General features: G+C 42.7%; 57 protein-coding genes, 1 other RNA gene, 1 pseudogene and 2 other annotated features (2 of these 61 cut by a window edge). Of the genes and pseudogenes, 6 read left to right on the forward strand and 53 right to left on the reverse strand.

The window, feature by feature from the left end:
• From ACIQXU_RS01820 to ACIQXU_RS01880, 13 genes are all read right to left on the reverse strand, one after another.
• On the reverse strand, positions 1-679 hold the 5' portion of the coding sequence (locus tag ACIQXU_RS01820; protein WP_402869791.1) for an ABC transporter ATP-binding protein. It extends 29 nt beyond the left edge of the window; the window shows 679 of its 708 coding nt (coding positions 1-679); its start codon is at positions 677-679; its stop codon lies beyond the left edge, outside the window.
• The gene (locus tag ACIQXU_RS01825) at positions 679-1,461 is read right to left on the reverse strand and encodes an ABC transporter ATP-binding protein (protein ID WP_402958253.1); all 783 of its coding nucleotides are present in this window, start codon (positions 1,459-1,461) and stop codon (positions 679-681) included. The genes ACIQXU_RS01820 and ACIQXU_RS01825 overlap by 1 nt, the downstream gene beginning before the upstream one ends.
• A complete protein-coding gene (locus ACIQXU_RS01830; RefSeq protein ID WP_402869795.1) occupies positions 1,433-2,398 on the reverse strand; it encodes a branched-chain amino acid ABC transporter permease in 966 nt (321 codons plus the stop codon). The genes ACIQXU_RS01825 and ACIQXU_RS01830 overlap by 29 nt, the downstream gene beginning before the upstream one ends.
• Positions 2,399-2,411: 13 nt before the next feature.
• Positions 2,412-3,290, reverse strand: a complete 879-nt coding sequence (locus ACIQXU_RS01835) for a branched-chain amino acid ABC transporter permease (protein WP_402869797.1) — start codon at positions 3,288-3,290, stop codon at positions 2,412-2,414.
• Positions 3,291-3,418: 128 nt separating this feature from the next.
• Entirely contained in the window at positions 3,419-4,606 is a 1,188-nt protein-coding gene (locus ACIQXU_RS01840; protein ID WP_402986406.1) for an ABC transporter substrate-binding protein, read from the reverse strand.
• Between the two features lie 513 nt (positions 4,607-5,119).
• Positions 5,120-6,307: an ABC transporter substrate-binding protein gene (locus tag ACIQXU_RS01845; protein ID WP_402986408.1), complete on the reverse strand. Its 1,188-nt coding sequence runs from the start codon at positions 6,305-6,307 to the stop codon at positions 5,120-5,122.
• A gap of 155 nt (positions 6,308-6,462) precedes the next feature.
• Positions 6,463-7,224: a tRNA threonylcarbamoyladenosine dehydratase gene (locus ACIQXU_RS01850; RefSeq protein ID WP_402986410.1), complete on the reverse strand. Its 762-nt coding sequence runs from the start codon at positions 7,222-7,224 to the stop codon at positions 6,463-6,465.
• Between the two features lie 110 nt (positions 7,225-7,334).
• Complete coding sequence (locus ACIQXU_RS01855) at positions 7,335-8,483, reverse strand: M20 family metallopeptidase (protein WP_402986413.1); 1,149 nt, start codon at positions 8,481-8,483, stop codon at positions 7,335-7,337.
• A gap of 168 nt (positions 8,484-8,651) precedes the next feature.
• Entirely contained in the window at positions 8,652-9,794 is a 1,143-nt protein-coding gene (locus tag ACIQXU_RS01860) for a nuclease-related domain-containing protein (protein WP_402987342.1), read from the reverse strand.
• A 55-nt stretch (positions 9,795-9,849) separates the two neighbouring features.
• Positions 9,850-10,035, reverse strand: a non-coding RNA gene (ssrS, locus tag ACIQXU_RS01865) — 6S RNA.
• Positions 10,036-10,118: 83 nt separating this feature from the next.
• Positions 10,119-11,891, reverse strand: a complete 1,773-nt coding sequence (gene aspS / locus ACIQXU_RS01870; RefSeq protein WP_402869808.1) for an aspartate--tRNA ligase — start codon at positions 11,889-11,891, stop codon at positions 10,119-10,121.
• A 12-nt stretch (positions 11,892-11,903) separates the two neighbouring features.
• A complete protein-coding gene (hisS, locus tag ACIQXU_RS01875; protein ID WP_402986416.1) occupies positions 11,904-13,175 on the reverse strand; it encodes a histidine--tRNA ligase in 1,272 nt (423 codons plus the stop codon).
• 74 nt (positions 13,176-13,249) lie between these two features.
• Positions 13,250-13,486: a binding site (T-box leader), on the reverse strand.
• An 80-nt stretch (positions 13,487-13,566) separates the two neighbouring features.
• On the reverse strand, positions 13,567-13,740 hold the full coding sequence (locus ACIQXU_RS01880) for a hypothetical protein (RefSeq protein ID WP_402869812.1): 174 nt from the start codon (positions 13,738-13,740) through the stop codon (positions 13,567-13,569).
• Positions 13,741-13,868: 128 nt separating this feature from the next.
• Between ACIQXU_RS01880 and ACIQXU_RS01885 the strand changes: the two genes are divergently transcribed.
• Positions 13,869-15,632 carry an N-acetylmuramoyl-L-alanine amidase family protein gene (locus tag ACIQXU_RS01885; protein ID WP_402986418.1) on the forward strand — a complete coding sequence of 588 codons (1,764 nt, stop codon included), beginning with the start codon at positions 13,869-13,871 and terminating at the stop codon, positions 15,630-15,632.
• A gap of 86 nt (positions 15,633-15,718) precedes the next feature.
• On the opposite strand, the gene dtd is transcribed toward ACIQXU_RS01885, so the two are convergent.
• From dtd to ACIQXU_RS01915, 6 genes are all read right to left on the reverse strand, one after another.
• A complete protein-coding gene (gene dtd, locus ACIQXU_RS01890) occupies positions 15,719-16,162 on the reverse strand; it encodes a D-aminoacyl-tRNA deacylase (protein ID WP_402869815.1) in 444 nt (147 codons plus the stop codon).
• 14 nt (positions 16,163-16,176) lie between these two features.
• On the reverse strand, positions 16,177-18,375 hold the full coding sequence (locus tag ACIQXU_RS01895; protein ID WP_402869817.1) for a RelA/SpoT family protein: 2,199 nt from the start codon (positions 18,373-18,375) through the stop codon (positions 16,177-16,179).
• 317 nt (positions 18,376-18,692) lie between these two features.
• Positions 18,693-19,205 carry an adenine phosphoribosyltransferase gene (locus ACIQXU_RS01900; protein WP_402869819.1) on the reverse strand — a complete coding sequence of 171 codons (513 nt, stop codon included), beginning with the start codon at positions 19,203-19,205 and terminating at the stop codon, positions 18,693-18,695.
• Positions 19,196-21,571 (reverse strand): single-stranded-DNA-specific exonuclease RecJ, encoded by a 2,376-nt coding sequence (recJ, locus tag ACIQXU_RS01905; RefSeq protein ID WP_402986421.1) that lies wholly within the window; start codon positions 21,569-21,571, stop codon positions 19,196-19,198. Before recJ ends, ACIQXU_RS01900 begins: the two co-directional genes overlap by 10 nt.
• Positions 21,572-21,692: 121 nt before the next feature.
• Complete coding sequence (gene secDF, locus ACIQXU_RS01910; protein WP_402958227.1) at positions 21,693-23,945, reverse strand: protein translocase subunit SecDF; 2,253 nt, start codon at positions 23,943-23,945, stop codon at positions 21,693-21,695.
• 195 nt (positions 23,946-24,140) lie between these two features.
• Positions 24,141-24,446, reverse strand: a complete 306-nt coding sequence (locus ACIQXU_RS01915; RefSeq protein ID WP_402869825.1) for a post-transcriptional regulator — start codon at positions 24,444-24,446, stop codon at positions 24,141-24,143.
• 166 nt (positions 24,447-24,612) lie between these two features.
• Here ACIQXU_RS01915 and spoVB point away from each other — a divergent pair, with 166 nt between their 5' ends.
• The gene (gene spoVB / locus ACIQXU_RS01920; protein ID WP_402986423.1) at positions 24,613-26,175 is read left to right on the forward strand and encodes a stage V sporulation protein B; all 1,563 of its coding nucleotides are present in this window, start codon (positions 24,613-24,615) and stop codon (positions 26,173-26,175) included.
• A 20-nt stretch (positions 26,176-26,195) separates the two neighbouring features.
• On the opposite strand, the gene ACIQXU_RS01925 is transcribed toward spoVB, so the two are convergent.
• Positions 26,196-26,855: a DUF421 domain-containing protein gene (locus ACIQXU_RS01925; RefSeq protein ID WP_402958222.1), complete on the reverse strand. Its 660-nt coding sequence runs from the start codon at positions 26,853-26,855 to the stop codon at positions 26,196-26,198.
• A 189-nt stretch (positions 26,856-27,044) separates the two neighbouring features.
• Here ACIQXU_RS01925 and ACIQXU_RS01930 point away from each other — a divergent pair, with 189 nt between their 5' ends.
• Entirely contained in the window at positions 27,045-27,416 is a 372-nt protein-coding gene (locus ACIQXU_RS01930; RefSeq protein ID WP_402869831.1) for a TIGR04086 family membrane protein, read from the forward strand.
• Between the two features lie 43 nt (positions 27,417-27,459).
• On the opposite strand, the gene yajC is transcribed toward ACIQXU_RS01930, so the two are convergent.
• From yajC to safA, 10 genes and pseudogenes are all read right to left on the reverse strand, one after another.
• Positions 27,460-27,744, reverse strand: coding sequence for a preprotein translocase subunit YajC (gene yajC, locus ACIQXU_RS01935; protein ID WP_402869833.1), 285 nt, complete (start codon positions 27,742-27,744; stop codon positions 27,460-27,462).
• 39 nt (positions 27,745-27,783) lie between these two features.
• Positions 27,784-28,923: a tRNA guanosine(34) transglycosylase Tgt gene (tgt, locus tag ACIQXU_RS01940; protein WP_402986425.1), complete on the reverse strand. Its 1,140-nt coding sequence runs from the start codon at positions 28,921-28,923 to the stop codon at positions 27,784-27,786.
• 37 nt (positions 28,924-28,960) lie between these two features.
• Positions 28,961-29,989, reverse strand: a complete 1,029-nt coding sequence (gene queA / locus ACIQXU_RS01945; RefSeq protein WP_402958220.1) for a tRNA preQ1(34) S-adenosylmethionine ribosyltransferase-isomerase QueA — start codon at positions 29,987-29,989, stop codon at positions 28,961-28,963.
• Between the two features lie 39 nt (positions 29,990-30,028).
• Entirely contained in the window at positions 30,029-30,232 is a 204-nt protein-coding gene (locus ACIQXU_RS01950; RefSeq protein WP_402958217.1) for a DUF2905 domain-containing protein, read from the reverse strand.
• Positions 30,229-31,230, reverse strand: a complete 1,002-nt coding sequence (ruvB, locus tag ACIQXU_RS01955; protein WP_402869841.1) for a Holliday junction branch migration DNA helicase RuvB — start codon at positions 31,228-31,230, stop codon at positions 30,229-30,231. Before ruvB ends, ACIQXU_RS01950 begins: the two co-directional genes overlap by 4 nt.
• 11 nt (positions 31,231-31,241) lie before the next feature.
• On the reverse strand, positions 31,242-31,856 hold the full coding sequence (gene ruvA, locus ACIQXU_RS01960; protein ID WP_402958215.1) for a Holliday junction branch migration protein RuvA: 615 nt from the start codon (positions 31,854-31,856) through the stop codon (positions 31,242-31,244).
• 239 nt (positions 31,857-32,095) lie between these two features.
• A complete protein-coding gene (locus tag ACIQXU_RS01965) occupies positions 32,096-32,596 on the reverse strand; it encodes a BofC C-terminal domain-containing protein (RefSeq protein WP_402986427.1) in 501 nt (166 codons plus the stop codon).
• A 128-nt stretch (positions 32,597-32,724) separates the two neighbouring features.
• Positions 32,725-33,327, reverse strand: a complete 603-nt coding sequence (locus ACIQXU_RS01970; RefSeq protein ID WP_402986429.1) for a YhcN/YlaJ family sporulation lipoprotein — start codon at positions 33,325-33,327, stop codon at positions 32,725-32,727.
• 108 nt (positions 33,328-33,435) lie between these two features.
• Positions 33,436-34,374 (reverse strand): phosphotransferase, encoded by a 939-nt coding sequence (locus tag ACIQXU_RS01975; RefSeq protein ID WP_402869849.1) that lies wholly within the window; start codon positions 34,372-34,374, stop codon positions 33,436-33,438.
• 1,951 nt (positions 34,375-36,325) lie between these two features.
• A pseudogene (gene safA, locus ACIQXU_RS20945) lies at positions 36,326-36,469 on the reverse strand (SafA/ExsA family spore coat assembly protein); the annotation flags it as partial.
• A gap of 284 nt (positions 36,470-36,753) precedes the next feature.
• Between safA and ypfJ the strand changes: the two are divergent.
• Both ypfJ and ACIQXU_RS01990 read left to right on the forward strand, forming a co-directional pair.
• Positions 36,754-37,599, forward strand: a complete 846-nt coding sequence (gene ypfJ, locus ACIQXU_RS01985) for a KPN_02809 family neutral zinc metallopeptidase (protein ID WP_402986434.1) — start codon at positions 36,754-36,756, stop codon at positions 37,597-37,599.
• 152 nt (positions 37,600-37,751) lie between these two features.
• On the forward strand, positions 37,752-38,285 hold the full coding sequence (locus ACIQXU_RS01990; RefSeq protein WP_402987346.1) for a transcription repressor NadR: 534 nt from the start codon (positions 37,752-37,754) through the stop codon (positions 38,283-38,285).
• Between the two features lie 44 nt (positions 38,286-38,329).
• Here the strand turns inward: ACIQXU_RS01990 and ACIQXU_RS01995 are convergent, their stop codons facing one another.
• The 11 genes from ACIQXU_RS01995 to ACIQXU_RS02045 form a co-directional block, all read right to left on the reverse strand.
• On the reverse strand, positions 38,330-39,058 hold the full coding sequence (locus tag ACIQXU_RS01995) for a DUF6944 family repetitive protein (RefSeq protein ID WP_402875768.1): 729 nt from the start codon (positions 39,056-39,058) through the stop codon (positions 38,330-38,332).
• A gap of 328 nt (positions 39,059-39,386) precedes the next feature.
• Positions 39,387-40,262 (reverse strand): prephenate dehydratase, encoded by an 876-nt coding sequence (pheA, locus tag ACIQXU_RS02000; RefSeq protein ID WP_402875770.1) that lies wholly within the window; start codon positions 40,260-40,262, stop codon positions 39,387-39,389.
• A 127-nt stretch (positions 40,263-40,389) separates the two neighbouring features.
• Positions 40,390-40,839, reverse strand: a complete 450-nt coding sequence (locus ACIQXU_RS02005) for an ACT domain-containing protein (protein WP_402875772.1) — start codon at positions 40,837-40,839, stop codon at positions 40,390-40,392.
• Between the two features lie 45 nt (positions 40,840-40,884).
• Entirely contained in the window at positions 40,885-42,174 is a 1,290-nt protein-coding gene (obgE, locus tag ACIQXU_RS02010) for a GTPase ObgE (protein ID WP_402875773.1), read from the reverse strand.
• 48 nt (positions 42,175-42,222) lie between these two features.
• A complete protein-coding gene (locus ACIQXU_RS02015) occupies positions 42,223-42,708 on the reverse strand; it encodes a Spo0B C-terminal domain-containing protein (RefSeq protein WP_402987348.1) in 486 nt (161 codons plus the stop codon).
• A gap of 603 nt (positions 42,709-43,311) precedes the next feature.
• On the reverse strand, positions 43,312-43,602 hold the full coding sequence (rpmA, locus tag ACIQXU_RS02020; RefSeq protein WP_402875777.1) for a 50S ribosomal protein L27: 291 nt from the start codon (positions 43,600-43,602) through the stop codon (positions 43,312-43,314).
• Between the two features lie 12 nt (positions 43,603-43,614).
• The gene (locus ACIQXU_RS02025; RefSeq protein WP_402958202.1) at positions 43,615-43,947 is read right to left on the reverse strand and encodes a ribosomal-processing cysteine protease Prp; all 333 of its coding nucleotides are present in this window, start codon (positions 43,945-43,947) and stop codon (positions 43,615-43,617) included.
• Positions 43,948-43,961: 14 nt separating this feature from the next.
• Positions 43,962-44,270, reverse strand: a complete 309-nt coding sequence (gene rplU / locus ACIQXU_RS02030) for a 50S ribosomal protein L21 (protein WP_402875780.1) — start codon at positions 44,268-44,270, stop codon at positions 43,962-43,964.
• A gap of 13 nt (positions 44,271-44,283) precedes the next feature.
• Positions 44,284-44,368, reverse strand: a sequence feature (ribosomal protein L21 leader region).
• 75 nt (positions 44,369-44,443) lie between these two features.
• On the reverse strand, positions 44,444-45,913 hold the full coding sequence (locus tag ACIQXU_RS02035) for an Rne/Rng family ribonuclease (RefSeq protein WP_402986436.1): 1,470 nt from the start codon (positions 45,911-45,913) through the stop codon (positions 44,444-44,446).
• A 41-nt stretch (positions 45,914-45,954) separates the two neighbouring features.
• Entirely contained in the window at positions 45,955-46,821 is an 867-nt protein-coding gene (locus ACIQXU_RS02040; protein ID WP_402875783.1) for a M50 family metallopeptidase, read from the reverse strand.
• Entirely contained in the window at positions 46,814-47,563 is a 750-nt protein-coding gene (locus tag ACIQXU_RS02045) for a peptidoglycan DD-metalloendopeptidase family protein (protein ID WP_402875785.1), read from the reverse strand. Before ACIQXU_RS02045 ends, ACIQXU_RS02040 begins: the two co-directional genes overlap by 8 nt.
• Positions 47,564-47,835: 272 nt before the next feature.
• On the opposite strand from ACIQXU_RS02045, the gene ACIQXU_RS02050 reads away from it, so the two are divergent.
• The gene (locus tag ACIQXU_RS02050) at positions 47,836-48,279 is read left to right on the forward strand and encodes a S1 domain-containing RNA-binding protein (protein ID WP_402875787.1); all 444 of its coding nucleotides are present in this window, start codon (positions 47,836-47,838) and stop codon (positions 48,277-48,279) included.
• A gap of 126 nt (positions 48,280-48,405) precedes the next feature.
• Here ACIQXU_RS02050 and minD read toward each other — a convergent pair whose 3' ends face one another.
• The 12 genes from minD to pilM all read right to left on the reverse strand — a co-directional run.
• Positions 48,406-49,209: a septum site-determining protein MinD gene (gene minD, locus ACIQXU_RS02055; protein ID WP_402875789.1), complete on the reverse strand. Its 804-nt coding sequence runs from the start codon at positions 49,207-49,209 to the stop codon at positions 48,406-48,408.
• 2 nt (positions 49,210-49,211) lie between these two features.
• On the reverse strand, positions 49,212-49,895 hold the full coding sequence (gene minC, locus ACIQXU_RS02060) for a septum site-determining protein MinC (protein ID WP_402875791.1): 684 nt from the start codon (positions 49,893-49,895) through the stop codon (positions 49,212-49,214).
• A gap of 116 nt (positions 49,896-50,011) precedes the next feature.
• Positions 50,012-50,530, reverse strand: coding sequence for a rod shape-determining protein MreD (mreD, locus tag ACIQXU_RS02065; RefSeq protein WP_402958195.1), 519 nt, complete (start codon positions 50,528-50,530; stop codon positions 50,012-50,014).
• On the reverse strand, positions 50,527-51,399 hold the full coding sequence (mreC, locus tag ACIQXU_RS02070) for a rod shape-determining protein MreC (protein ID WP_402958193.1): 873 nt from the start codon (positions 51,397-51,399) through the stop codon (positions 50,527-50,529). The genes mreD and mreC overlap by 4 nt, the downstream gene beginning before the upstream one ends.
• Positions 51,400-51,553: 154 nt before the next feature.
• Complete coding sequence (locus tag ACIQXU_RS02075; protein WP_402875797.1) at positions 51,554-52,573, reverse strand: rod shape-determining protein; 1,020 nt, start codon at positions 52,571-52,573, stop codon at positions 51,554-51,556.
• A gap of 148 nt (positions 52,574-52,721) precedes the next feature.
• Positions 52,722-53,396: a RadC family protein gene (radC, locus tag ACIQXU_RS02080; protein WP_402875860.1), complete on the reverse strand. Its 675-nt coding sequence runs from the start codon at positions 53,394-53,396 to the stop codon at positions 52,722-52,724.
• 58 nt (positions 53,397-53,454) lie between these two features.
• A complete protein-coding gene (locus tag ACIQXU_RS02085) occupies positions 53,455-54,024 on the reverse strand; it encodes a Maf family protein (RefSeq protein ID WP_402986439.1) in 570 nt (189 codons plus the stop codon).
• A 204-nt stretch (positions 54,025-54,228) separates the two neighbouring features.
• Positions 54,229-55,212, reverse strand: a complete 984-nt coding sequence (locus ACIQXU_RS02090; protein WP_402986441.1) for a hypothetical protein — start codon at positions 55,210-55,212, stop codon at positions 54,229-54,231.
• Between the two features lie 108 nt (positions 55,213-55,320).
• Positions 55,321-55,776, reverse strand: a complete 456-nt coding sequence (locus ACIQXU_RS02095; protein WP_402986443.1) for a type II secretion system protein — start codon at positions 55,774-55,776, stop codon at positions 55,321-55,323.
• A 4-nt stretch (positions 55,777-55,780) separates the two neighbouring features.
• Positions 55,781-56,623: a hypothetical protein gene (locus ACIQXU_RS02100; RefSeq protein ID WP_402986445.1), complete on the reverse strand. Its 843-nt coding sequence runs from the start codon at positions 56,621-56,623 to the stop codon at positions 55,781-55,783.
• A complete protein-coding gene (locus ACIQXU_RS02105) occupies positions 56,620-57,255 on the reverse strand; it encodes a PilN domain-containing protein (protein WP_402986448.1) in 636 nt (211 codons plus the stop codon). The genes ACIQXU_RS02100 and ACIQXU_RS02105 overlap by 4 nt, the downstream gene beginning before the upstream one ends.
• 2 nt (positions 57,256-57,257) lie before the next feature.
• A protein-coding gene (gene pilM / locus ACIQXU_RS02110; protein ID WP_402986450.1) for a type IV pilus biogenesis protein PilM crosses the window boundary here: on the reverse strand, positions 57,258-57,671 show its 3' end. 585 nt of this gene lie beyond the right edge of the window; the window shows 414 of its 999 coding nt (coding positions 586-999); the start codon falls outside the window, past its right edge; the stop codon is at positions 57,258-57,260.

Here is a 57,671-nt window from a genome sequence, read left to right on the forward strand (position 1 = left end):
TTTCTTCACTCGCCGTTAGTTCCTCAGCTTGACCAGAAAGGACGATGCGGCCCGTTTCCACTACATACGCTCGATCTGCAATGGATAATGCAAGATTCGCATTTTGCTCGACAAGCAGAATCGTCGTACCCGTTTTATTGATTTCTTCTATGATGCTGAAAATCTGTTTTACCAGTAACGGTGCAAGTCCCATCGAAGGCTCATCCAATAAGAGCAGACGCGGCTTTGCCATAAGGGCCCGACCCATGGCGAGCATTTGCTGCTCTCCGCCAGAAAGGGTTCCCGATTGTTGCTTAAGTCTCTCAAGCAAGCGTGGAAATAGTTCGTATACCTTTTCCATATCCTTTTTGATCTCTGCCTTGTCTTTTCGTAAATAAGCACCTAGTTGAAGGTTTTCTTCCACCGTCATGTTGGCGAAAACACGGCGTCCTTCCGGGACATGCGAGATTCCCATCTTCACGATCGATTGGGCAGGTTTGCCACCGATTGATTGATTCTCATAAAGAATCTTTCCTTGTTTCGGTTTCAATAAGCCGGAAATCGTCTTGAGCATCGTACTTTTACCTGCTCCGTTCGCCCCAATCAGGGTGACGATTTCACCTTGGTTGATTGTGAGGGAGACACCCCTTAATGCCTGTATGTTCCCGTAATATACGTTAATATCCTCGATTGTTAACATTATGAAACCTCCTCGCCCAGATAGGCCTCGATGACTTTTGGATTGTTACGTATTTCTTCCGGCTTTCCTTGAGCGATCAACTGGCCATGATCGAGCACATAGATACGCTCGCATACACCCATGACAAGAGGCATATCGTGTTCAATCAACAGCACGGTCAAGTCAAATTTCTCACGGATTAGCGCAATCAATTTCATGAGTTCGTGTGTTTCCTGGGGATTCATGCCGGCCGCCGGTTCATCGAGTAAGAGCAGTTTTGGGTTAGCGGCAAGGGCACGGGCAATTTCCAAGCGCCTTTGCTGACCATACGGCAGGTTTTTCGCCTTTTCATCCTTGTATCGATCCAGATTGAAGATCTTCAGGAATTCAATGGCCTTTTCCTCCATTTCCTGTTCCCCTCTAAAATGGGTGGGGAAACGCAAGATGGAACTGACAATGCTATGTTTCGAAAGAGAATGATAGGCTACTTTTACGTTATCAATCACCGAAAGTTCACTGAACAAACGGATATTCTGGAACGTCCGGCTGATTCCTTTTTGCGTGATTTTATAGGGCGGACGTTTCCTTAAGTTTTCCCCGTCTAGGGAAATGGTGCCCTCAGTCGGGACATAAACCCCAGTCAATAGGTTGAAAAATGTCGTTTTCCCAGCTCCATTCGGTCCGATTAAACCGACCAATTCCCCCGGATACAACTCGACGTTAACATCGGATACCGCTTTAAGCCCTCCAAACTGGATGCCGACCGAGTCGACTTTAAGCAGCGGTGTTTTTGTTGTTGCCATGGCTGCTGCCTCCTTTACGATTGAACATGGACGTTATTTCTTTCGTTCCCATCAAGCCTTGTGGACGATAAATCATCATCACAATCAGAACAAGGCTGTAAATGATCATTCTTGTTTCTGGATAGTCTTGCAGGAATGTCGTGACGACCGTAAGAAGGATAGCTGCCAATACGGAACCGGATAAGCTTCCAAGTCCACCGAGTACGACTAGAATTAAGATATCGAATGATTTCAAGAACCCAAAGTTCGACGGTTGGATAATATAGAAGTTGTGGGCATATAACCCTCCAGCGATTCCAGCAAAGAAAGCACCGATTGCAAACGCGACAACTTTATAATAGGTTGTGTTGATTCCCATCGAATCAGCTGCCGTTTCGTCCTCACGGATCGAGATGCAGGCCCTTCCATGTGTCGAACTTGTAAAGTTCCGGATGACAAGGACTGTGATGAGTACGGACCCGAACACCCACGGCCAAGTAGTCAAATGCGATACTTGCATTCCGCTTGCCCCGCCTACATAGTCAATATTCAAGAGCACGATCCGGACGATTTCTCCAAACCCCAAGGTCGCGATTGCCAGGTAATCCCCTTTAAGACGTAAGCTTGGAATCCCAATGATCAAACCGGCAAGCGCTGCGATCAACCCACCTATAATCAATGCCAGGGGAAACGGCATTTGCAACTTCATGGTAACGACCGCTGAAGCGTATGCACCGACGGCCAGAAATCCGGCATGTCCGATTGAAAATTGACCGGTAATCCCGATGATTAAATGTAGGCTCGTTGCCAAAATAATATTGATTCCGATGAACATGAGCGTATTTTGATAAAAAGGATTCAAAGAACCGCCGCCGATCAGTACCTGGACCACGGCGAAAAAGATCAGTGATAGGACGATCGAGAGCCAAAAACCTTTGGCTCGCTTAAAAGTAGTCATAGCTTTGTCTCCCTTATACTTTTTCTTTTTTGTTTTTACCGAACAAGCCTTGTGGCATGAAAATCAAGATAAGAATCAGTACGATAAAGGCTACGGCATCCCGCCATAATGAATAGCCGGCGGCACTGACCAAAGCCTCGATGACTCCAAGCAATAATCCTCCGACCATCGCACCCGGGATAATTCCGATTCCACCAAGCACCGCGGCTACGAATGCCTTCAACCCTGGGAGCACTCCCATCAAAGGCTCGATTTTTATATAATAGATACCAAAAATGACCCCTGCTGCTCCCGCTAATGCGGAACCGATTGCAAATGTTGCTGAAATCGTATTATTGACGTTGATTCCCATCAGCTTAGCCGCATCTGCATCGAAAGAAACGGCACGCATCGCCTTCCCGATTTTCGTTCTATGAACAATGATTTGTAGAACGATCATCAATGCGACGGCTACGCCAAAGATCAATACCGACTGGCTGTTTATCGAAGCACCGAATATATTGATTTTATCCGAAGGCAATACATCACTCGGATAAGCTTCCGGCTGTGCACCACGGACATAGATGAATCCATATTCGATTAAAAGCGAAACACCGATGGCGGTTATAAGAGCGGCAATGCGTGTTGCATTGCGCAATGGCTTGTATGCGATCCGTTCAATTAATACGCCAAAGAGTGCACAGACCGTCATTGAGATGAGGAGGGCTGGCACAAACGACAGTTCCAAAACCGTTATCGAATAGAAACCGACGAATGAACCGACCATGAAGACGTCACCATGTGCGAAGTTTATCAGCTTAACAATTCCATACACCATCGTATATCCGAGAGCGATTAGGGCATAAATGCTACCGAGTGAAACTCCATTTATTAGCTGTTGTACCAATTCCATATTCGACTCTCCTTGAAAAATCTAATTTTATAATGCGGCACGTCTATTTTTTCAGAGGGTGAAAAATGAGAAGTCGCCAGCACCTTCTAATCGAAGAAGGGCCGGCGAAGGCTAAAACCTTTCCCAGATCATTCAGGATTGATTTTTGTATTGAATACCTGTTTTCCTTCTTTAAACTCAAGGATCGTAGCGGATTTGATTGGATTGTGTTTTTCATCTAATGTAAATGTTCCCGTCACAAGGCTAAGATCTTTTGTTTTTTCCAAAGCATCCTTGATCTTATCCGAATCCGAAGATCCGGCACGTTTAATGGCATCGGCAAGGAAGTAGCCAGTATCGTAGCCTAAAGCGTTAAAAGCATCAGGGGATTTGTCTTTGTATTCAGCCTTGAATGCCGACACAAAGTTCTGGATCTTTTCGTCAGGGTCACCTGAAGAATAATGGTTGGTGATGAATGTATTATTTAGAGCCTTCTCACCAGCAATTTCAACTAGTTTAGGAGAATCCCAACCATCGCCGCCCATGAATGGAACGTCAAGACCTGTTTCACGAGCCTGCTTAACGATCAATCCAGCTTCTTCATAGTAGCCTGGTAGGAAGATGAAATCCGGTTTTGCCGATTTCAGGCGAGTCAGTGTAGAACGGAAATCAGTATCCTTAGCGATATAAGCTTCTTCCGCTACAACTTTTCCACCATTCTTTTCGAATTGTTCCTTAAAGGCTGCCGCTAACCCTTTTGAATAATCGCTTGCACTATCAATATAGATGGCTGCGCTTTTTGCTTTGATTTCGCTAGTGGCGAAATTCGCTGCCACGGTTCCTTGGAAAGGATCGATAAAGCTTGTTCTGAATACATAATCGTTTAATTTATCATCTTTATATGTGATTTCTGGGCTTGTCCCAGAAGGAGAGATGACCGGAACCTTATTATCTTGGGCAATCTGTACCTGTGCGATTGTATTCGTACTCGTTGCGGCACCGACGATCGCCGTCACCTTATCTTGAGAAGTCAGCTTGATGGCACCACTTGTCGCTTCAGCCGCTTCCGATTTATTATCAACTTGTATAAGTTTGATTTTTTTCCCATCAATGCCTTCTTTGTTAATCTCTTCAGTCGCAAGCTTGAGGCCTTCTGAAATCGATTGTCCATAAGAGGCTACTCCCCCTGATAATTCAAGGTTCACACCGATTTTGATCGTGTCTCCCTCTTCACCTTTTTTTGATGTTGAAGCAGAGTCCGATCCGGAACAACCTGCCAATACCCCCGCTGCAAGTGATAACGAAAGAAATGCACTTGCTAATTTCTTCTTTTTCATAATGAACCCCCTATTTTGTAATCTTTGTTTGTGGCGCATGAATATTTATTCAATACGCTGTCTAAATAATAGATAAATATAAATATTTACAATTTAATAAATATTTTGAAAATAGTGTACCGCATAATTTTCACCACGTCTAGACGTAAAATGCATGAACATTTTGTCCAATAGTCTATATCTCATAGAACTTTGCAAGCTATTATTATATTGATATATGCCATCATCGTTTTTAACAGAGAAAAATCAAAGAGTTTCGTTATTTCAATGTTATAAATCTATGTTTATCATCAGTCGCTTTTTATTCTGTCATTAGTAACATCCAACCTTATTTTTTCCTTAATTTTCTATTCTCGAGTATCCTGATAGGTTTTTACACCTACATCCAGCGCGTATCTTTTATACAGATTTCTATTTCAAAATTGTATAATACTATATAAATATGCAGGTATTTCCGCTGGCATATTACAACAAAAAGACCGCCATATGGCGGTCCCTTTGAATCAATCAAGATCACGGATCAATCTTCGTATTAAAGGTTTGTTTACCATCCACATATTCCAAGATGGTGGCCGATTTAATCGGATCATGGTTTTCATCCAAGTTCAAGGTTCCTGATACTAATTCGAAATCCTTCACTTCTTCTAATGCTTTTCTAATATTTTCAGATGTTGGATCTCCGGCTCTTTTGATGGCATCAGCCAAATAGTAACCAGTGTCATAGCCTAATGCAGCAAAAGCATCAGGTGTTTTTTTGTATTCCGCTTTGAATGCTGAAACGAAATCTTGAATCTTAGCGTCTTCATCTTCCGGCGAATAGTGATTAGTGATATAGGTGTTCTTCAAAGCTTCTGCTCCGGCAATTTCCACGACTTTTGGTGAATCCCAGCCGTCTCCGCCCATGAACGGAAGGTCCATTCCATTTTCCCGAGCTTGCTTCAAGATCAGACCGACTTCTTCATAGTAACCTGGAAGAAATACGAATTCTGGTTTTGCGGACTTGATACGAGTCAATGTCGCACGGAAATCAGTATCTTTTGTTACATAGGCTTCTTCCGAAACGATTTTCCCTCCATTTTTCGTAAAGGCTTCCTTAAAGGCTGCAGCTAGTCCTTTTGAGTAATCGCTTGCACTGTCAACATAAATGGCAGCGGTCTTCGCCTTCACTTCATCTGTTGCAAAATTGGCTGCAACGGTTCCTTGGAATGGATCGATGAAGCACGTTCTAAACACATAATCATTCAATTTTCCAGCTTTGTTCGTAATATCGGGATTTGTTGCTGTTGGTGTAAGTAGAGGAATCTTGTTATCCTGTGCGACTTGAACTTGTGCCAACGTGTTTGTACTTGTAGCGGATCCTACAATCGCCACTACTTTATCCTGACTGACAAGTTTAATCGAACCGTTCGTTGCTTCTGCTGCATCCGATTTATTATCCACTTTTTTAATTTCAATTTTCTTACCATTAATTCCTTCTTTATTGATTTCATTGATGGCCAATTGCAAACCATCCATTGCAGACTGACCAAATGAGGCCGTCCCACCTGACAATTCAAGGTTGGCACCAATTTTTATGGTGTCTCCTGAACTGGATGATCCTCCGCCTGAACTACTGGTTTTCGAGTCACCATTGCAACCTGCCAGTGCCCCCGCGATTAATGATAGTGATAAAACCATGCCTGCTAACTTTTTCTTTTTCATTTGAAACCCCCTTTTTCTTTAAAAACAAAAAGAATATTCTGAAAATAATGTATCTCATTCCAGGTAGTTTGTCTATATTTTTAGGTAAAATAGTAAATATATGTAATTATTAAAACAAAAAAACTGACCCTGGATCAGAGTCAGTTTCCGGCTTATCAATCGTTAACACGACGAACTTCAATATCTTTTAATAGGTCATTGATGACCCAGCTTGCCGCAATTAAGCCGGCTACAGATGGAACGAACGCATTGGAAGATGGAGGCATTTGAGCTTTACGGATTTTCGCCTCATCATTACCGACCTCTTTCCGGACATCCTCACGTATCACAATTGGGCTTTCATCGGAAAATACAACCGGAATTCCTTTTGTGATGCCTTCTTTACGCAATCTTGTGCGAATGACTTTCGCAAGCGGATCGGTATGTGTTTTGGAAATATCGGCAATCTGGAAGCGGGTTGGATCCATTTTATTTGCGGCACCCATACTTGCGATGATCTTGATATTTCGTTTCAGGCACTCTTTCATGACATGCATTTTGTAGATGACCGTATCGGATGCATCGATGACATAATCGAGATTATAACTGAAGAATTCCTCGAAGGTTTCTTCTGTATAAAACATCTTCAAGGCGATGACTTCACAGTCCGGATTAATATCCTGGATGCGCGCTTTCATCAATTCGGCTTTTGGCTGGCCCACAGTCGAAAGAAGCGCATGGATCTGTCTGTTTACATTTGTGATGTCCACATCATCTTTATCGACAAGGATAATCCGGCCAACACCTGTACGTGCCAACGCTTCGGCTGAAAAAGAACCGACTCCGCCTACACCAAGGACAGCGACCGTCGTGTTTTTCAACCGGTCCATGCCCTCTTTACCAATCGCTAGTTCATTTCGTGAAAACTGATGCAGCATATATTTTCAACTCCAATAAATTCTGATCTTATTTGTGTTCCCAATTAACAATATATCATAAACATCAGGGATGACAAGCAAATATGACCAGTTTTATCGGAATTGGCAGGCTAGTTCATTCGAGACAATTTTTCAAGCAGGGTGGCTAATAGGAGTGTGCGTTCTAACAGGCTTTCTATCTCTAAATATTCATCTTCGCTATGGGCATGGCCTCCAATCGGTCCGAGTCCATCAATCGTTGCGATCCCTAATTCAGAGGGGAACGACGCATCCGAGCCTCCACCCGTTTCCGTATCGGTGATGGTGATGCCCATTTCCTCACCCGCTTGCCGGATGATTTCCAATAAGACGGTGGTTTTCTCCGTCTTTTCCATGGGCGGCCGGTCCATCTTACCGCTCAGGCTAGTTTTTGTTCCCGCTACAAACGTTTGGGCACAGATATCCTTCATTTGCTTAAAGACGAACTGCGCCTGATTTCTTTTTGAGATTCGCACATCTATTAAAGCTGATGCATGGGGTGCAACTGTATTGACCGCCACCCCGCCTTCTATGATTCCAACATTTACGCCGATGCCTAGTTGATGATCCGTTAACCGATGCAGGGCGAGGATCTTATGAGCCAATTCTTCAATCGCACTCTGACCTTTTTCCGGTTCAACCCCAGAATGTGCAGATTTCCCTACAACCTCCACCTTGAATTGGCCGCAACCTCTTCTCGCGGTGACAAGTGAACCATCTGCTCTCGCTGGCTCCAACACAAGCGCGAACTTCTTGTCCTTGGCTTTTTCCGAAATGAGCGCGGCAGACGATGGCGACCCTATCTCTTCATCGCTGTTCAAAATGATTTGTATATGTTTATAGCCGGTTTGTCCAGTCAGTTTCATGCAAAAAATCGCATATAGAAGCTCGACCAGGCTTCCCTTCATGTCAATAACACCTGGCCCATATGCACGCGGGCCCACCATTTTGAACGGACGTTTCTTCGCTGTCCCTTCCGAAAAAACGGTATCCATATGCCCAACAATGAGAATATGCGGAGACATTGCTTCACGGTGCTGGATGGCTAAATGATCGCCATATTTCTCCTGTTTAATTACCGTCACTAGAAAATTAAGATCCTCAAATTTCTTTTTTAAAATCGCTCCGATTTCATCAATGCCTTTTTTTGTATAAGAACCGCTATCGATATTCACAAGCTGCTCCAATAATTGGAGCATTTCTTTCCTTTTCGCGTGCAATAAGTCCTTCAAAGCCCTCACTACTTTCTATCCTCGCTAAAGATTTATACTCCTACTCATAATTTACGAACGTACATCACGGAATGTTCCATAAATAGTGCGGGTATCAGTCAGTTTGATGTTTTTATCGGTCAATTTTGCACTTTTATCGGTCTAATGTAACATTTATCGGTCAAAACTCACTTTATATCAGTCAACCTCCCATTCAAGAACATATTCTCGCCCTTTATATGACCCGTAATGATCGACATTCATTCCTGACAGGATACGATTGGCAACCGTTCCTGATTCAATTTGCAGAAACGAACGCACATCTTTATTCGTTATCGTAGGACGGACAAGGAGGGCAAAATCATGCAATGCTTGTAAGTGAGCATTCTTTGAGCTATGCGAACATGAAGGGCATATCCATTTTCCCCGCCCGCGTTTCATGGGAAGAGCCATACATTCCGGACATTGGACACCTTTCAATAATTCAGTTTCAGGGATTTGGTACACGTGTAGGATATTCTGATTGAGCGGGGTGTTTTTTTGGAGGAAGCTATTAGAAAGTTTGTTGAATTGCCTTTGCGTCAGTAAATGGGAAGGATACTTATTTTCAAGGGTTCGTATTCTAGCGTTGAGGGTTTCTTTACCAGTAATTTGGTTGAAAATCGAAGTGTGCCCAGGCGTAGTTTTGATGATGGCATTCGGGTTTGCATTAGCAATGAGGGTTTCTATCGGAATCTCCGGGAATTTATGAAGCCTCATCCAATCGGTTAAGCGGGATTTCTGGATATTCACCTGTAGAAGCGGGTCAAGGTAGGCTTGTTCCTGCCCGTCTTTCGTACGGATCAATTGAGGATAAAGTCGATCAAAATAAAGTGAACCGGCAAAGTTTTTCACCTCTATAATGATCATTACGTTTTTGGACAAAAGCAATAGATCCAGTTGAAAAAAACGGGTTGCGTCATGCTGTAATCGCAGATCATGAAAAGTGTAAAATTCCCCGGATAGATAGGCCAACTCAGCACCAATAGCCAGTTCTCCCTTATGACCCGTGCGTATTTTCCGATAATCACTCGTTATAAGGTACTGCTTAGGGTGGTGTTCAGGTAGCCTCCTGGTCAATGCTTCTAATTTGAGCATCTTAATTGGCTTCTTGCATGGTTTTTTAATCAATTCATCACTCTCCTTACATGCTTTTTTCGACATGTCTGCAGATGAATCCTGCATAAAAGGGTTCTGCATGTCTTTTATCGGTCCGTTTGTGTTTTTATCGGTCAAATCAGCACTTTTATCGGTCAATTGAATATATTTATCGGTCAAAACACCACTTTTATCGGTCAACATCCAAAGCACACAAAAAAACCCATGTTTTCTCAACATGAGTTGCTTTGTTATGCATAAGAGTCCCAATTGTGCCGTTTATGCCTTTGTTTTGAACCCGCTCTCCGCAGGTGGGTGCTCGGTTCCTTGCATTTGTAAGTCCTCTACGAAGGAGGCATTTACGCGGCCTGGAAACTAGTGCTCCCGGTAACTATAAGTGTTCGGTCAAAACTTATAGGTTAAAGAACGAACACATCAGGACTCTTACTTGTTGAAATCATCATAGCATATCACTTAGCTCTGTTTCAAGAGAAAGCATCTAGGTATAATTTATCATTTTTTACCAATTTACTTACTTTTCTTTGCAGCCAATCTGATGCTTAGTTCTGCTAATTGCTTGTCGCTTACCGGACTTGGAGCATCTACAAGCAAATCGCTAGCGCTAGCTGTTTTCGGGAACGCGATGGTATCGCGAAGGTTTGAACGACCCGCAAGCAACATCACCATACGGTCTAATCCAAGGGCAATTCCGCCATGTGGAGGTGTTCCGTATTCAAAGGCATCCATTAGGAAGCCGAATTGTGCTTTTGCTTCTTCTTCAGTGAATCCAAGTACTTTGAACATTTTTTCTTGAACATCACGTTCGAAAATACGTAATGAACCACCGCCAAGCTCGTATCCGTTCAATACAAGGTCATAGGCTTGTGCGCGGACATTGGCTGGATCGGATTCAAGAATATCCAAGTCTTCACGGAATGGCATTGTGAATGGATGGTGGGCTGCGTAGTAGCGGCCTTCGTCTTCATCATATTCAAATAATGGCCAGTCTGTAACCCATAGGAAGTTGAATTTGCTTTCGTCGATCAAGCCTCTTTCTTTACCAAGCTTGTTACGAAGTGCACCAAGTGCATCCGCTACGATTCCTTTTTTATCAGCAACAAATAGGATAAGGTCTCCTACTTCCGCTTCCACTGCAGCTACTAGTTGTTGTTGATCTTCAGCGAAGAATTTAGCGATTGGTCCTTTTACGCCGTCTTCTTCGACTTTCAACCAAGCAAGGCCTTTCGCGCCGTAAATCGCTGCAAATTCTGCCAATGCATCGATATCTTTACGGGAATAGTCTGCATTTCCGTCCTTAACGACGATTGCTTTTACTTGTCCACCGTTCGCTATAGCTCCTGTAAATACTTTAAAGTCGCTATCTTTCACGATTTCAGATACGTCTTTCAATTCCATTGCAAAACGTGTATCCGGTTTGTCAGAACCAAAACGGCTCATCGCTTCGTTATACGTCATTTGCGGGAATGGAAGGGTAACGTCCATTCCTTTTACGTCTTTCATGACTTTTGCCATCATGTTTTCAGCCGTTTTAATGATATCTTCCTGGCTCATGAAGCTAGTTTCAATATCAATTTGCGTGAATTCGGGCTGTCTGTCAGCACGTAAATCTTCATCACGGAAACAACGGGCAATTTGGTAGTAGCGTTCGAAGCCAGATACCATCAACAGCTGTTTGAATAGCTGTGGAGATTGTGGCAAGGCGTAAAATTCACCATCATGGACACGGCTTGGTACTAAATAATCACGTGCGCCTTCTGGTGTGCTCTTTGTTAAAATCGGTGTTTCGATATCAAGGAATCCTTCTCCGTCCAAGAAATCACGGATTGCTTTAGTCGTTTGGTTACGCATTTTCAACGTTTCGAACATTGCCGGACGACGTAAGTCCAGGTAACGATATTTCAAACGGATATCTTCTGAGACTTCCGTTCTTTCATCAATGATGAACGGAGGTGTTTTTGCTTCATTCAAGATTGTTACGCTTTCCGCTTGAACTTCAATCGTACCTGTTGTCACGTTTGGGTTGATGTTCGCCTCATCACGTTTGATGACCGTTCCTTGGATATCAAGAACGTATTCATTACGGATTTTTTCAGCGGTTGCCAAGGCTGCTGCCGAGATATCCGGATTGAAAACGACTTGTACGACTCCGCTTCTGTCACGAAGGTCGATAAAGATGACTCCACCTAGGTCACGACGTTTTTGTACCCATCCTTTTAATGTAACCTTTTCACCAATTGCTGCTTCTGTTACTTCTCCATTGAAGTATGTTCTGCCAAACATGGTATTTCCCCCTTAAGCCTGTAGCTTTTTAAATTGTTCAACGAATGTAGCTAGGTCCATTTGGACCTGTTCGCCCGTTTCCATGAACTTTAGACTGATTTTATTGTTTGCCAATTCATCGTCTCCGAGAGTCGCCACGTATTTCGCTTCTAAACGGTCAGCTGATTTAAATTGGGCTTTTACTTTACGGTCCTGGTAGTCCTTTTCGACTTTGAATCCAGCATTACGCAATTGATAGGCAAGTTTGACGTTATAATCCTTAGCCGCTTCACCTAATGAAACAAGATAGCAATCGATGCCTTTCTTAATCGGAAGTTGAACATTTTCCGCTGAAAGCGCAGCAATGAGACGCTCGATGCTAAGGGCAAAACCAATTCCTGGCGTTTCCGGACCGCCAAGCTCTTCGGCAAGACCGTTATAACGTCCTCCACCACATAGAGTCGTGATGGCTCCAAATCCTTCGGCATCACTCATGATTTCAAAAGCTGTATGATTGTAATAATCCAAGCCGCGAACAAGTGTTGGATCTTCGATAAACTCGATGTCCAAATTTGTTAAGTGTTGCTTCACTTTTTCAAAATAGATACGTGATTCCTCATTTAAATAATCAATGATGGAAGGTGCCGTTTGCATCAATTCATGATCGTGGTCTTTTTTACAATCAAGAATACGTAGTGGGTTTTTTTCCAGGCGTTGCTGGCAATCACCACAGAACTCGCCGATGCGTGGCTCGAAATGCTGGATTAAAGCATTGCGGTGCGCTGTCCGGCTTTCTTTATCCCCTAAGCTATTAATGACCAATTTCAGTTTTTTCAATCCAAGTGCCTTGTACAGACTCATGGCCAATGAAAGAACCTCTGCATCAATGCCAGGATCCTTACTGCCCAAAGCCTCGATCCCAAATTGAACGAACTGGCGGAAACGTCCTGCCTGTGGTCGTTCGTACCGGAACATAGGTCCGATATAATAAAGTTTGACCGGTTGATTCGCCCAACCAAACATTTTGTTCTCAATGTATGAACGAACGACAGAAGCTGTTCCTTCAGGACGAAGCGTCAGATTCCTTTCGCCGCGATCCTGGAATGAATACATCTCTTTTTGCACGATGTCGGTCGTATCCCCTACACCCCGCAAAAATAATTCCGTATGTTCAAATATCGGCGTACGGATTTCTTTATACTGATAACGTTGACAAATTTCGCGCGCAGTCTTTTCAATATACTGCCAAATCTCCGTTTGTTCAGGCAGTAAATCCTGTGTCCCTCTTGGAATCTGAATCGACATAATTATTTCCTCCTTTACAGCAAACGCCATTTTATCCCAAACAAAAAACTCCCGTCCCTTGTAACATAATCGTTACAAGGGACGAGAGTTGAATATCCCGTGGTGCCACCCTAGTTGAAACACAATAAATACGTGCCTCCGCTTAAAAGCAGTTAACGCCTGCTTACGTCCATCTCCTACTAGTGAAATCGTTCAGAGTGAAACCTACGGAGGGTTCTTTCATTAAGTCATCATGTGGAATGCTTTCAGCCTCGGCATTTCCTCTCTTGTTCATGTGTTTCTTAATTACTCTTCTCCATCATTGGTTGTTACAGTAATAGTTCTGATATTGTATAATCATACGGACGTTGCCTTCAAATGTCAAGATTCCTTGAGAAATTTGTCGAAACTTTCATTGATTGAGATTCTTTTTCAAGTTTTTGATTGTCCGGACGTTCACTTCGAATTCGGATGCTAATTCAACAAGATTTGCAGTTTGTTCCTTTTGGATGAAATCATGAAAATCGACGCCTAATACTTGATTGCCTCCATTTAATGTCGTTTGGGCCTTCTCGCTGAATTTCATTTGTACCCCTCCATCGTTTAGATATGATTTAGTCTTTCCAAAAATAAATCTTTTTTGCATAATAAAGAGGGAAATTTTTTATTGAACGAGAATAGATACAGATAGACGGAAAAGGGAGAGAGACAGCCATGAAAAGGAAACCAGGATTCATTGCCCTTGCCCTGTTGCTGATGATGACGGCTTTTTCACCGGTACAACACGTACTTGGAGAAAGTGAAGGAGAAATTATCGTGACGTCAAAGGTGGTCAATGTCCGTGAAGGTGCGGGCCTTAGTTACCCTATCGTCAAAAGGCTTTCAAAGGGCGACAAATATGAAATCGTAAGTGAAAAAGATGATTGGTACGAAATACGGATTGGTACCGGTAGGACAGGCTGGGTGGCCAATTGGCTTGTGGAAAGAAATACGGAGTCGGGTCAAGTCAGGATGAAAACTGGTCAAGGTACCATTACCGGCGATTCCGTCCGTGTCCGTTTTGGTCCAGGCACCACATTCCAAACGGTAAGTACATTATCAAAAGGTACACCAGTGGACATAATGGAAAAGAATGAAAATTGGGTCCAAATTAAAAAAGGTGACATCGAGGGATGGGTCGCAGCTGACTATATTCAGCTTCCTTCTTCTTCAGCAGAGAACAAGGTGAATCAAGATGTTAAGGAAGAATCGGGAAAGAACCTGAAAACCGGTTTCGTCATGGTCGACAACCTTAATGTCCGTTCAGAACCATCCAAAAACAGTGCCTCATTAGGTAAGCTGAATAAGAGTGCTTCGGTCACCGTTTATCAAATCAATAATGAATGGGCTGAAATTAACTTTCAAGGCAAAAAAGGATGGGTCGCTGAATCATACATAGAAATTGGCAAGGATAAAGACGTTACCAAGGAAATCACGGCAGGCACGGCCATAGCAAGAATAACCGCCACAGGTTTAAATGTGCGGAAAAAAGATTCTTTGAATAGCGAAGTCATCGGTTCGGTCAATAAGGATGAGACTTATCCAGTTCTCCAACAAAAAGGACAAATGACACAGCTTCAACTTTCCGACGCAAAAAAAGGATGGGTCGTCAGCTGGTTCCTAGAAATTGAGAATGAGGAACAAACGTCCAAGGAAACGAACCATCCTATCAAAGGTACTAACATCACAACCATACATGACGGCACCATCCTTAGAAGTAAACCGAATACGGGCTCCGACATCGTTGGACAAGTTAATGCGGGTGAAACCTTCCACGTCCTTGGCATGGAGGGAGATTGGTACTCCATTAAGCTTAAGAATGGGGAAACCGCATATGTAGCAGGCTGGATTGTTAAAGTGGAGGGCAACGCCGATCAAGTTAAACGACCAGGTGTTGAAAAATATTTAGAAGATAAAGTCATCATCATTGATCCAGGCCATGGAGGCCGCGATAGCGGGACAATCGGAGTTGGTGGTACTCTTGAAAAGAACTTGACCATCCAGACGGCTGAGTTGCTTCGGGACAAGCTTCAGGCCGCTGGTGCAAAAGTCATCCTAACAAGAAGCTCCAATACGTATGTGGCTCTTCCATCACGTGTCAACATCTCTCATATTCATAATGCCGATGCATTCATCAGCCTCCATTATGATAGCACCATCGATCAGATCACAAGTGGGATAACCACGTATTATTATCACGGCTATCAGCAGGCCTTGGCCTCTTCCATAGCCCATTCACTCGGTTCCACCATGCAGGTGCCTAATCGCGGGTACCGGTTTGGGGATTATCATGTAATCCGTGAAAACAAACGAGTCGCTGCACTGATTGAATTAGGTTACTTAAGTAACCCTGTCGACGAATTGACGATTACAACGAACGAATACCAAGAAACTGTCACCTCTGCCATCTATAATGGTTTGGCAAGGTATTTTAAATGATGAAAAGCCGAGACTCCAATATGTGGGGCCTCGGCTTTTCCCTTTTCTTGAATACAAAAAAGTAAATCCCTGCACAATGCAGGGATTTACTTTTTACTTTCTAATAGCAACGTTACTGGACCATCATTGGTGAGCTGAACATCCATCATGGCACCGAATTCACCTGTTTCGGTATGGACGCCACGTTTGCGTAGCTCTTCATTGAATAGATCATATAAAGCTTTCGCCTCATCAGGACGGGCGGCGTCCATGAAGTTCGGGCGACGGCCTTTTCGGCAATCGCCGTATAAGGTGAATTGTGAAACGGAAAGGATCGAACCACCAACATCCAGTAGTGAATGGTTCATCTTTTCATTTTCATCTTCAAATATTCTAAGATTGACAATTTTCTCAGCCAATTGGACGGCGTCAGCCACGGTATCCCCATGGGTGACTCCGACTAAAAGCACGAGCCCTTTATCAATTTGACCAATTGTTTTGTCTGCCACAACGACCTTGGCAGCTTTGGAACGTTGTAAAACAACACGCATAGTGATAAAACTCCTTAGTTCATAATCCTTCTTACGGAATAGACATCTGGTATTTGTTTTATACGGACGACGACCTTTTGTAAATGGGCAATGTTATGAATGTAAATGGACATATTGATGGTGGCCACTTTATTACGGTCTGACTTACCTGAAACGGCTGAAATATTTGTCTTAGTTTCATTGACCGCTTGCAGGACTTCATTCAATAAGCCTCGTCGATCATATCCGCTGATTTCAATCTCAACAATGTATTCCTTGCGATCGTTTATGCTGCTTTCCCACTCAACAGGGACCAGACGGTGATCCGATTCGCCACTTTCCAAGTTAGGGCAGTCTCGTCTATGAACGGAGACTCCACGTCCTTTGGTAATATAGCCGACAATTTCATCGCCTGGGACCGGATTGCAACATCTTGATAAACGTATGAGCAGATTATCAATGCCTGGTACACGAACCCCAGAGTCACGTTTTTTCGATGAGCTAGGGAAGGTTTTGAGATCTGAAACCGCTTCTGTGATGTCCGCTTCTTGCTCGACCATTTTCTGCTTACGCCATTTTTCAGTAAGGCGATTGGCTACTTGAAGGGCTGTAATCCCGTTGTAGCCGACTGCTGCATACATGTCCTCTTCATTAAGGAAATTGAATTTATCCGACACGCGCTTAATGTTTTCGGGAGTCAGGATTTCCTTCAGGTCAAATTCCATTTCCTTGATTTCTTTTTCAACCAGCTCTTTGCCTTTTTCAATGTTTTCTTCGCGGCGCTGCTTTTTGAAGAATTGGCGGATTTTATTTTTCGCCTGGGACGTTTGGGTAAGTTTTAGCCAGTCCTGACTAGGTCCATATGAATGCTTCGAAGTCAGGATTTCAATGATGTCACCTGTTTTCAGCTTATAATCCAGCGGTACCATTTTCCCGTTCACTTTGGCACCTATCGTTTTATTACCGATTTCGGAATGGATACGGTAAGCAAAGTCAATTGGATTAGATCCTGAAGGAAGCTCAATTACATCGCCTTTAGGTGTGAAAATGAACACCATATCGGAGAAAAGATCGATTTTCAGGGACTCCATGAATTCTTCGGCATTTGTAGCGTCATCTTGGAATTCTAGGATTTCCCGGAACCATGTCAATTTTTCCTCTAGGGACGGCTGTTCACCGACATCCTTGCCTTCTTTGTAAGCCCAGTGAGCGGCTACCCCGAACTCGGCAATGCGATGCATTTCCGATGTACGGATCTGCACTTCAAGCGGATCGCCTTTTGGTCCGATTACCGTCGTATGCAACGATTGATACATATTCGGCTTTGGCATTGCAATATAATCCTTGAATCGGCCAGGCATCGGTTTCCAACATGTATGGATGATCCCCAGGACTGCATAGCAATCCTTGATACTGTTAACCACGATTCGTACCGCTAATAAATCATAAATTTCACTGAATTGCTTGTTTTGGAGAGCCATTTTCCGATAGATGCTGTAAATATGTTTCGGTCTGCCGGAAAGGTCGGCATTTATATGGACTTCCGTAACATTCTTACGCACTTCTTCAATAACTTCTTCTAAATACTCTTCGCGCTCCGCACGCTTTTTCTTCATGAGATTGACGATGCGGTAATACTGTTGCGGATTCAAATACCTTAGTGCGGTATCTTCCAGCTCCCATTTAATCGTGCTAATTCCTAGACGGTGTGCAAGCGGTGCAAAGATTTCCAGGGTCTCATTCGAAATCCTTCTCTGCTTTTCCTGTGGAAGATGCTTCAACGTCCGCATGTTGTGCAATCTATCGGCTAGCTTGATTAAAATGACCCGAATATCTTGAGCCATTGCAACAAACATTTTCCGATGATTTTCCGCTTGTTGTTCTTGCTGTGATTTATATTTGATCTTCCCTAATTTGGTTACGCCATCGACGAGCATGGCTACTTCAGGACTGAAATTTTCTTCGATATCCTTTAGCGTGATCTCCGTGTCTTCAACAACATCATGTAAAAAACCTGCGGCAATAGTTGCAGGATCCATTTCTAGGTCCACCAGTATACCAGCGACTTGAATCGGATGAATAATATACGGCTCCCCCGATTTACGGAATTGTTCTCGGTGAGCATGCTCTGCATATTTAAACGCTCTATGAATAAATTCAGCTTCTTCCGGCTGAAGATATAAGCTGGCCCGTTCTACAACCTGCTCGGCAGTCAATATTTGATCATTAGCCATTTAATCACCTTAACCCCACTTTAACTGCCACCGGATACTTTTCCGTCCGGATTGAGTATGATTGGTAACACTTTCCTTCTTTCAACAAAAACCTACATTATTTGCTAAAAAAATAAATCCGCCTAAACGGATACATGTGCAAATTGATTTAGTAGAAGAAAAACTCTTTATTATTACTATTATCGAAAAAAAATGCAAGGATGTAAAGGGTTAAACGTGTATTTTCTTTAGAATGCTTCTTTTTTTCATTGGAAATTCGACAAAATCACTGAAAATGATAAAAAAAAGAAGGCACTCTGGTCAGAGCGCCCTTGTTTTTAGAATGTCATTAATGTTAAAACATCATAACCTTCTAATTTATCTTTTCCATCTAGGTCTGTTAATTCAATCAGGAATGCAATTCCCGCTACAATTCCACCAAGTTCTTCTACTAATTTAATCGTCGCTTCGATTGTACCGCCAGTAGCAAGTAAATCGTCGGTGATTAGAATGCGTTGGCCCGGTTTAATAGCATCTTTATGGATTGTCAATACATCCGTTCCATATTCTAAACCATATTCGACTTTGATTGTTTCCCGTGGAAGCTTACCTTCTTTTCGTACTGGTGCAAATCCCACTTCCAAAGAGTATGCGACTGGGCAGCCGATAATGAATCCGCGCGCTTCAGGTCCAACAACTAAATCAATCTTCTTATCGCGGGCGTACTCCACGATTTGATCTGTTGCGTATTTATAAGCGGCACCATTATCCATTAATGTTGTAATATCTTTGAAGATAACACCCGGTTTCGGCCAGTCTTGCACAATCGTTACAAATTGCTTTAAATCCATTGCTTTGTTTCCTCCTCAAGGTCTATTGCCTCATGAATCAATATATGATTGAACCAATCGAATAATTGCTGATAGGAAGAATAAACTAGCTCTTGCTCGAGCTCAAATTGTTCTTTCTTTCTTATAAACGAAACAGATTCACTGAAATCGCGTTTTTTCGGGTTGGTCGTGAGCATAATTAATCCATTGTCTATTGTAACAAAATCAAGCTCAAAAAACACCTTAGAAATAAAATCCACTGTATCTCTTGACCAGCCGCGGTATTTGGCAAGGTCATCGCCATACCTTTTTATATCGAGCGGGCCCTTTTTGGAAAGAAATGCATAAAACCATTTGAAGTGGTCACGCGTCGGTAGCGTACTCAAAAAATGATCCTGCACATGAGAAAAATGAGCATAGATTCGTGCTGGTTTTTTATTTTCAACCACCTGTTTCAACAGGTTTCTCAGCGGTGGCATGTCCATGAATACGACATGGCCTTCATGACATTCCAGTTCCAAGGCATCCTTTTCGTCCTCTATATGGACAAGGTCAGGATGTTGTTGTAGAAATGGATAGGCTTTAAGGGTTTCCTCAGAGAAGATAACGATCTTCCGGTTATGTGCCGGAATGTCCGCCAGCCATTTATCAGCTTGTCCCTTGCCTCGATAGTCGAAAAGTTGCCAATGATTGACTTCTATATCTTGCACAAAGATTTGCGGCTTTTTGATGTTATTCCATTCATTGATGGAAAGTTCACCGATAACGGAAACCTTTGCGTGTGGGGCAATCTCTTCCATATAATGTCCAAGGCCGAACCCTACCCCATCCAGTTTATGATTCTCGCTATCCTCAAGCTGAACCTTCAAGTGGTTGTGGTTCGTGCCAATTTTGCGGACGCTCGCAAGCTGAACGGAATCTATTAAAATCTTCGGCTTAGGGTTCGTCACACCGAAGGGAGCAAGCAAACTCATTTCCTGGATCGTTTGAATGGAGGCTTCAGCCAATGTCGTCGCCCCATCCAGATTGGTAATCGGTGTGAAGTCCTCTTCGTTAAGTTGTTCGTTCGCAATCTTATTCATACGGTCCCGAAGCTCTTGAACGTCTTCGATTTTCAATGTCATCCCTGCAGCCATAGGATGGCCACCGAAATGAGGCAATAGTTCCCGACAGGTTGAAAGGCTTGCGAAAAGGTCGAAGCCGGAAATGCTCCGGGCCGATCCCTTTGCAAGTCCTTTTTCCTGGTCAAAACTTAATACGATGGTTGGTCGGTAAAAACGTTCAACGAGCTTAGAGGCTACAATCCCGACAACCCCCGCATTCCACCCTTCCCTTCCAATGATAAGGACACCATTGGTCTCAGGCGGATAGTTTTCCTCCACTTCCCGAATGGCTTCTTCAGCCATCGATGCAACCATCGTTTGCCGCTCTTTGTTAATATCGTTGATTTCCACAGCAAGCTCGGTCGCTTCTTCCAAATTATCCGACATCAGTAAATCGACGGCCGGATCGGCATCTCCAAGGCGGCCAACGGCATTGATTCGAGGCGCCATCCCAAATCCGATTGATTCTTCACTCAATGCCTCCTGCTGGATATTCGCCACTTTCATCAAGGCTACGAGCCCTGGTCGTTTGGTCAACCGCAGCTTTTCGATTCCTTTCGCAGCAATCAGACGGTTCTCCCCTTGTAAAGGGACCAAATCGGCAATGGTACCGATTGCCGCGATTTCCAGCAGATCCTCGGGCATTTCGCCAAGTAAAGCATGGGCCAGTTTGAACGCAACCCCCACTCCTGCAAGGTCTTTAAAAGGATAGGCGCTATCTTCAAGCTTTGGATGGATGATGGCCAGTGCTTCAGGCAGGATAGGACCTGGTTCATGGTGGTCGGTCAAAATATAATCCATGCCTAGCTCAGCTGCCAGCTTCGCTTCTTCCACAGCAGAGATTCCCGTATCGACGGTTATTAACACCTTAACGCCTTGATCTGCAGCCAGGCGGAAAGCCATTGGATTCGGTCCATATCCTTCCGTAAACCTGTTGGGAATGTAAAAATCGACATCAGCACCTAATTTAGTCAATGTCGTCATCATGACCGTCGTGGACGTTACACCATCCGCATCATAGTCCCCGAAAATCCTGATTTTCTCTTTATTTTGTATCGCTTCTCTTATTCTATATACCGCTTTATCCATATCTTTCATTAAAAACGGATCATGGAAAGTTTGATTTTTTACAAATAGAAATGAACGGGCACTTTCAATGGTATCTAGGCCCCTATTCACTAGTAATGTCGCAACCAAAGGTGTGATATGAAGCTCTTCGGCTAGTATAGCTACTTTATTTTCATCGACGGATTTTACGTTCCATCGAGTTTTTGGCTTTAACATGCATTCACCCCTTAACCTACTTATTATACAAAATCACAAGTTTGGTTTCAATTTTATATTATAGACTTTCTTGTTCAGAAAAAAAAGAAGGCCGGCAATTATGCCAGCCCCCTCTTAGTTATTAAACTTGACCTTCCATACTCTGTTTCTTTTCTTTTGCTGTATTCAATGGTCCTTTTTTCTTCAATTCTTTGATTTTTAAATCGAGCCAGAATTGAGAAGCAATCAATAGGGACGAGTAAACGCCACATAATAAACCGATAAATAAAGCAATCGAGAAGTTTCGAATAGCTTCACTTCCGAATATCGCTAACGCCACAACTGTCACAAGAACGGTCAAGACCGTATTGATCGATCTCGTCAACGTTTGTCTTATACTGATATTGGCAATATTCTCAAGCTCTTCGACCGTTTTGACCTTACGGCTAAATCGTAAGTTCTCACGGATACGGTCAAAAGTAACGATTGTATCATTGATGGAATAACCCACAATCGTCAAGACTGCTGCGATGAATGTGATATCCACTTCAAGGCGAAGCAAGCTGAATATCGTGATGATGAAGAATGCATCATGTATTAGGGCTACAACAGCCGGTAAAGCCATCCGCCATTCAAAGCGTACGGATACATAAAGGATGATGCCAAGTGATGCGATCAATAAAGCAATCATCGCATTTTTAGCAAGTTCTTTTCCGACTGTAGGAGAAACGGTGCTGACATTAGGTTCGGCACCATAATCCTTATTGAAGTGGTCCTTCAATTCAGCGATTTCCTGTTTATCAAGGACACCGACCGTACGAACGACAGCATTTTTATCATCTGTACCGGCAAGCCTGATATCCTTCGCTTCAATATCGAACTTGTCCATCTCCGTCTTAATCTGTTCAGTCGTAAGTGCCTCTTTCGAAGCGATTTCAATACGGGTACCACTGGTAAAGTCAATGCCCAGATTCAATCTGAATACGAACAAGAAAATGATCCCGATGAGCGTAACACCGATTGAAATGCTATAAAAGACTTTCCGATGTTTTACGAAGTCGATTTTATCAAAGCGAGTTGGCAATGACATTAAATCGATTTTCTCGGATAGATTGTGAATGTATTTTTTCTTCACGCCAAACCAAGATTTCCGTTTGTCCAGGAACCCACTTTTCACCCATAAGCTCATGAAAAGACGCGTACCATATACGGCGGTGACAAAACTCATTAAGATGGAAATGATCAACGTTGTGGCAAATCCTTTAACCGAGCTTGTCCCATAGAAGAATAGTACGGCTGCGGCCAACAATGTCGTCAAGTTAGCATCCATGATTGTGCCAAGTGAATTTTTCGTACCTTCTGTGTATGCTGCCTTCACAGATCGTCCAAGTTTTAACTCATCCCTGATTCGCTCATAGGTGATGATATTGGCATCGACTGCCATCCCAACACCGAGTACAAGAGCCGCTATACCAGGTAACGTAAGAACCGCATTCATCCAATCAAAGACTAATAGCGTTAAGAAAATGTAAATGCTCAATGTGACGATCGCAATGAAGCCTGGGAAGCGATAATACACAAGCATGAAGATAAAAATAAGTGCAATTCCGATGATGCCGGCAAAAATAGTATCATTCAAAGCCCCTTCACCAAATTGGGCCCCAACGGAAGTGGAGTACACTTCTTTTAAGTCAACGGGCAGGGCACCTGCGTTCAATAACCCAGCAAGCTCTTTTGCCTCTTCTACTGTAAATTGACCCGTTATGAATACTTTATTTGTACTGAAGACTTCACTGACAGCTGGTGCTGAAATCATATTGTCCTGTGAATCTACTTTTTTAATGGAATCTTTTCCTTCTTCAAAATCCAACCAGATAGCCAGTACATTCGTCGGGCTCTCCATGGAAGAAATCTTTTCAGTGATCTCTTTAAACTTGTTTGCATCTTTCAATGTGACTTCAACGACAGGTTTATTATCTTGGAACGTTTGCTTTGCGCCGCCTTCTTTCAGGTCAGCCCCTGTCATCATTTCCTTATCATTGTAGTCACGGAAGGATAGTTTTGCCTGAGTCGAAAGAATTTCCCTGGCATTATTTTGATCTTGGATACCCGCTAGCTGAACACGGATCCGATCATTTCCTTCAATTTGAATGATAGGTTCGTTGACCCCCAATACATTGACACGCCGATCGAGCGCGCTCGCTGTACTGCTCAAAACATCCTGGGTGATTTTTTCACCGGCAAGCGGTTTTACTTCATATAACACTTCAAAACCGCCTTGAAGATCAAGACCAAGCTTGATGTTCCCAAGGATTCCTTTTGAAGTCGTTCCCATCGCTGCGGCAATCAAAAGAACAATTAGAAAAAACGCAACGATTCTGCTTCTTTTTACCATTATGTAGTAGGCCCCTTTCTTTATTACGCCTGTTCTTGGAGTATAAATAACTGTTTATTTTTTCATGAATGATCTTGTTTGCTCTTTAGTTTGAGAAAAAAGGCACAGTTCTTTATGCTTTTTTCCAAAAAAAAGCATAACCATATCTATTATGATTCATTTACAAACGGCTGTCAATTTAAGTATATATCTCTTTTATTCTTTCAAAAGCTCTTTTAACTCTTCTTCAGAAAGGGGGGCGAATAGATTGGGTGATTTAAAAGCTTGGACCATTTGGAACGACATGAACTGATTGCTTGAAAACGTAACGATGTCAGCGACCAATTCGTGAAGATGGACGCTTTCCTGCGGTCGTTTCCATTTCATGTCTGTCAATGTACTCCAAAGGTCCTCCTCGGTAACAGCTTCTAATCCAATCATTTCGAACTCCTCGCATTTGCTTTTCAGGAATGGTCGTACCTTTAAATAATACCGCTGATACGGATGATTTTTTTTCTTCATCACTTTGCCTCCATTAAAATGATTCTCAATTGGATGCGTACATTTCTTAGAAGAGACTCAATCATTTGAGAGAACACAAACACTTTTGTCATGCTTTGTCCAAGTACAAGCATATAGATAATTGTATAGTATAACCGCTTTTTTGAGAAGGCAGGGAGGGAGTTCAATGTCTAAATTTTTGAAAGGGACGCTGATTTTATTAATAGCAAGCCTGATTACAAAGGTTCTTGGATTCATCAACCGCATCGTCATCGCCCGTTTCATCGGCGAAGAAGGCGTTGGTTTATATATGATGGCACTGCCGACATTATTTCTTGTTATCAATATGACTCAATTGGGTCTGCCGATTGCCATATCCAAATATGTAGCCGAAGCGAACGCCAGGGGCGATGAACGGAAAATCAAGAAAATTCTCGTTGTTTCTTTGGCATGCACATTTGGTTTATCGATGATTTTCACCCCGGCCATGCTCCTGTTGGCACCCGTTCTTTCTGAACACTTGTTCACGGACGGACGAACGGTTTGGCCACTTATGGCGATTGCCCCTATTGTTCCGATCATCGCCATTTCATCTGTCCTGCGCGGATATTTCCAAGGTAAGCAAAATATGAAACCATTTGCGTTCTCACAAGTGATTGAGCAGGTCGCCCGGATTACCTTCATCGCGGTGCTGACAAAAGCCTTTTTACCGTATGGAATTGAATATGCCGCAGCCGGTGCCATGTTTGCCTCAATAATTGGTGAACTCGTTTCTCTTTCATACCTTTTAACAAGCTTTAAATTCAAGAAGCATTTCAGATTCAGAAAGGGTTTCTTTCAAAATGTTAAATCAGGAAAAGGGACGTTTACCGAACTAATGGGAATTGCCCTTCCTTCGACAGGCAGTCGCATGATCGGTTCCATTTCCTGGTTCCTGGAACCAATCGTCGTTGCTCAGAGCTTAGCCCTGGCAGGCGTGACGGCTGCAGCGGCCACAAGTCAATACGGGGAGCTGACTGGATATGCCTTGCCCCTTCTCATGCTTCCCTCCTTTGTCACGGCTTCACTGGCTACAGCCCTCGTTCCTGCTGTTAGTGAAGCACGGACGACAGGAAATTATCTGCTAGTGGAACATAGGCTTCAGCAAGCACTGAAAATTACCTTCATTACCGGCTGTCTAGCCGTCGTCACTCTCTTCATCTTCGCTGAACCAATCTTACAGGTGATGTATGGTTCTTCTCATGCAGCCGTATTCATTAAGTTCCTGGCACCTTTTTTTATCCTTTTCTATTTTCAATATCCACTTCAGTCCATGCTTCAGGCACTTGACCTTGCAAAAGCTGCCATGTTTAACAGTCTGGCAGGAAACATCCTCAAGATCGGCGTAATCTGGATGCTGGCTTCAAAGGAGAATTTCGGCATCATGGGGGCTGCAATCGGAATAGCGGTAGGGACCATGCTCGTTACGTTCCTCCACTTTTCCACCGTTATAAAAGTCGTTCCATTCACGCTCCATTTCCGGAGCTACATCCTTTCTTTGATCATTGCTTTGATTTCTGGCTTTGGGGGTTATTATGTCTACGAATTCCCTCTCGCCTCTCTGCCATTGGGATCGCGCTTATTGCTCTCCGTTTCAGTATTGTTGGTGCTTTTCATCTTTTTCATGTTAGGGACGGGCAGCATAAAGAAGGTGGATTTGATTCGTATTCCTTTCATCGGTGGTTTCTTAGCAAAGTTTGCTTGGAAATAGAAATAACCAAGTTCCCTTGGTTATTTCCTCACTTCTTTTTTATCAATATAGATCTGACCATTGATGAAACCGCAAATCGAGACTTCTTCAAGCTTCAGGTATCCATGCCTTTTCAACTGATGCAGAAGCCAGTATTTGTCTTTTCCTATGTATGCTAGGTTGTTTTCCTGTATCTTTCCGTCGATGATAAGCGGGTATGGTGTTTCGATACTTTTTGACTTCTTCCCTTGGCTATTTTTAATGACAGAGAGCTTGCCCGAAGATTCAAGTATCGCAAATTGCACTTCATTCAAGTCACTGATTCCCTGTTCGCGGAGCTGCGTCAACAAATCATTAAAATTATACCGTTGCCTTCTCATTACTTTCTCATCTATTTTCCCTTGGTTGATGATGATTTGCGGCTGGCCATCCATGAGATAGCGGAACCTTACACTCTTCAATGAAAAGAATGCCAATATGATTTGAACAACTGCAAGGACCAACATCGGGAAAATCGTTCCAAAAAATGGTTCATCATTTCCTTCTAAGGCTAATACAGCAATGTCTCCTATCATGATGGAAACCACCAAATCCAGGATGCTAAGTTCCCCGACCTCTCGTTTTCCCATCAACCTAAAAAGGAGCAAAATGAATAAATAAACAAATAGGGTCCTTATTCCACTGCTTAAATAATCTTCCATACAAAGCACTTCCTTCACCATTATCATGGCTGGGATGACGAATAATTACTCTTTTTATTTTAAAAATTCACGGAAGGTTCCCAAACCTGGTCTAAAGCGGATAAAAGTGGAATATGCTTGTACAAACACATCAACAGGCTAGTCGATTCAGCCTTTTAAAAAGGGGGAATAAACATCGAAACAAAAAAAATGAGCGTCGCCGTACTTTATGGCGTCGGCTCCATCTTTGCCATAGCTGTGATTGCAAGTTTTCTATTTTCGATTCTTCTTCGTTTCACTTCATTGACGGAATCATCCCTGACATACGTAATCATGATCGTGTCCTTTATATCATTATTCATTGGCGGGTTCATTTCAGGGGGCAAAGGTCAGAAACAGGGGTTATTCCTAGGTGGCAGTACAGGATTACTGTATCTCCTTGTCGTGTTCCTTTTTCAATACTTGGGACATGATGCACTGTTTACCTTGAAACAATGGATTTATTACGGATGCTTTGTCATTACCGCTATGATGGGTGGAGTACTTGGAGTGAATATGAGCTCAGAATCACGGACGAATTAATAGAAACAAAAAAACCGGGCACAGGGCCCGGTTTTCGTCTGTCTTATACTTGTGCTTCTCTAGCTGGTGCGCTTTCCGTAATTTCACGGATTGCAGCACGGTCAAACGTTAGTTTTGAACCATCTGTAGATTTAATGACGATTTTTAACTCATCGATAGCATCGATTGTTCCGTGCATTCCACCGATCGTTGCAACCTTGTCGCCTTTTTTCAAGCTCTCTTGCATGTTTCTTGTATTCTTGGCGCGTTTTTGCTGCGGACGGATAAGTAGGAAATAGAACAATACGAACATTAAGATTAACGGAAGTAATTGTGTTAAACCACCCATTTATATTCACTCCTTTCATTTTTTAAAGTATTTATGGAATTAGAAGTTTTTTGCATTTGGCTTATTGAAACCATATTGTTCAAAAAACTCTTCCCTAAAGTCTCCAAGGCGATCTTCTCGGATAGCTTGTCTGACCTGTTCCATCAAGTTTAACAGAAAATGAAGATTGTGATAAGTCGTTAGACGAATACCATACGTTTCTTCGCATTTAATTAAGTGGCGAATGTATGCCCGGCTATAATTTTTACAAACATGGCAATCGCAATTTTCATCGATTGGACCAAAATCACGCGCGTACTTCGCATTTTTTACGACTAATCGGCCAGTACTTGTCATCAATGTACCATTACGAGCGATTCGTGTTGGCAATACACAGTCAAACATATCAACCCCACGGATTGCACCGTCAATCAATGAATCAGGTGATCCAACCCCCATGAGGTAACGAGGCTTATTCGTTGGTAAGAGCGGACTCGTGAACTCTAGCACACGGTTCATGATATCCTTTGGTTCACCCACCGATAATCCACCAATAGCATAACCCGGGAAGTCAAGGGAAACAAGGTCTTTCGCACTTTGTTTACGGAGATGTTCAAACTCCCCACCCTGAACGATACCGAATAATCCTTGATCATTTGGACGTTCATGAGCATTCAAGCAGCGCTCTGCCCAGCGTGATGTCCGTTCGACAGACTTCTTCATGTATTCCTCGGTAGCCGGGAATGGAGGGCACTCATCGAATGCCATCATGATATCTGAGCCTAGTGCATTTTGGATTTCCATTGCCTTTTCAGGAGATAAAAATAGCTTATCACCATTGATATGGTTTCTGAAATGGACGCCCTCTTCCTCAATTTGACGGAATTTGCTTAGGGAGAATACCTGGAAACCGCCGGAATCCGTTAATATTGCACGATCCCAGTTCATGAATTTATGCAGTCCTCCAGCTTCCTTGATGATCTCATGCCCTGGACGTAGCCATAAATGGTACGTATTGCTGAGGATGATGCCTGCCCCCATTTGTTTCAATTCTTCAGGTGACATCGTTTTGACGGTAGCCATCGTCCCAACCGGCATAAATGCTGGAGTTTCGAAAGAACCATGTGGCGTATGAACGCGGCCAAGCCGTGCCCCCGTCTGTTTACATGTTTTGATTAACTCATATCGTATTGCAGTCAACGCAATAACTCCCTTCAAGAGCCTATCACTCTTTATATTACTTGATTAACATTGCATCTCCAAAACTAAAGAACCTGTATTTTTCTTCCACTGCCGTTTCGTAGGCATGCAGAACATGTTCCCTTCCTGCAAGTGCAGAAATAAGCATGATTAACGTTGATTTTGGCAGATGGAAGTTCGTGATCATTGCATCGATTCCCTTGAATTCGAAACCAGGATAGATGAAAATGCTTGTCCAGCCGCTTTCTTCCTTGAAAACCCCGTCATTACGGGATGCAATCGTTTCCAGCGTTCTTGTTGATGTCGTGCCGACTGTGATGATCCTTCCGCCGTTTCCTTTCACTTCATTCAACAACCGTGCTGTGCCTTCGGTCATTTGGTAAAATTCCGAATGCATTTCATGACTGTCGATGTCTTCCACACTTACAGGGCGGAACGTTCCAAGCCCAACGTGTAGCGTGATGAAAGCAATGTGAACCCCCATGTCTTTAAGCTTTTCAAGCAAATGCTCCGTAAAGTGGAGACCAGCCGTAGGTGCTGCTGCCGATCCACGTTCACGTGCATAAACCGTCTGGTAGCGGTCTTGATCGTCAAGTTGTTCTTTAATGTAAGGTGGCAACGGCATTTCGCCAAGTTCGTCCAATATTTCATAGAATATGCCATCATACTGGAATTTCATAATCCGGCCGCCATGATCCAGAATGCCTGTGCAGACTGCACGTAGCTTGCCATCACCAAAAACGATAGTGGATCCTTCTTTAATACGTTTTGCAGGTTTCACCAAGGTCTCCCAAACATCGTCACTCTCTTGTTTTAACAAAAGAACTTCAACTTTCCCGCCTGTTTCCTCTTTACTTCCATAAAGTCTTGCTGGTAAAACCTTCGTATCATTCAATACAAGACAATCACCCGGCTTCACATATTCCGTGATTGAACTGAACACATCATGCTGAATCTCACCGGTTTCCTTGTCCAATACCATCAATCTACTTGCTTCCCTGTTCTTCAAAGGAACTTGGGCAATCAATTCCTCTGGTAAATGAAAATCAAACTCTTCTAATTTCATCTGTTCCACTTCCTAATCTGTGTATCATGTAGTTAGTTATTATTTAAAACGGCTAATTAAATAAAAAATAGCCGACAGCACAATGCTGACGATGATCGAGGTCATGATAGGAAAATAAAAAGTCGTATTTCCCTTCTTGAAAAAGATATCCCCCGGGAGCCTGCCAAGCTGAATGAACTTCATCGCAAATCCAATCACAAAAATAATCACACCTAGAGTCATGATCGTCTTAGGCATATTCATCGCTCAGGCATCTCCATCCCGAAATGCTCGTAAACAAGCGAAGTTGCCATACGACCTCGAGGAGTCCTCTGTAAAAAACCAACCTGCAGTAAATAGGGTTCATACACATCTTCAATCGTATGCGCTTCCTCCCCGATCGTAGCTGCGATCGTCTCCAAGCCCACAGGACCACCACGAAACTTTTCAATGATTCCTTTAAGTAATTTATGGTCAATATGATCCAGTCCTAAACGGTCGACCTGCATTAATTCCAATGCATAATCAGCCAGTTTCGTCGTGATCGTGCCATCCCCGCGAACTTGGGCAAAGTCCCTTACACGGCGTAAAAGCCTATTGGCAATCCTAGGGGTCCCCCGCGACCTTCTCGCAATCTCACCGGCAGCCTGGTCATCCATTTCCGTATCCATGATTTGGGCGGTCCGGAGAACGATGTCGGTCAAGTGATGTTCCGTGTAATATTCCAAGCGGCTCAAGACGCCAAACCGGTCCCTAAGAGGTGCTGATAGTGAACCCGCACGAGTTGTAGCGCCAACAAGGGTGAACGGTGGAAGATCGATTCGGATTGAACGGGCTTCAGGTCCCTTACCGACCACGATATCCAGACAAAAATCCTCCATGGCTGGATAGAGGACTTCCTCCACGACCCGAGGCAAACGATGGATTTCGTCAATAAATAAGACATCCCCTGGTTCAAGGGCACTCAAAATGGCTGCCAAATCTCCCGGTCTTTCAATGGCCGGTCCAGAAGTCGTGCGGATATTGACTCCCATTTCGTTCGCAATGATGACGGCAAGCGTCGTCTTCCCAAGCCCCGGCGGTCCATACAAAAGCACGTGATCAAGCGTTTCTTCGCGCATCCGGGCTGCTTCGATGTACACACTCAAATTCGCCTTCACTTTATCCTGTCCAATGTATTGCTTTAAGTTTTGCGGTCGCAGGCTTTGTTCAAAGGATAGTTCGTTCAAATCGGCTTCCTGATTAAAAACTCTCTCCTCCATTGCGCCACTCCTTATCTTAACATCATTTGCAATGCTTTCTTAATGTATTGCTCGGTCGTCATTTCTTCCACTTGCAGCTTTTTCGCGACCTTCTGTATTTCTTTTTCCGAGTAACCAAGTGCCTTCAGGGCCAGAATCGCTTCGTCCAACTCTTCGGTATACCCATTTTGATTGATTGCCGTCGGAACTCCTTCATTGAATAAGTTCGGGAAAGCATCCGGGATGATATTCTCAAGCTTGCCTTTTAAGTCAAGGATCATTTGGCGCGCTGTCTTCTTTCCGACTCCAGGGAATTTTACAAGGAACGTCTCATCCTCATTTTCGATGGCTTGCACAACCTGATCCACCTGGCCCGACGCCAATATAGCAAGCGCCCCTTTCGGCCCGATTCCCGTCACATTCAATAGTTTCGTGAACAGAGCCTTTTCCTGCCGCGATTGAAATCCGTATAAAGAAATCATGTCCTCACGTACATAATGATATAGAAAAACTTGAGTCTCTTTCTTAAATTGGGCGGAGTAAATAAAAGGATTCGGAGTCAGCACTTGATATCCGATTCCCCCATTATCCACGACTATGTATTCAGGTCCAATATAATCGACCATGCCTTTTATATAATCATACAAATTAATTCTCTCCCTGATTTAGCTGTACCTCTCATTTTATCATAAAAGGAGAGGGAAGTTTATTAAAAGTTATTTAGCAATTGGTGGTGTTCACCTCCTATGCTTATTTATGTTCTTTTGAGATAGGCACCTTTTGCCCCGACCCTGGATATCCTGAATTCCCTACCCGTCAGTTTGGCGTTAAGTCACCCATCAATCCTTGGAAGGCAGACAAATAGGACGGGTGTATTTCTCCCATCCTAGTTAATCGAATACGGCTCATATTCCTTAATAAGCTGTTTATATTGATCCTTATTTACGATTGGAATCCCTTTTTGCAATTCTTCCTGCTTGTACACTTCCAATTTCCCTACATCCAATTGATAGAAAGTATGAATGATTTTGGCATGCTCCGGCTTCCCGATAAAAATGGATAGAGTCCCATCCTCCTTCATCCCAAGATAGCCGTTTGCTTTGAGTAAAGGCGATATATCATTCTCTATTTTATTCAATACAATGTGGTCATCATTTTGATCAACCACATTCCATCCTTGGTATTTCAACCAAAAGTCTTCCATCGTCCAAATCTTTTCCGTCAATTTTTCTTCACTTAATTCCCCATCGAGATACAAACGCTGGAGGATGACTTTTTGTTCGATTGGCTGACTTTCCTCTGGTTTTGCTTCCTCGGCAAAAGCAGTCAAACAGAACGGGATGACGAACAAGGCCAAGAAAAACTGGATTTTCAGTTGATTAATCAATGCGATCACCTCTTAAGGCGTTTACTTTTTACATAGTTTGACCTGAAATTCGATTATTAACCGAAAAAATTCCGTTGGTCTTTTTAAAGAAAAGAAGCTGACTCCATTCGAAGCCAGCTTGGATGCGTTTATTTTATATGATCTTTATGAATATCCAGGTTGTCGAACATATCATTGGCATCCAGGACAATTAATTCTTTTGTATCTCCGTCTCGCAGGTTATTATCGAGTGTCATCGTCCGGTAGTATACACCTTCATCCGTCGTTACATAAAGTGCCCGGCCCTCTGTTAGAGGTTCGATTTTCTTCCACACCGCTTCTTTGACCGCCGTCGCCTGATCATAATCATCTAGCAACAAAGCCACTAGCATTTCATCTTTCATGATGATGGCCCTGGCGTCAATGACATTGTCTACACGATTTGCAATCTTATCCGCTTGGTCGACCAATGTCCCTTCATAGGAGTTATAATAGGATGATTTAGCCCGAAGTGGTTTGCTTTCATGACCATGATAGTTACGGTCCTTCTTGCTGTATGCATCATCTTTTCCATACAAATCCTTTTCCATATCATCAAAATTGATTTGACGAACTAGTGCATTCTTTTCGGTTGTATGGTACCCCGTTTCATTCATAGGATTTTGATTCTCTGCCGTATCATTATTGGCACAGCCAATCAAACCCCCAACGAATACCGTGCAAAGCGGCAGTGCCCAAATTTTGTTCCGCACCAACAATCCCCCCTTTGCTAAAATGGATTGAGCCTATTTTCGCTCATAATTAGCATGGGTGTATTGAAGGGATTTCAGTCTGTAAGTTATGCCCATATTAGATACTCATTACCTTTTGGAAATCATGTCCGCCAATTTTTCGTTCATCTCCATTCGCTTCGAAAACCCCTCCACCGTCATTTTCCAAACGGAATGGAATTGTGATGAACTTTTATTATTCCTGTTCCACTCGCGGAATATATCCGTAGGGAAAGCCAAAGCATAAAGAAATGCCCGATCTTTTTGATACTTTTTCAACTGTGGAACTTGCCAAAGCATCGTGGCAGCATCATCGAGATGGGGCGAAATCCGATTGGCATATTGTAAATAATCGATGCATCGTGGTGCCTTCGCCATTAAATCGAAATCGATTAAAGCAAGTGACCCATCTTCTCTTCTCAAAAAATTATGGTGGGCACAGTCACCGTGAATGATGACGTTTTTTTCCTTATCCCATTTTGATTGGTTTTTTTCAAACCCCTCCAAGGACCATTCCCCCCACCTTACCCACTCATTGATGATTTCATCTGAAACATATTGGCGAGTATACGAAATGTTCTTTTTAAATAATGACAATCTTTCTTTCCATTTTCTCACCTGATCAAATAGGGGAGCTTTGATTGACAGGTTTTCAGAAACATCGTGAAATCTTTCCAATAATTCAATGCCCTCCAACCGGTCTTTATGATGGGAAAAACGGAACTTTTTCTTGCTTGGAGGTATATAGTCCATACTGCCATACCATTTCCCTTTGAATTGGAACGGCATTAACTTCTGGTGAATCTGATACGTTTGTTCGAACCCTTTTTGACTTAACAAAGAAGTCAATTCCCTTTGTCGATCCCATTTTTCAAAGCTATCGAATCCTTTAAGAATGATGGGAGCGTCTTTTTTGAATGAAATCATATAGACATTGCTCTGAAGATGATGGACGTTCTTTGGTCGGCGGTTTAAATAAGAGAGGAGACGAGTGTAAAAAACACTGTCCCCCTGATAATTAGTAGTCATCACTTTCGTCCGCATACGTAGGCATTCCAAATGTTTCAGGTGCTTGAACGCCTCCGAATTGACCTGGTTGACCACCCATTTGTCCTGGCATCATTGCTTCAGGGTGACCTCCGAGCTGTCCACGCATCATTCCGGGCTGCCCGCCAAACTGACCTGGCATCGCACCTGGTTGGCCCCCTAGTTGATGGCCATATGGATTCCCCATCATGCCTCCCATTTGGTTGCCGGGCTGGTTCCCCATCATGCCTCCCATCTGGTTGCCGTATGGATTACCCATCATGCCTCCCATCTGATTGCCGGGCTGGTTCCCCATCATGCCTCCCATCTGGTTGCCGGGCTGGTTCCCCATCATGCCTCCCATTTGGTTGCCGGGCTGGTTCCCCATCATGCCTCCCATCTGATTGCCAGGTTGGTTCCCCATCATGCCTCCCATCTGATTGCCGGGCTGGTTCCCCATCATGCCTCCCATCTGATTGCCGGGCTGGTTCCCCATCATGCCTCCCATCTGGTTGCCGGGCTGGTTCCCCATCATGCCTCCCATCTGATTGCCGTATGGATTACCCATCATGCCTCCCATCTGATTGCCAGGTTGGTTCCCCATCATGCCTCCCATCTGATTGCCGGGCTGGTTCCCCATCATGCCTCCCATTTGATTGCCGTATTGGTGGTTCCCCATCATGTCTCCCATCTGATTGCCAGACTGGTTCCCCATCATGCCTCCAGGAGGTCCTCCTTGATATTCTTGTATTTGAATTTCATCCACCGATTCTACTTCATATTGGATTGGTTGCTGTTTTTCCCCCATTAGACTTTGAATACTAGCTCCCGCATAGGATTCTGAGTATTGTGGTCTGCCTTTATGGAATTGATGATAATCAGGGTGATGGTGCGCCTTGCTTTGCGTTTCTTCCATAGCATAGTATTGGCCCTTCACTTCTTTCTCTGGTCCATATGTTCCTATTTCTCCCTTGTTGCAGCCACAATCCTCACTTTCGGCTTGCATATTGGACTGCATATAGGGCTGCTGTGGATAGTATTGGAAATTCGGAGCATTCGACGATGACGACTCGGAAGATGACTCATAATGGTGCGGCATATACGCACCTGCAACTTGTTGTGGAGTTCCGCCATACATATGATGTGGGACGGGTGCTGAAGCTTGATATGGATAGTATTGTTGACCGGCCTGGTTTTGACTGGCTCCTTGGACGGTACTTTGACCCATTGAATGCATATCAGGAGATTCTCCCCATACGTCTGAACTTTCTTCCATCATTTGATAGCCTTGCATGCCTTGAACACCTTGTTGATAGTGAGGGGCTCCCTGAAAAGCTCCTTGGACTCCATGCATGGGCATGGATGCCCATGGCGGTGGATCGATGCTAAAACCGCTTCCTGGCATGATAGGGGTGATTGGAATGCAATCGTCTACCGGTTCACATATTTCCTGAACAACTGGCTTCTTTTTTGATTTTTTCTTTACCGGTTTTTCTACTGGCTTCACCGCTTCAACCTTTTTTGGGGGAGTTGGCGGAGTTGGTGGCTTCTGTACACTCATGTTGGTCATATTGACCAAATAATAATTATTGATATCTATTTCTGGTATCACTTGTTTCGGTACCTGAACCTCTTTCGGGACAACGATTTGTTTTTCCTTAACGGGCATTTCCTTTATAGGCATTTGCTTTTCTTTAACAGGCAATTGTTTTTCCTTAATAGGCAATTGATATTCTTTTATCACAGGCTGTTGATATTTCTGCTGTTCTTTTATAGGTGCCTGATACTTTTGCTGTTCTTTTATGGGTGCTTGATATTTTTGTTGTTCCTTCATCACGGGTTGCTGTTGAATTTGCTGTTCTTTCATTTGAATCGGTTGAATTTGAGATTCTTTGGATTGATATGTCACTTGTGGCGTGCCCATCTCTTTTTTAATTGATCCCGATGTATTTCCAGGTATATTAATTTTCATGCCCGGCATCATCATATCCGGATTACTTAACTGAGAATTGGATTTTTTCAGTTGTTCATAACTCACGCCATATTTTTTTGCGAGCTTCCAAAGCGTATCGCCTTTTTGGACTATATGAATTTTCACGCTGATAACCCCTCCTGTGCATATGTCCATATATACTATGATGTAGTGGGTAAATTGCCATTATTATTTATCATGAAAACTTATGCTTGATGAAACTAAAATATGAATGAAAGCCACACAGTCAGAAAAACCCGTTCAAATGAGGGGGGTAGCAGGATTGACCGCTTTTTGCCAGCGTGCATCTCTGTCTAATCAATCCGAACTTTGGGTATAGGGTATAGGATTTATAAAATGCTGATTTAGATGGCACTACATAAAAAACAACAGTCTAGGAGGGTATCTGAATGAAATGGAAAGGAAGACAAAAGAGTTCGAACGTTGAGGACAGAAGAGGAATGGGTGGAAAGAGCATCGCCGGGATTGGTGGCGGATTTGGTATAGTTGTCGTTTTGATCGTTATGTTCCTAGGTGGCAACCCAAGTGATCTTTTGAATGGCCTTGGTTCCAATGATACTACAGACAATGACTCCTATGAGGAAACGGACCAGGAGAAGGAGCTCGCTCAATTTGTCTCGGTCGTTCTTGGAGATACCGAGCGGGTTTGGGCGGAAGAGTTTCGTAAGCAAGGTCTAGAATATAAAGAGCCCACTCTCGTTTTGTATACAGGAAGTGTCGACTCGGCCTGTGGAACGGCCGGTTCTTCAGTGGGACCCTTTTATTGCCCCGGTGATATGAAGCTTTATATTGACTTGAGTTTCTATCAGGAACTTCAAGATGAGTATCAGGCACCCGGAGATTTTGCAATGGCTTATGTCATAGCTCATGAAGTGGGACATCATGTACAGACCCTATTGGGCACGTCTAGAAAAGAAATGCCCGACCGGTCAAGGGTCAGTGAAAAAGAATATAATAAATATTCTGTTCGACTGGAACTTCAAGCTGACTATTTAGCAGGGGTATGGGCTCATCACGCTCAAGGAGAGAACTTACTTGAGGAAGGCGATCTCGAAGAGGCTTTGAGTGCAGCCAGTGGAGTGGGAGACGACACCATCCAAAAGAAAGCTCAAGGGTATGTTGTTCCTGACAGCTTTACGCATGGAACCTCCGAGCAGCGAAAGCGCTGGTTTAATAAAGGATTCCAATCTGGTGATATGAACGGGGGCAATACTTTCAAGGCAAGTAACCTATGATTGTACAAGATTAGGGCGGACGTTTCCATGTGCCTCCCTCTTTTTTGCTGCATTCACCCGCATGCATTTAAGGAACACCATGGGTAAATCGACTTTCATTCGATTAGCCCCTTTATTTTATGGTAAACTATTTGTACATAACGAGGTGAAGGATCATGCAAAAAAAGAAATTATTAGGCGAAGAAAGACGAACCAAGCTCTTACATATCCTACAAACAAGTTCACAGCCTGTTACCGGTAGCGAACTCTCCCAAATAACCAATGTGAGCCGGCAGGTCATCGTCGGTGACATTACCCTTCTTAAAGCACGAAATGAGCCGATTATCGCTACTAGCCAGGGGTATATCTACTTGCAAACCGAGACTAGACAAAACCCTGAACGGACCATCGCTTGCCAGCACGAGCCCACGCGAGCCCAGGAGGAATTATTTCTACTTGTCGATATCGGCATAACCGTCAAAGACGTGAAAATAGAGCATCCCGTGTATGGGGACTTAACGGCTTCCATCATGGTCAGTAATCGGAAAGAAGTGGCATCCTTCCTTTCAAAGGTTACTAAAACAAAAGCCACATTATTATCGGAACTGACTAGCGGCATTCACCTTCATACCATTAGTGCCGCTTCAGAAGACTTACTGGACGAAGCAGAAGAAGCATTGAATAAAGCCGGGATTTTAGTTAACTAAAATAGGACACTTCGAAGTAAAGGCATTCGAAGTGTCCTATTTTCTTACGAATCGCTCTCGTTTTCGCCTTCATCTCCACTCTCCCCCTCTTCATTGCTTATTAATTGAGCGATCAGGTTGAGAACGGCTCCTATCGCTTGAATCCAGCTCCCTAACGTTTGTAATGTTTCCGGGTCTAATTGTCCCTCATTATACCCTTGGTTCCCATTCCCTTGGCTTCCGTACCCTTGGTTCCCATTTCCCTGGCTCCCATTTCCTTTGCTTCCGTACCCTTGATTCCCACTCCCTTGGCTCCCATTTCCTTTGCTTTCCAGGCTTGGATTCGTATTTTCTCTTTTCAATTCAATAATCCCAGACAGTGCTTGTAATGAATTTCCCAACAGCTGCATTAAATTACCAACTATATTTATCCCTTCAGCTGGTGCATTTTCGGTTATATCCGCCGCAGATACGCCACCGCCTAAAGCCTGAATAAAATTTCCGTTTATAATCAATAGATCATTCGTGTCATCTGAAAAAGTACCTATCAATCCTGTAATAACCGTCGAATTTCCAATGGCCTGAACTGCACTTCCGATTTGATCTAAAGTGAAAGCTTCCTCTCCATCGGCAATTAAAGCATTACCTGTTCCCTGGAGAGTGTTCCCCACCACATCCAAGTTATTTGCAGAATCGTAATCCGATATAAGGGTTGGTGTATTTGCGATGGCGGATAAAACCGTTCCGATGGCTTGCAGCCAAGATCCGAACGTTTCTTTGAACTCATTACTCATCTTTACCGCACATCTCCCATCCCCTCTTTCATCTTTTTCAGTCTTTTACATTTAAATTCTGTAAGAGGATATTGTAACGATAAATCTGGTTTACCTCTTGGTATGTATTTCTCCCAACCCACTTCATAATTAACCCTATTAAATCCTATTATATGGGCTTAATAGCTTTACGTTCTTTAAAAAAGGCAGAACAATGTGTCACTCCCTATTTTTCTAATTAGATTCAAGGCCTCCTAAAAAAATCTCCTTGGACTTTTATCCAAGGAGATTTTTTAGGAATGTACTTTAAAGACCATTTAACTGTGTTTCCTTCTGTCTACATCTGTCCTTATCGGTGCACCAATCCATTTTGAACGGTAAAGCATGGATAACTGCCCAAGATTGACACGGTACATCCAAGGGCCTCAAGTTCAGAAATCGTGCCTGGGATGAGCACCTCGTCAAGTGCCATTTCTACATCGATAATGAAGAAATAATGACCTAGTCCTGTTTTCATCGGCCGAGATTCAATTTTGGACAGGTTGAGCTTTCTCCATGAGAAAGCGGAAAGGACTTGATGAAGCTGTCCCGAATGATCGGCTGGGAGCTGGATCATCAACGTCGTTTTACTGTCTCCCTCAGTAGTTAAATGCCCACTGAAATCGACTTCGCCGTTGGATACGACAATGAATTTGGTATGGTTATGCTCATAGTCGTGAATATTTCGTTCAAGAATCGTCAACCCATACTCCTGTGCTGCCATTTCGTTCGCGATGGCTGCAATTTTGGCATCCGGATTCTCCATTACCATTTTTGCTGCTGCAGCCGTTGACGTAACATATTCAAATGGGATGCCACTTAGATCTTTATGTAGGAATTTACGGCATTGTGCAATAGCGTGTGAATGGGAATAGACCCTATCCGGTTTAAAGTCAGGATTGGCATGATCCGGATGAACCATGTAATGCTGTTCGATAGGAATCGTGATTTCCCCTTTAATCGGAAGCCTCACTTCATGAACCAGGTAATCCATCGTTATATTTACCGAACCTTCCAACGCATTCTCGATTGGGACCAGCGCATGGCTTACTTCCCCATCGCGGACAGCGTCGAGACTGTCTGGAATCGTACTCATCGGAATTTTACTATCATTAGGAAATAAGCGAGAGACAGCTAAATCCGTGAACGTTGCTTTCGGTCCAAGAAATGCTATTTTTGAAGTCATATTATAATCCCCTTTTCACGGACAATCTATTGTTTATGTTATGCCATTTTCTGATTTATTACAATAGTTAATCTTTAATGACCACACATAAAAAAAAGCCTGTACAATGAACTGTACAGGCTTTATTCTATGCACCATTCCCAAGGATTTCGACCTTTTCGACGAATTCCATTTTACGCAATCTTGTTAAAAGATCATCAATATCCACCGTCATCCCACTCGTGTTGAGCGAGAGAGTGACGTTGGCACGACCCTGTAAGGGAATCGTTTGGTGAATCGTCATGATGTTGCAGCCAGATGAGGCGACCAGTCGTAAGAGCTCCGATAGAGTCCCGGAACGGTCTTCGAGGTAAAAGAACAGAGTGATTAGCTTTTCTTTGACAATCGTATGAAACGGAAAGACCGTGTCCCGATATTTGTAAAAGGCGCTTCTACTCAGATCCACTTTTTGTACCGCTTCCCAAACTGAATCTGCTTTTCCCCGTTCAATCATTTCTTTAGCATCCAGCGTTTTTTTCATCGCTTCGGGGAGGACATCCTCTCGAACGAGGAAAAATTTCTGATCGGCCTTATTCAAAGTCCGCACGCTCCTTTTGCCTACCACCATGGTTTTTACATATTATCAGTCAATAAATTCAAATTCATATTCAAGGATACGAACGATATCCCCGTTTTTCGCACCTTTTTGGCGCAATCCTTCATCGACACCGAATGAGCGAAGTTGTCTAGCAAAACGCTTGATGGATTCTTCACGTGTGAAGTCCGTCATTTTGAATAGACGTTCAATCTTGAATCCTTTAACAGCAAAGCTGCCATCCGATTCACGCTCGATATCAAATTCATCTGAAAGGGCTGTATGTTTATAAAGAACACGATGAACCCCGGTATTCTCTTCTTCATGATCAAGCGGGAATTCAGGTGTTTCTTCGATTTTATCGGCAATTGCATAAAGAAGTTCACGGATACCTTCACGTGTTACAGCTGAAACCGGGAAGACCGGGAATTCCTCTTCAAGCTTTTCTTTGAATGCCGCTAAATTATCTGCTGAATCAGGCATATCCATTTTACTGGCTACGATGATTTGCGGACGTTCAGTCAAACGAAGATTATACTCTTCTAGTTCCTTATTGATTGTCAGGTAGTCTTCGTACGGATCTCTGCCCTCAAGGCCAGACATGTCTATCACGTGAACGATGACTCTTGTTCTTTCAATATGGCGCAAGAATTGATGTCCAAGACCTACTCCTTCAGAAGCACCCTCAATTAGCCCCGGTAAATCGGCCATGACGAAACTGCGGTGATCTTCCGTTTCAACCATACCAAGATTCGGCACGATTGTCGTGAAATGATATTCGGCAATTTTAGGTCGGGCTGCTGATACGACTGAAAGCAATGTAGATTTACCAACACTCGGGAATCCTACAAGGCCTACATCAGCCAATAACTTCAGTTCCATGATAATATCGCGTTCTTGTCCTGGTTCGCCATTTTCACAAATTTCCGGTGCCGGATTGGCTGGTGTCGCAAAACGGGAATTCCCGCGTCCACCACGGCCGCCTTTAGCGATAATGGCACGTTGTCCATGTTCAACTAAATCTGCGATGACTTCTTTCGTTTTTTCATCAATGACAACTGTACCAGGTGGAACTTTAATGACCATATCCTTCGCAGTTGCACCATGCATATTTTTAGACATGCCGTGTTCCCCGCGAGGCGCCTTGAAGTGACGTTGATAACGGAAATCCATCAACGTCCGCAATCCTTCTTCCACTTCAAATACGACGTTTGCTCCATTGCCGCCATCTCCGCCGGCAGGTCCGCCTTTTGGTATGAATTTCTCTCGACGATAAGCAACGATTCCGTTACCACCATCTCCGCCTTTTATATAGACTTTCGTTTGATCGACAAACATGCTATCACTTCCTTGTTTTCTGCAAGTCATTTCTTGCTGTATACTTCTCTAAAACTTAATATCCATCTTAAAGAATAATTCATTCTCACTACAAATACGCATTTCTATTGATTGCTCCGCTGTTAAGGATTTTTCTATAAATTCCACCACCGCGGATTGATCATTGAAACGGCCCTGCAAATGAAAAGAACAACGCATATCACTTATTTCTTTTTTACACATAGAAACAGCTAGTACATTTTCTCCAAAAGGATCGAGATTCTTTTCTAAAACTTTAAAGTAATCGTTCGTCCAACGAGACATCAACTCGTCCAACTCATTGGAGCCCGCAAAAACATCGATAATTTCAAATTCACATTGAAATGTTGAATTACTCCAATTCGACGTCAACAGCATCTCGCTGAACTTTGGCATATTCAAACTAGAGAGCCTTGCCTCATTCTGGGTTTCAATTATGATCTCGTCAATGAATCCTTTGACGCGATCAATTCTATTCAACTCCAAATTCCCTTTTATAATTTGAATTCTATTCAGCCAATCATGTCTAGTCTAACGAAGCGTTTCAATAGTCGTCCAATTTTTATCCATTATTAACACCTTCAATTATGATAAAGAAACTTTTTTTGGCTCTATCATGTTGAATACTTCCATTTGTATCAGTATATCAAAAAACAAAACAAACAGGAAATGAAGCTCGATTCACATGCCTTCATATGAAAGCCCCCGTCCAAAAAATACAGCCACACACCCTGAGTTCTTTGGACGATGGTAGAGCCGTTTGAACTTGCAAAGAGAATGGGCTTATTCATGCAACAATTGGAGATATAATAGTTGAATTGAACAGTCTATTTAAATTCAATCAATGTGTTAGTTAGAGCAATCCAGGATTTTACCCCCTAAAGTATAAGAAAGCCCGCCAAAACTGGCGAGCCTTTTGTGAATCAGAGGTGGTTTTCCATACTAATTGACTAAAATCTCCTGCAAAACGCTGGTTATTCATCATATTTATAGTATAAATAAAGGGCCGGACCCCTTCTACACTATATAAAGCATACCATTATCAATAATGACGCGATATATAGTGTCTCATAGAAGGAATCAGACCCTTTTGAGTCAGCCTCTGTTCAAAGATGCCAATTATGCTTCTTGTGCAACTGGATATACGCTTACTTTTTTACGGTCACGTCCGAAACGTTCGAATTTAACAACACCGTCTATTTTTGCAAATAGAGTATCGTCTCCACCACGGCCTACGTTCTCACCTGGATAGATTTTTGTTCCGCGTTGACGGTAAAGGATAGAACCACCAGAAACGAATTGACCATCTGCACGTTTAGCGCCTAAACGCTTAGAGATTGAGTCACGTCCATTCTTTGTAGAACCTACTCCTTTTTTCGAAGCGAAGAACTGAAGATCTAATCTTAACATTTGTTCCACCTCCTACTGGTTGAGGATAATTTTCATATATTTACCATAATCACGTTCGATGGTTTGTAGCGATATGAGCATTGCGTTCAAGAGCAATTGCACCTTCTCTTCGGATTCCGGCGAAAGATTCCCCGGGATGACGCAGCGAAGGTAGCCGCCGTCTTGCCCTTGCTCTATCTCAGGTTCTACATCCGTTAAGGACATAATCGCATTGACCGATCCAAAGGATACGGCCGATACGCCTGCACAAACGATATCGGAACCTTTTTTAGCAAAATCAGCATGTCCGCTTAATGTGAACGAAGTGATCCGTTCTTGCGGAGCATCAAAGATAACTTTAATCATCTTGATATCAGCCTTTACGCGTTGATTGCTTCAATAACAACTTTAGTGTATGGTTGACGATGACCTTGTTTTCTACGATTGTTTTTCTTCGCTTTGTATTTGAAGACAGTGATTTTCTTTTGCTTCCCTTGTTTCTCAACAGTACCTGTTACAGTAGCGCCTTCCACTAGTGGAGCTCCGACTTTCACGTCCTCGCCACCTACGAATAAAACTTTGTCAAATGTAACAGTTTCGCCTGCTTCAGCGTTTAATTTTTCAATGTAAACCGCTTCGCCAGCTGCTACTTTAATTTGTTTTCCGCCAGTTTCGATAATTGCGTACATACTTGCACCTCCTTGAATGTCTCAGACTCGCCAATCACAGGCGTTTTGTCCAGAAGACAAAAAACTTAAGACCTGTTGTTGAGCGGTTGTAGCACGGGTGCTACAAACATAACATTAAAATCCTATCATGAAACCTGAATGACTGTCAATACATTTGTTGGATTTCTTGTCCATCACTTTACTGACCGCTTGATTTCTTCATACCTTCCGAAGCGCCTGATGGAATATGTATGGACCGGGCCTGGAACATAAGAGATCACTAGCTTTTTGGATATTAGTTCTTCCAATGTCGCTTTATATGATTCCTTTTCCCCCAACAGGACATCCCCCACTGATTGGCTAAGTTCCACCCAAACGGCCTCATCGTCCGTTTTGCGGTGCTCCAGCAACTCCCGCTCCAAGCGGAAGGCAACGGTTTCAGCGCTTTCCACCTTTCCACTTCCATTGCAGGTTGGGCAAGGAACCGTCATGGTTTCACTAAGCGAAGGGGATGTCCGTTTTCTCGTCACTTGAAGGATTCCTAGTTCAGTAAATCCGACAACCTTCATCCGCATCTCATCTTTCGCGGCTTCCTTTTTAAACAGATCGATGATTTCAAGCCTGTGTTGCGGTTTCTCCATATTGATGAAATCAATCAAGATGATTCCACTAATATTTCTAAGCCTCAGCTGACGGGCGACTTCTTTTGCTGCCGCTGCATTCACTTCAAAAAGCGTCGCTTCCTTTTCCACCTTGCCTGTAAACTTCCCTGAATTGACATCGATTACGGTGAACGCTTCGGTTTCTTCGAAAATCAGATAACCCCCATTATCGAGCCAGACCACTTTTTTCATGGCCTTTTCGAACTGGTTATCTAGATTCCGTTCTGAAAAAATGTTCTTCGCACCAGTCTCATAGGATATACTCCATTCCTTACCATTAGCCAGCACCCACTTTTTCAACTCTTGACTCGCATCAAAATCGTCGATAAAGAGCTGACCTGATACCGTTTTCTCCATTTCAGCGATAACCATCTCCAGGAATGTATCTTTCTCATAGAGGAGGGCAGGTGCCTTCATCGTACCGGACTTTCCTTCCAGTTCTTTATACAGCTGCCTCAGTGTATTCAGCTTGTCGAGAAATGCCGACTCACTTTCCTTCTCCATCGAGGTGCGAACAATCACCCCCTCGTCCTTTTGCTTATATTCTGTTGCTTTTTCTCTCCAATACTTTTGCAAACGTTCATTTTTGAATTTCTTCGACACACCAACATAATCTATTCCATGTATGTAAACGAGGGAATCCGTCGAAAACTCGATCAGCCCCGTCAATTTCGCCCCTTTTGTACCCGTTTCATCACGGCTCACCTGAACGAGCAGCTTTTCACCCTGTTTAACATAATGATTGATGGGTGATTTTCCATCACGCTTCGTCAGTTGATATGCCGGAATTTCATCCCGATGCAGAAAACCATTCTTGTCTGCACCATAATCGACAAACACGGCATCCATTCCTGGCAAGACCTTAGTCACTTTGCCAAGATAAATATTACCTACCGTACTATGTTGATGAGGTGGCATGACTTCGACTTTCCGTAACACTTCATCTTCTAGGACAGCTACTCTCTTCTCACGCGAAGATAGGTTCACAATCACTTTTTTCATCAAAAAAATCCTCTCCTCAATTTGAAGAAAGGATATCATATTTAATAAGAATATAACAGGTCACCAATTTGCCCATTGGTCATTTTCTCGGAAAAATAGGCATGAAGTATTTCCGTCTCATCCAATGAGCCACTCTCTTTCCCATTTTTCATGATGATGACGGGATGCTTGCAGCCACGTTGAAACAATTCCAGCACTTTATAAATCGGTTCATGGGCATCCACCATGATGGGTTTTAATTTGGCCAGATCATTCGTGTTTCCGTAATGGCGCTGCAGAAGAAACCGCATGAACGCATAATATCGCTGTCGCCACTCCATGATTAGAGAAAGACTGATAAAAAAGATGATCAGCCAAATATTCAGGTTAAGCGGTTCGAGAAGAAGCCATGTTAAAAACGCCAATACAGCGAATGCACCAGAAAAATATAAGGTATATTTCTGAGCCTCAAGGAAGGTACAGTATAGGGAAACACCAATGAAGAGTAGCCTTCCCCCGTCCAATGGCCAAATTGGCAGCAGGTTAAAGAACAACAACATAAGATTCATATAGAAGAAGGAATGATACAGATCAGAAGAAACGACAGAAAAGAAATAGAGCAGGTAAGCCGCTCCAATGAGCCATATATGTTGCAGTGGACCCGCCAGTACGACTGCAAGATCTTCCTTCAAACTTTTATTGCCATATTCCTCGGTCTCGACAGCCCCACCAAAGGGGAGGAGCTGAATCGACTTGATCCGCCATTTAAAATACTGTGCACACGCAGCATGTCCCATCTCATGGATAAATACGATGAGTAAAAGCATCATCACTTCAATAAAGTGTGCCGTAAGGATGGCGATTCCTATGACGAACCACAGCGTCGGATGAATCTTGATTTTGGACAGTAAGTTCGCATATTCAGTCAAAGGAAATCACCTTTTTAGGATCGATGAATGCATCATTTTCTTTAATGGCTAAGTAAAACCTGCCTTTGGAACCATCCTCGCTTACGGTGACCTGTCCTACTTCTTTCCCTTTCTTCACCAGATCATAGAGCTTCACATCAATCTTTTCCAACTGGCCATACCATGACTCACTTTTATTGGCATGCTGTATGACCACAGTCTTACCGATTCCTTCTTTTTCTCCTGCAAAAATGACCACCCCCTCATTGATGGCTTCGACCTTGGACCCTAAGCTCGTTTCCATTATGATTCCCTCGCCGTTCGCCTCGAAGGTTTGGGTGATCTCCCCCGATGCAGGCATCGCATATTCTTCACCCGAATCCGCCGTTTCAGTAGTGGATTCAGTCGGTAAAAATGCGATAGGTTTGCCAAATGCATTTTCATACCAACTGGAAACCGATGCAAATTGGAACTCTTGGTTCATGTTTTCCGTAACAAAGCTTCTGGCTGAGTCCAAGCGAACGGAAGGGTGCTTGAACATCACGGCAACCACTAAGAATAGGCAAATGCTCACCAAGATTTTCAAAAAGAAATATTCCTTCTTAAAGAGCGGATGATCTTTTTCTGAATACCCGTCAAAAGATTCGAATTCGTACGGGTTCTCCTTTTCAATCTCCGTCCAAGTACTGTTAACCACTGGGCTATCCTTCACCTTTCGTCTCTTGGCGATACGATTGCGGATATCTTTCCTGCGATCATCCATTCCAAATCTACCCCCTGCTCATATCAAAGCGCTCATATTAAAACTTATGAGCAACCTGTCCAGACTATGACGAGGAATCGTTTTTCTTTACGACAGATGAATGGTTTGCGTTTTAAAAACGAATGGACGAAAGAAAAAAAGACTGATTTTCAAACGTTTTGAAAGCCTTTCCCTTTTAATAATGGAAGAGGTGAAAAATCCAATTGATATTCTCCTACTTTATTTGTTATAATGAAGTTGTTTTAACATTATTGAGGGGGAACAATTTTAATATGTCAATCGAAATAGGCAGCAAAGTACAAGGTAAAGTAACAGGTATCACTAATTTTGGAGCATTCGTAGAATTACCAGGAGGCTCAACAGGTCTTGTGCATATCAGTGAGGTAGCGGACAGCTATGTAAAAGACGTTAATGACCATCTTAAAATAGGCGACCAAATTGAGGTAAAAGTGATCAGCGAGAAAGACGGAAAAACTGCCTTGTCCATCAAAAAAGCTATAGATAGACCCGAAGGACAAACCTCTTCTTATACTAAACGCCCACCACGCCAAGGCGATAATCGTAATAAAGATTTTCGTTCTAAAGGCAATTTTCAACCTAAGGAAAACTTCGAAGATAAAATGGTCCGTTTTTTAAAGACTAGCGAAGAGAATTTATCTACGCTCAAACGTAGTACAGAATCAAAACGTGGCGGTAGAGGCGGAAGACGCGGATAACCTGTTGCATTTTTAATACTTTAGTACAATAGATAAGGTAAGCCTATTATGAGGCTTACCTTTTTTATATCCATTTTTCGATAAAAATAAAAAAAGCGAGGGCATGGAATGCTCCCGCTTACTAAATTAACGCACACTAAAGAATTTTTTCAATTTAGACATGAAACCTTTTTGCTCTCCACCAATTGGAGTCAACGGCACAGATTCACCGAGAATCCGGCGGGCAATGTTCCGATAGGCAATCGAGACCCTGTTGTCCGGATTGTAAGCTATCGGTTCCTTTTTATTCGCAGCCACAATGACCTGATCATCATCAGGTATAACACCGATAAGATCAATTTTAAGGAAATTGGTTACTCCGTCAATATCCATTTCTTCATCTTCATGTAAAAGATGTCCACGGATTCTATTGATGATCAATTGAGGAGGATCGATATGCTCTTCTTTCTCAAGCAGGCCGATGATACGGTCTGCATCACGGACGGCCGGTCTTTCAGCGGTGGTGACGATGATGGCCCTGTCCGCACCCGCTATCGCATTCCTAAAGCCCTGCTCGATACCTGCCGGACAATCGATCACGATGTAATCATAGTCCGGTTTCATATCACTGATCAGTTTCTTCATCTGTTCCTCATTCACAGCTGATTTGTCACTATTTTGTGGAGCCGGAAGCAAATAAAGCAAATCTTCGAAATGCTTATCTTTAATAAGTGCTTGATGAATTTTACAACGCCCTTCGACTACATCGACCAAGTCATAGATGATACGGTTTTCCAACCCCATAATCACATCTAAGTTCCGAAGACCAATATCCGTGTCAATCAAGCAAACCTTTTTGCCTAGAAGAGCTAACGACGTTCCTAGATTGGCCGAGGTGGTCGTTTTGCCGACACCACCCTTACCAGATGTTATAACTATTGCCTCTCCCACGATTAGAGACCCCCTTCTAATCTATTTAAATTAGGTCTATATTTCTTTAAAACTTGCAGTTTATCAATGATGATATTTTCTTCGTCGTCCATGAATGCACATTCCAAGTCATGTCCAAATTTCGTATATTGGTCAGGAGATAAATTCACTTTCCCCGCAATTCTCAATTGTGCAGGTTTCATGATGGATGCAGCGATGATGGCCTTTTTATTCCCCAAATAACCAGCGTGGGCAATGCCTCTCAGCTGTCCCATAATATAGATGCTCCCACCAGCTCGGACAGTACCATCTGGATTGACATCGCCAATGAGCAACAAATCGCCGGGCACTTCAAAAACCTGTCCCGATCTTATCACCCTGGTCAAAGTTGTCACTTGGTTTTCGTCTTTCCACTGTTTCGCATCTTCCTTTGACATGACATTCGAAATCAACTCATCGACGATAAGCTTTTTCTTTTTATGAATAACTTCTTTGATTTTTTCCTTCTGTTCTGCATCTAGATAGCGGTTCCCGGTATGTACTTTAACGGAAATGGACGGGTCGTTCTCTTGAAACTGATAGTTTGCCGAAAGCTTCACTTCTAACTCTTTCAATAATTCGGAAAATGAGCAAGAATCATCGAGATGAAGCATAAACCCGTCCTTTGTCCCCTTAATCATAACATTTTGCTGAATTCTTTTATTCATGACGTTTGTTTCACCTCAATGAAATATAATTCGACATAGGAAAACAATTTACCTTTTTCTACGCACATGTTAAAGAGAAAATACATTTTAGACCGCATCCAACAGTCCAGTGAACGTTATTCCATTTCTCCCTGCAAATCAAACTTTTCAATAAGTCTCTTTAAAGGGTAGCAACTAATAATTATAAAAATGAGATTCAATATGAGTGTTGGAATGAATCTCCGGTCCACAAATTCCCCGAATCCCATATCCGCAAAAGTAAGAATATGATTCATTTGATAAGATACACACTCTACAATTGCCGTAAAGACAAGTGCCATTAAACAGTTAATGAGAATATTGTTTTGAAGGATCTTCATACTTTTGGAAATCAAATATGCTAGAAAAGGTAAAAGGAACATATAAATCCCCAAAATCTCCGTATATACGACATCATAGGTCAGCCCCAAAATGGCTCCATACAACATCCCCAGCTTCCTTGAACCATACATGGTCAGGAAGAAGACGAAAATGATCATGAAACGGGGAACGAGAATGTTATTGCTTCCAAAGACATCCCCCGCGAATAGTTGCGCAAAGATACTTTCAAAAACGAAGAAGAGTAAGGCTACAAAAGAAAGGATGAAATGTTTCACTTAGCTTCATCCTCCCCTTCACTTTCTTCTTCAGCTCCCTCAACTTCACGTTTAACGACCATGACATTATTGATATCATAGAAATCCGTTGACGGCTCAATATATGCGGTTTGGTTCAACCCATATTGATCCACCTTCACGTCAACAACCTTACCGATTAGCAGACCTTTAGGAAAGATCCCGCCATAACCGGATGTGATGACCTTAGAGTTCTTCTTGATCTTTTTATCATAAGGAATCCGTTTCATTAATAGAAGATTCTTCTCATCATCGAACCCTTCTATCAAACCATATGCCTTATCATTACCCTGGACGATAGCTGAGACGCGGTTCGCTTTATCGATTGAACTCAAAAGCTGAACGGAAGCCGTGAATTCAGTCGTGGCTTTAACTTTACCGATCAAGCCATTGGCAGTGATGACAGCCATATTTTTTTCCACACCGTTACGCTCGCCTTTGTTAATTGTTAGCATTTCATGCCAGCGGTCCGGATTACGACCAATGACCGTTGACTGAATAGGTGCATACTTTCGCAAGTCATCTTCTTTTTTTAGATTATCACGAAGCTCTTCATTTTCTTCTTTCAAATCCTGCACCTGCGTTTTCAACAAGACGTATTCATCCAGACGAGCTTTTAATTTCTTGTTTTCATCGTATGTATGCTGAAGGTCTTTTAAATCCCCTACAAAACCTGTAATACCCGATACTGGTTTATTAAACACATTACCAACCCAACCGGTTGTATCCTTCAAGAACTTTTCGGGCCAAGTTAACTCTTCTCTCTCTTTTAATGAAAAACCGATCAATGCCACGAGAACGATAATACTAACGAGCAAGAGAAGGAGCTTTTTATTAAAAAACTGTGGCATGATGATCTGCACCTCTATTTTAATTTACTCTATTTGCATGAAGTATAATAATATCCTCTGTCAAAAAACTACACATTTAAGACAGGTAAAAAAATAGAAAAGCCGGCTCAAAATTGCGATCTTTTGTTGAGCCGGCCTTTTTTATAAGTACCGCTTAGCGAGAATCTCTAGATTTCGTCTTGAATAAGTGAATATGGTCCAAAGCTTTCCCTGTTCCAATCGCTACACAATCAAGAGGGTTTTCGGCAATAATAACCGGCATTTGCGTTTCTTCACTGATGACTTTATCCAAATTACGCAGTAAAGCACCGCCACCTGTTAGTACTATGCCTCTATCCATGATGTCAGCTGCAAGTTCCGGTGGAGTTTTTTCCAACGTGTTTTTGACAGAATCCACAATGGCTGACACTGTATCACGTAATGCTTTGGATATTTCCTCTGCCGTAATTTCAATCGTTTTTGGAAGACCCGTCAATAAATCACGACCACGAATTTCCATGTTTTCGATTCCTTCTGTATCACCTGCAGAACCGATTTCCATTTTAATAGCTTCCGATGTACGCTCACCAATCATCAAGTTGTAGTTTTTACGTATGTAAACGATGATTGCATCATCCATCTCATCACCAGCAATTCGGATTGACTGGCTTGTCACGATACCGCCAAGGGAAATGATGGCCACTTCCGTAGTACCTCCACCAATATCAACAACCATGCTGCCTGTAGGTTCCCAAACAGGAAGATCCGCTCCGATAGCAGCTGCAAATGGCTCTTCAATCGGATAAGCATCACGAGCACCAGCTTGTCTAGCTGCGTCAATCACTGCACGTTGTTCAACAGCCGTAATTCCTGAAGGCACACAAATCATGACATATGGCTTGTTGCCAAATACGCCTTTTTTCTGAGCTTCTTTCATATAATATTTCATCATCGTAGCCGTTGTTTCATAATCAGCGATTACGCCATCTTTCATAGGGCGAAGTGCCACTACATTTCCCGGTGTACGGCCAATCATGTTTTTTGCGTCTTTACCGACAGCAACGATCTGCTTCGTATCTGTCTGCACGGCAACAACCGACGGTTCACGGACGGCAATGCCTTTTCCTTTAACATAAACCAGCGTATTCGCCGTTCCTAAATCAATTCCTATATCTCTTGCGCCAATTCCAAACATTATGGTATCTCCCTTTCGTAAACAAAAATGCCTTTTTATAAGTTCAAATGATAATTTGTCGTTTTTTGACAATAGGTTTTTGAAAAAAGTTCCCTCTTTTAAAAATCATAAACAACATTATATCGTATCGTCAAAAATTTGGATAGTGTCATAAATAACCTTTTTCCTTTAAACTCACATATTTATGCTCCCCGATGATGATATGGTCCAGTACTTCTATCCCCATTATTTTACCACATTCTACTAACCTTTTTGTCACTTCAATATCTTCTCTGCTAGGAGAAGGATCTCCGGAGGGGTGGTTATGAAGACAAATGATAGAGGCTGCCGACCTACGGAAGGCTTCTTTAAATACTTCGCGTGGGTGCACAATCGAAGCGTTGAGGCTGCCTATGAAGACAGTTCGTTTATGAAGGACTTGGTTTTTCGTATTTAAGTAAAGACAAACAAAATGTTCCTGCGACAAAAAACGCATTTCTTCCATGCAATAATTGGCCCCGTCTTCCGGGGAACGGATCACATAGCGGTCTTGATCATTTAATTTATGGATTCGTCGGCCAAGCTCTACCGATGCTAGAATTTGAATTGCTTTCGCTTCCCCGATTCCCTTGATTTCAGTCAATTCCTCTACGGACGCTTCTTTCAAAAGCCGGAATCCCTCAAAAGCCTTGATAAGCCTATTGGAGAGCTGAAGCACAGATTCCTCCTTAGATCCCGTCCTTAACAAAAGCGCAAGTAACTCTTGATTCGAAAGGCTCTGGGGACCATCCTGCAAAAACCTTTCACGAGGCCTCTCTTCTTTCGGATAATCCCTGATTAACATCTTTTCACTCAAAGCATCCACCCTTCCTTAATAAAAGGGAGGAAATCAGTCCGAAATCTTACGTCCACGCGGATTCCATCATCTTTAATTCTCTTGCTAGCCTTGAAACTGGGAGTCCGACTACCGAGAAATAGTCCCCATTGATTTGTTTGACAAGAAGCGAACCCAACCCTTGGATCCCATAGCTCCCAGCTTTATCAAATGGTTCACCACTGTCCAGATAACGTTCGATTTCAGGTTCTGATAGCTCCCAAAAAGTCACTTCTGTTTTTTCTGCGAATATGCTGCTGTGCTCACCATATAGAATGGCCACACCTGTATAAACTTCGTGTGTTCTACCCGATAACATTTCAAGCATTCTTTTTCCATCAGCACGATTGGCCGGCTTTCCGAGGATTTGCCCGTCAAGTACCACGACGGTATCGGAACCGATTACCCAGCTGTCCGGATATCTTGTTGCAATGGCTTCCGCTTTCCTTACAGCTAATTCTTGCACTGCGTCCTCTGCCTGCATGTTTTCGTCAATACTTTCATCGACATTGGAATTCATACTTTCGAAGGGGATTTGTAGGAATTGTAGAAGTTCTTTACGGCGTGGTGATGAAGAAGATAAAATTAATGAATGCATAATAAAAATTCACCTTTCTTTACTAGGAGAGATACCTTTTCATCCTATCAAATTATGAAGAATTCCACAATTATTGTTTACCAGGAATCGACAAAGATTCAGTCTTATTTCCTGGAAAATAAAAAAAGGTCCCTAATTCAAACAATTTCCTCCTAAAGGGGAACTTTTTCTTTAGAAAACAGCTTCCCCTTCACATACCTGTTCTTAACTCCCCATACTTTGAAAACCCTTTAGAAACTTCAATAGTTTTCCCTGTGCCTCTAATAGCTGTTCATCCTTTTCGGACGTCTCATACTCACTGATCAGCTTGGCTGCAGCCGCTAAATGGGTGTTCATTTGTGAAAGCTCTGATGAAAGTTTCTCATCCTTTAGCTTATCCATATCTTTTTTCAACGTTTCAGCATCCCATTTCGTTTCCTTCCCACGAAGCTCTCCTGATGAAATCTCTGATAGGGATGAATAAATCCCCTTCATGACATCCAGCGTTTTCTCTTCTTCTGCACTTATTCCCGACGCTTTTAAATCAATTTCCTTCCAAAATACTTCCACATCATAGGTCTTTAAAAATAAAGCTAGCTCTTTACTTGAAATCAAGCTTTCAGCTGAACCTAGGAATAAATAATAGCTGTCCTCCATTTTGAATATTTCAGCAGGAACCTGTTTTTCCACGATTTTCTCCTGGATTTGTTTCGCGGCATCCTCGCTACTGAATATCCCACCTTGAACCAGGAACGTTTTCAGTCCCATCCCCTGCCCTTTTTCACCCCCGCTATCATTCTTTACAACTGGGGATGCCGTCGTCGTGATAGCTGTTTCGACCGGAGAATCCGTTGCCTTTTCCTTCGTTATGGTATTTACGGCGATAAGGCCCAGTACCGATCCAAATAAAATCGCACAAAAAACAGCAATCACAAAAGTCTTTAAAGACCTGTTACCAGGACGTTTGCCCGTATGTGTATTAAAACCGATAAGCTTCGGCATTTTCTTCTTAGGTGGTGTAGGAACCAATACAACCTTGTTTTCTACGGAATCATCCGGCAAAATCCACTCGAAACTATCATCCGGTTGTTCCTTACTTGCAGCCTCTGGAATTTCCTCTGTAGACTCCCGCTTATTTTCACCCACAAATATTTTTTCTTCTCCATTTATTTTAATCTTTACCCCTTTACGTTTTTCGGACTTGTCCACTTTTCTTCCTCCTCTCTGCTTCATTTTTTTCATCCTAACATAGGGGCAAAAAAAAATAACAAGACTTTTGTCGTCTTGTCATTAATAGGTTTCGTCATTTTTCTCTTTTCATTTATCTGTCACTAATTCAGGTGATACATCTTCAAAAGGGATAGCTTTCCCATCTCCTTCATCACCGCAAAGTTTACGTTTCTCACCGTATAGACATATTCCTACGACCTTATTATCCAAGGCAGTCACATAGGATTCATTAATTGAAGGGTCCCAGTACTCTTTCGTATCAGGGTCTACCACCTTATCGAGAAATCCAGCTTCGACAAGCTCCTGATAGCTGATTTCTGTCACACGATCTCCACGCATGACTTTATCCTTTAAATAAAAATTCGAAGCATCCCTAAAAGCATAACCATTTGAAACGAACGCATTCGTCCGCGAATTCTGTATCACATTGAAAAAAATCGGGACGGCCACTGCAGCCAGTATCCCTAAGATGACAATCACCGCCAAGACTTCCATCAATGTCATGCCCTTCTCATTATCCACATTCCTATATTTTCGCACCATCTTCCTAATTTCCAGTATCCATATCAGCATCATCTCTTTCATTTGTGCTGAATGGATTTTTCTTTTCACTAGGTTTTGGTGTTGCGACAATCGGGGTCTGGTCTTGCAAATCCGTTAATGAGGGGTAGTAATAGGCAGACACAGTCAGTCCATACTCTAAAGGTTCTTGAATTTGGTCACGGGACCTGACTTCCTTAGCTCCCTCGAAGGTTAAGCTGTCTATCGTAAAAATTCGATTTGTTGCTTGAATGGAATGAATAAATTCCAACATTTCATCATAAGAAGACGATTTTACATTCATCGTCGCTGATAGCTTTTTCAAACTATTCGGCAGTGTTCCTGGTGCCTCAGTTACAATTTGATCCTGAGCTTCGGTCGTTGTTTCTTTTGAATCCGTTGCTTCCCCTTCAACTTCAGGATCTTGGTCATTAGTATCTGTACTTTCGGATGCCTCATCTGTCGCTGCAGGTTCTTTCGCTCCTGGTGCCTCAGTTGGTTCAGGCTCAACCGGAGTTTCTCCATCGGCAAATGCCATATCGACAATAAAGCTATTGGACATGACTTCTGCTTTTTCCAGGTTCAATACAAACTGATCAGTTAAGGGTTGCACAGGCAGTCTTTTTTGCAATTCTGTCGTCGATTCAAAATCAACACCCGTCCCTGTACCAACTTTCATTTGGACCATCTCTAAAATCTGTTCTTCATTTTTTAATTCGGATGTCTTAGAGGCCAGTTCTTTTTTTACCGGATTTAATAGATAAAAGTATAGTAGAATAAAGACCAAGGCAAAGACAAAAAGGGTGCCAGCTAATAAGAATAGTTCCTTTTTATTGAAAAACCTCATCATTCAGAAGCACCACCCTTTTCCCCGGCTTGTTCCTCATCGTCTTTTATAGCTTCTTTTACGGCAGATTTGTCGAGATTAATAGTATACACAGCCAGATAACGCGGAAGAAAGTCATCTGGCTCTTCTAAAGTGTTTTCTATATCTCTATCCATTTCCTCAGTGTTCACTGATACCAATTCAGCGGTACCTATCAGTTTAGACTTAGTCAATTCGCTCAAATAATAAGCAGCTTGCCTTGAGGTATCAAACTGGACGGTTAATTGGATGGATCCATCTTCATTATAGGAAAAAGCATCGAAGAAACCTCGTTCTGGAAGCAGGAATGTTAACTGGTTTAACACAAACACCGTATCGATTGGAAAAGTATCGGCCCAGTCAATGACACTATGTAATTCGGTAACGGAATTTCCAGACTTCTGTGTATTAATCATGTTTTGTTCGACGGTTGCTGTCGCTTCCCTCACTTGTAATATCTGCTTATCCATGCTTCTAATTCGGTCTGATTGCAAAGAATATTGCCAATAAAACAACGTACCCGCCGCTAAAGCCAGTATGAGTAAGAAAATGAAATAAATGAAGAAACGTGGATTTCTTTTTTCTTTCTTGGGGAGTAAATTAATGTCAACTAGCATGATTATTTCACCCCTTTGATGGCCAATCCAACGGCAGAGTGATAACGACGCAATAAAAGAGCATCATTCATTACCATTTCCATGCTCTCATTTAAAATAGTGATAGGAAGGTCCAAATGATCTGATAGTTTTTCGCAAATTTCTTCTAAATATGGATGATCTCCAGTCACTAAAATTGTAGAAACAGAGTCCCGACCACTGTTCAAATTGTATTTATAAAAAGTCAGCAATCGATCAATCTCTACATACGTATCCTCAATCGTTTGAAAATAGCTAGCTCTGTCACCTTGATAAACGAGTGTTTCCACTCCGCTGCTTGATGAGTGATTGACTTCCCATTCGGAAACCTCATCCGGAAGCAAAATATGACGCATAAATACCGGTTTATCTTCAACAAAAATGGTGGCCGTCACTGA

This window comes from Peribacillus sp. NPDC097284 (genome assembly GCF_044761765.1).
In the GTDB taxonomy this organism is placed as follows: Bacteria; Bacillota; Bacilli; order Bacillales; family DSM-1321; genus Peribacillus.

Coding starts and splice junctions, on each gene's coding strand:
- ACIQXU_RS01825 (WP_402958253.1), bottom strand. CDS start 1,461: ATGGCAACAACAAAAACACCGCTGCTTAAAGTCGACTCGGTCGGCATC.
- ACIQXU_RS01830 (WP_402869795.1), bottom strand. CDS start 2,398: ATGACTACTTTTAAGCGAGCCAAAGGTTTTTGGCTCTCGATCGTCCTA.
- ACIQXU_RS01835 (WP_402869797.1), bottom strand. CDS start 3,290: ATGGAATTGGTACAACAGCTAATAAATGGAGTTTCACTCGGTAGCATT.
- ACIQXU_RS01840 (WP_402986406.1), bottom strand. CDS start 4,606: ATGAAAAAGAAGAAATTAGCAAGTGCATTTCTTTCGTTATCACTTGCA.
- ACIQXU_RS01845 (WP_402986408.1), bottom strand. CDS start 6,307: ATGAAAAAGAAAAAGTTAGCAGGCATGGTTTTATCACTATCATTAATC.
- ACIQXU_RS01850 (WP_402986410.1), bottom strand. CDS start 7,224: ATGCTGCATCAGTTTTCACGAAATGAACTAGCGATTGGTAAAGAGGGC.
- ACIQXU_RS01860 (WP_402987342.1), bottom strand. CDS start 9,794: ATGTTGACCGATAAAAGTGGTGTTTTGACCGATAAATATATTCAATTG.
- aspS (WP_402869808.1), bottom strand. CDS start 11,891: ATGTTTGGCAGAACATACTTCAATGGAGAAGTAACAGAAGCAGCAATT.
- hisS (WP_402986416.1), bottom strand. CDS start 13,175: ATGTCGATTCAGATTCCAAGAGGGACACAGGATTTACTGCCTGAACAA.
- ACIQXU_RS01880 (WP_402869812.1), bottom strand. CDS start 13,740: ATGAAATTCAGCGAGAAGGCCCAAACGACATTAAATGGAGGCAATCAA.
- ACIQXU_RS01885 (WP_402986418.1), top strand. CDS start 13,869: ATGAAAAGGAAACCAGGATTCATTGCCCTTGCCCTGTTGCTGATGATG.
- dtd (WP_402869815.1), bottom strand. CDS start 16,162: ATGCGTGTTGTTTTACAACGTTCCAAAGCTGCCAAGGTCGTTGTGGCA.
- ACIQXU_RS01895 (WP_402869817.1), bottom strand. CDS start 18,375: ATGGCTAATGATCAAATATTGACTGCCGAGCAGGTTGTAGAACGGGCC.
- ACIQXU_RS01900 (WP_402869819.1), bottom strand. CDS start 19,205: ATGGATTTAAAGCAATTTGTAACGATTGTGCAAGACTGGCCGAAACCG.
- recJ (WP_402986421.1), bottom strand. CDS start 21,571: ATGTTAAAGCCAAAAACTCGATGGAACGTAAAATCCGTCGATGAAAAT.
- secDF (WP_402958227.1), bottom strand. CDS start 23,945: ATGGTAAAAAGAAGCAGAATCGTTGCGTTTTTTCTAATTGTTCTTTTG.
- ACIQXU_RS01915 (WP_402869825.1), bottom strand. CDS start 24,446: ATGAAGAAAAAAAATCATCCGTATCAGCGGTATTATTTAAAGGTACGA.
- spoVB (WP_402986423.1), top strand. CDS start 24,613: ATGTCTAAATTTTTGAAAGGGACGCTGATTTTATTAATAGCAAGCCTG.
- ACIQXU_RS01925 (WP_402958222.1), bottom strand. CDS start 26,855: ATGGAAGATTATTTAAGCAGTGGAATAAGGACCCTATTTGTTTATTTA.
- ACIQXU_RS01930 (WP_402869831.1), top strand. CDS start 27,045: ATGAGCGTCGCCGTACTTTATGGCGTCGGCTCCATCTTTGCCATAGCT.
- yajC (WP_402869833.1), bottom strand. CDS start 27,744: ATGGGTGGTTTAACACAATTACTTCCGTTAATCTTAATGTTCGTATTG.
- queA (WP_402958220.1), bottom strand. CDS start 29,989: ATGAAATTAGAAGAGTTTGATTTTCATTTACCAGAGGAATTGATTGCC.
- ACIQXU_RS01950 (WP_402958217.1), bottom strand. CDS start 30,232: ATGAATATGCCTAAGACGATCATGACTCTAGGTGTGATTATTTTTGTG.
- ruvB (WP_402869841.1), bottom strand. CDS start 31,230: ATGGAGGAGAGAGTTTTTAATCAGGAAGCCGATTTGAACGAACTATCC.
- ACIQXU_RS01975 (WP_402869849.1), bottom strand. CDS start 34,374: ATGACTACTAATTATCAGGGGGACAGTGTTTTTTACACTCGTCTCCTC.
- ypfJ (WP_402986434.1), top strand. CDS start 36,754: ATGAAATGGAAAGGAAGACAAAAGAGTTCGAACGTTGAGGACAGAAGA.
- ACIQXU_RS01995 (WP_402875768.1), bottom strand. CDS start 39,058: ATGAGTAATGAGTTCAAAGAAACGTTCGGATCTTGGCTGCAAGCCATC.
- pheA (WP_402875770.1), bottom strand. CDS start 40,262: ATGACTTCAAAAATAGCATTTCTTGGACCGAAAGCAACGTTCACGGAT.
- obgE (WP_402875773.1), bottom strand. CDS start 42,174: ATGTTTGTCGATCAAACGAAAGTCTATATAAAAGGCGGAGATGGTGGT.
- rpmA (WP_402875777.1), bottom strand. CDS start 43,602: ATGTTAAGATTAGATCTTCAGTTCTTCGCTTCGAAAAAAGGAGTAGGT.
- ACIQXU_RS02025 (WP_402958202.1), bottom strand. CDS start 43,947: ATGATTAAAGTTATCTTTGATGCTCCGCAAGAACGGATCACTTCGTTC.
- rplU (WP_402875780.1), bottom strand. CDS start 44,270: ATGTACGCAATTATCGAAACTGGCGGAAAACAAATTAAAGTAGCAGCT.
- ACIQXU_RS02035 (WP_402986436.1), bottom strand. CDS start 45,913: ATGAAAAAAGTGATTGTGAACCTATCTTCGCGTGAGAAGAGAGTAGCT.
- ACIQXU_RS02045 (WP_402875785.1), bottom strand. CDS start 47,563: ATGGATGATCGCAGGAAAGATATCCGCAATCGTATCGCCAAGAGACGA.
- ACIQXU_RS02050 (WP_402875787.1), top strand. CDS start 47,836: ATGTCAATCGAAATAGGCAGCAAAGTACAAGGTAAAGTAACAGGTATC.
- minC (WP_402875791.1), bottom strand. CDS start 49,895: ATGAATAAAAGAATTCAGCAAAATGTTATGATTAAGGGGACAAAGGAC.
- mreC (WP_402958193.1), bottom strand. CDS start 51,399: ATGCCACAGTTTTTTAATAAAAAGCTCCTTCTCTTGCTCGTTAGTATT.
- ACIQXU_RS02075 (WP_402875797.1), bottom strand. CDS start 52,573: ATGTTTGGAATTGGCGCAAGAGATATAGGAATTGATTTAGGAACGGCG.
- radC (WP_402875860.1), bottom strand. CDS start 53,396: ATGTTAATCAGGGATTATCCGAAAGAAGAGAGGCCTCGTGAAAGGTTT.
- ACIQXU_RS02085 (WP_402986439.1), bottom strand. CDS start 54,024: ATGCATTCATTAATTTTATCTTCTTCATCACCACGCCGTAAAGAACTT.
- ACIQXU_RS02095 (WP_402986443.1), bottom strand. CDS start 55,776: ATGGTGCGAAAATATAGGAATGTGGATAATGAGAAGGGCATGACATTG.
- ACIQXU_RS02100 (WP_402986445.1), bottom strand. CDS start 56,623: ATGATGAGGTTTTTCAATAAAAAGGAACTATTCTTATTAGCTGGCACC.
- ACIQXU_RS02105 (WP_402986448.1), bottom strand. CDS start 57,255: ATGCTAGTTGACATTAATTTACTCCCCAAGAAAGAAAAAAGAAATCCA.